Below are 57,671 nucleotides of genomic sequence, written 5' to 3' on the forward strand. Positions count from 1 at the left end.
TGGGGCTGGATCTGTACGAGTCGGTCCGCGGCGAGCATGTGCAGCGCCTCCATCACCGGCTGCTTGCTGACCTGGTACTCCTCGCGGAGGTCGACGACGGTGATCGGCTCACCTGCCGGGTAGCGCCCGGCCAGCAGGTCCTGCTTGAGCTGCTCGTACACCCGGCGGGCCAATCGGCCACCGACCATGGCGGATCGGCCGGCGGGGGAGAACATGCGGCGAGTCTACCGAGGGGCCCGGAGTGCCGGACGGAGAACACCGACTCCGCCCCGCACCGCGGTCATCGCCCCGTACCTCGGTCATCGCGGCCCGAGCCCGACCGGCACGTCGGCCGGGGGCGTCGCGTCGGCGCCGACCGATCCACCTGTCCGGTCCAGCACCGCGTCCAGCGCACCCACGAGGAGCGTACGGGCCTCGTCGGCGTCCCGGACCGCCGTGGGGCAGCGCCAGGCGACGACCGCGTCGGGGCGGACCAGCAGGGCACCGGCCTCGTGGATCTCGCGGCGGCGGTACCAGTCGTGGTAGGGGTCCTGGGCGTCCGCATCGGTGCCGATCAGCACCACGTCGAGGAAGTCCAGGCCGAGCCGCTCGCCCGCCGTGCGCCAGGCCACCCCGGCCTGGCCGGTGACCAGGGTGAAGCACCCCTTGCCGACCACGTCGAGGGTGGAGCGGCGCCGCCCGCGATGGTCGACCAGCCAGGCATGCGGCAGCTTGGCGCCGGGCCGGGTGGTCGGCTGGTGGTAGAGCTCGACGTCGCGCTCCCAGACCTCGTCGGCCAGCGTGGGGTCGGGCAGCACCGCCGAAGAGACGTAGCGGTGGTTCTTCTCCACTCCCTCGGCGTTCCACTCGTGTTCCTTCAGTTGCAGGGCCGCCTCGAGCTGCTCCCGCCGTCGGACCCCGTCCTCGGTCGGCGCGTTGAGCTTCGCCAGGGCGTTGGTCACCGGGTCGGCGTCCCCGCTGGTGTCGAGGCAGTCGCGGATCGCCGCGTAGTCGAGCCGTGACCGGTTGGCCCGCAGCACGATCTGGCGTCCGATCGGGGCCCGCTCGGCGGAGTAGCTCTCCAGCAGACCCGGCCCGGCTTGCCCCTTCACCGCGTACGCCAGCTTCCAGGCGAGGTTGTGGGCGTCCTGGACACACGTGTTCAGGCCCAGGCCACTGCTCGGCGGATGCCGGTGCGTGGCGTCACCGCCGCAGAACACCCGGCCACGGGAGTAGTCGGTGGCGTACTGCTGGTTGACGAACCACACCGACCGGTTGAAGATCTCCACCTCCAGGTCGGACACGCCGACCAGCTGGCGGATCCGGCCGACCAGTTCCTCGTCGGTCGGCTCGGGCACGCCGTCCTCGACCAGGAAGCCCCAGCCGGCGATCCACTCGGTCCATGGCGTGGTGCAGCGCAGCAGGCCCAGGCCGATCTCGCCGATGTCCATCTCGGGGTTGAAGAACCAGTGCAGGATGCTCGGCCGGTGTGCGACGTATCGGCCGAGGTCGCAGCGGAACTGGGTGTAGAGCGTCCCGGCACGGTTCTGGTGACCCTCGAACGGCAGGCCGATGCGGTCGGCGACGATCGACCGGGCGCCGTCGGCCCCGACCAGGTAGCGGGCCCGGACGACCTCGTCCGACCCGCTGAGCCGGTGCCGGAGCCGGGCGGTCACCCCGTCGGCGTCCTGTTCGAAATCGAGCAGTTCGGTCCGGTGGCTGATCCCGACGCCGTCGCGCCCGGCCGCGTCGACGAGGACCGGCTCGATCCGGTCCTGGGGAATGTCGAGGTACTCGCACGGGCTGTTGCGGACGTAGTCGCCGTGCCGGGCGAAACCGGAGCCCCAGGCGGGCATCCGGGCGATCTCCGGTCCGGTCAGGCTGACCGCCAGCAGGGTGTCGCCCATCTCGGCCCATGGGGTGGCGACGGTGCGGGCCCGCTCCTCCAGGCCGAGGTCGCGGAACACCTCCATCGTCCGCTGGCTGGTGATGTGGGCCCGCGGGGAGTTCGCCACCCAGGGGGCCTTGGTGACGAGGCGTACGGAGACGCCCTGCTGGGCGAGGGCGATCGCGGTCGTCAGGCCGAACGGCCCGGCGCCGACGACCAGGACGTCGGTGGTGCTGGTTGCTGCCGGGATCGCCACCTCAGTGCACCTCCTGCTGCTGCAGGGCGGCCTCGCGGCGGCCCCAGGGGCCGGGAAGCAGGGCCACCGAGACGACCGAGATGAGGCAGACGATGAGCATGTAGGCGCCGACCGAGGTGGACGAGTGCGTGGCACCGTAGAGGGCGGTGGCGATCGTCGGCGCGAAGGCGGGACCGGCGATCTGGGAGATGGTGTAGCCCACCGAGGCGCCGGAGTAGCGCACCTCCTTGGGGAAGACCATCGAGAAGAGCGGGCCGGTGACGCCGGACGCCGGCGGCATCGCGATGCCGAACATCAGCGTGATGGCAAGCGCGAAGAGGAGCGAGTTGCCGCTGTTGATCAGCGCCAGGGCCGGGAAGACCGAGACGGCCATCAGGACCGCACCGAGCAGATACATCGTCTTGCGGCCCCAGAAGTCGGACAACCAGCCGAAGATCGGGTAGGCGACGGTGGCGATCACGGCGGCGACCAGGACGCCGCTGAGGGCCTCGACCCGGGGGATCCCCACGGCCTTGGTGCCGTAATTCACGAAGTAGGACATGCACAGGTAGGCGAGCACGCCCTGGCTCAGGTAGGTGCCCGCGATGAGCAGAATGGCCTTCCAGTGGTGCCGGAACGCGACGGCGATCGGCAGCGCATGGGCGGTGTCCTCGGCCTGGACGGCCTGGAACGCCGGGCTCTCCTCGACGGTCAGCCGGATCGCCAGGCCGATCAGCACCAGCAGGGCGCTCAGCAGGAACGGCACCCGCCAGCCCCAGGCGAGGAACTGGTCGTCGGGCAGCATCGCGGCGACCAGGAAGGCGCCGGTCGCCAGGCCGGTGCCGGCCGGTGCGCCCATCTGCGGGAAGGCGCCGAAGAGGCCCTTGCGGCCCGCCGGCGCGTGCTCGACCGCCATCAGGGTGGCTCCGCCCCACTCGCCGCCGACCATGAAGCCCTGCACCAGACGCAGCAGGGTGAGCAGGATCGGGGCCGCGACGCCGATCGTGGCGTACGTCGGCAGGATGCCGATCAGCACGGTGGCGAGGCCCATGCCGAGCAGGGTGATCACCAGCATCTTCTTGCGGCCGACGCGGTCCCCGAAGTGGCCGAAGACAACACCGCCGAGTGGCCGGGCCAGGAACCCGACGCCGAGGGTGGCGAACGACAACAGGGTGCCGGTGAGTGCGTCGGTGCCGGGGAAGAAGAGCTTCGGGAACACCAGGGCGGCGGCCGTCCCGAAGATGAAGAAGTCGTAGTACTCGACGGTGGTGCCGATGAGGCTCGCCACCGCCACGGTGAGGGGTTTGGTCGCTGCGGGGGCCTGGGGGCTCCGCCGTGCGGCCTGGTCGATCGACGTCATTGTCAGCTCCTTCTCAAGGGTGCTGAGACGCTAGCATGCTAGTTCAGGTGTTGTACAGGTCACATTCAGGGGGGCTGGAGCAGGCCACTAACCTGGCTGCATGTCCCGGCTGCAGGCACTCGGATGGTCGCTGTTGGAGCGGTTGTGGCCGTCCCACCCGCGCCGCTGGCGCGACGTGCCCTCGCGTCTGCAGCCGACCGGCGTCTGGATCCTGCGGCTGACCACGGCCACGGTGATCGCCTACCTGGCCAGCATGCCGATCGTCCAGGGACCGCCGGACCTGACCGGACCGCTGACCGCCCTGCTCGTCGTGCAGGGCACCAACCTGGGCACGCTGCGCAGCATGGTCGTACGGATCGGCGCGGTGGTCACCGGGGTGATGCTGGCCGTCCTGGTGTCGCAGTTCGTCGGCCTGTCGTGGTGGAGCCTGGCGCTCGTCGTGGCGCTGTCGCTGGCCTCGGCGAAGGTGTTCCACCTCGGTGAGCAGTCGCTGGAGACACCGATCAGCGCGATGCTGATCCTCGCCGTCCAGGGCCAGGAGGTCGCGGTGCAGAACCGGATCTTCACCACCCTGATCGGTGCGGCGATCGGTTTCCTCTTCGTCATCGTGCTGCCCTCACCGGTGCCGTCACGGCGGGCCGGGCGGATGGTCCGGCGGGCGGCGGGCAGCACCGCGAACCTGCTGACCCGGGTGACCGAGTCGATGTCGTCCCAGCCGATCACCCGGTCGCGGGCCGAGGCGTGGCTGGCCGAGGCCCGGGCGCTGAGTGGTCAGGTGGCCCGGGCCGGGACCGCGGTGGCCGAGTCGCGCGAGGCCCGCCGGATGAACCCGCGGGCGTTGGGCACCACGGACGTCGGGCCGGTGCTGGAGCTGGGTGCCGACACCCTGGAACGCATCGTCCTGGACATCCGCAACCTGTTCCACGTCGTCGCGTTGGAGGCGCCGGTCCGGGAGACCCGCGACGACGGGTACGGCGAGGACGTACGCCCCGCCTTCGCCTGGCTGCTCGGCACGCTGGCCGACGCGATCGCCGCGTACGGTCGCTACGTCGAGGCCGAGGTGGAGGGGAGCCGACCCGATCCGGGGCGCACGGAGCTGGGGCGCGGAAAGTCGGGCGATGACGGTCCGGCCGGTGGGGGTCGGGGTGGCGAAGGCCCGGCCGGCGGGGGTCGGGGCGGTGAAGGCCCGCGTTCGGGCGGAGCGGCCGCCGGTGCGATCGCTGGAGCGACGGCCCTGACGCCCCGGTCCACCCATGCCGGCGCCGATGCGGAACGTGAACTCGACGAGGCGCTGTCCCAGGTCGGCGAGGCCCGCGCGGCGCTCACCGACCTGATGACGGTCGACCCGGCCCAGGAGCGCGGGCTGTGGCTACTGAGGGGATCGATCCTCGGCATGGTGCACCAGATCATCAGCGAGCTCGAGGCCGAGGAACGCCGCCACACGGCCGACCGGCTCGCCGAGGACCGGGCGATGGGCCTGTGGCCCCGGGTGATCCCGATCCTGGGTCGCCCGGCCGATCGCCCCGACGGCGAGGGCTGGATCGACCCGGACGCGTCGCTGCAGACCTCGGAGCTGCCGAAGATCCACGGCTGACGACCCGGCGGCCGGCCACCAGAGGATACGGGCTGTGGGGCCGGAGGCGTCCCTGGCCTGCTCGGTGCCTGGTAGTCGTCTTGGTGTCCGGTGTCCGGTGGCCGCCTCGGCTGTCGGTGGCGTCTTGGTGTCCGGTCTTCGGTGCCCGGTCGTCGGTGGCGTCTTGGTGTCCGGTCTTCGGTGCCCGGTCTTCGGTGGCGTCTTGGTGTCCGGTCGTCGGTGGTCGCTTCGGTGCCCGGTCTTCGGTAGCCGCTTCGGCGCCATTCAGTCGCGGCCCACCGGGGCGCGGCGGCTGAATGAACAGGCGGCGGCTGACTGGTCGGCGGAGGACGCACGTATTGGCTGACTGGTCGGGCGGAGGACGCACGTATTGGCGGGCTGGTCGGGCGGAGGACGCACGTATTGGCGGGCCGGTCGGGCGGCGAACGCATCATCGGCGGATGGGCAACCAGATCACAAGCGACGGCACAGCTCACCAGGCGACACAGCTCACCCGCGGCGTGATGCTCGTCTGACTCGGAGATCAGCTACGTCGTGCATGGGGATGCGGTGGCATCCGGTCAGGTCCGGTCGTTCCACATCATCTCTTGTTCCCGGGCGAGCTCGGTGAGCCGGGGGTCGTCCTCGAGCAGGAGACGGTTCGCGTCGGAGACGATCCGTGCCGGAGACGGTCCGTGCCGGGGACGGCCCGCGTCGGGATTGGCCCGCGTCGGGGACGGTCCGTGCCGGGGACGGTCCGTGCCGGGAATGGCCCGCGTCGGGATTGGCCCACACCCGGGACGGCCCGTACCAGAACGGTTCGCCCAGGAACGGTCCACTGTGCACGTCACGCCATGGATGACGGCCCCTCATTCCATGGATGACGGCCCTCGGCCCGCACCCGGGCGTCGTCCCCAGCGCAGCAGGAGTGGCCGCCCGTTCTCCTCGAGCACGACCTCGGCGCCGGGGCACAGCGCCTCCACCGCGTGGCCGAAGCGCAGCCCGAGCGTGGCGCCCCGCGCCGGGCAGTCCGCGCACGCGCCGTCCAACGCGATGGTGGCGACGGTGCCCTCGACCCGCACCAGGTGTGCGCTGCCGCCGTGGGAACGTACGTACGCGCCGACCTCCCCGGCGATGACCTGCTCGACCGCCGCCGCGAGCACCGCGCCGGGCAGGGCGTCCTGGCCGGTCGCCGGCTGCCAGCCGGACGGCTCGGCCAGGGCGCTGATCAGGGCGGTCCGGACGGGGCCCCCGAGCGTACGCCAATCGCCGTCGGTGCTGAGGAGCACGGCGGCCGGTTCGACGACGATGCGGGTCAGGGTGCCATCGGCGCGCAGGGCCTGCAGGGCCGGCGGGACCACCCGCGGCGATCCGACGAAGTCGAACGTTCCCGCGGGAACGACCCAGCGGATGGTCCGCGGGTCCTCGGTGGCCTCCGGGTGCACGGACAGCGCCATACGCGGCGCGCCGACCCGGACGGGGAGCCGGCCGCTCATCCGAACGCCCCCACCAGCAGGCGGGTCAGGAACGCCAGCACCCAGGCCAGCCCGAACATGTAGCCCCAGGCGATCAGCGGCCACTTCCAGGTGCCGGTCTCGCGGCGCATCACCGCCATCGTCGACAGGCACTGCAGGGCGAACATGAAGAACACCATCAGCGACGCCACCACCGGCGGGGTGAACAGCGGCTGCCCGGCCCGCGGGCCGTGGTCGACCGTCATCCGTTCCAGCGCGGTGCCCGGGTCCTGCGGATCGCTGGCGGCGGCGACCTGGCCGAGTGTCGAGACGAACGTCTCGCGGGCCGTCATCGAGGAGATCACCGCGATGTTGATCCGCCAGTCGAAGCCGAGGGGCGCGAAGACCGGTTCGATCGCCTTGCCGACCGCTGCGGCGGCCGAGTGGTCGAGGGTGTACGTCGCCACGGCCGCACTGTCCGCGGGGTCGATCCCGGCGTCGGTCAGCCGCTGCGCGGACGGCATCGGCAGGCTCATCAGCAGCCACATCACCACCGTCGCGCCGAGGATGATCGTGGTCATCTTGCGCAGGAACGCCGCGCAGGCGTCCCACACCGCGTGGAGGACCGTCGAGAGCCGCGGCAGTCGGTAGGGCGGCATCTCCATGTAGAACGGCAGCTGCCCCTGGCGGCGGCCGGTCACCTTGCTGAAGAACCACGCCGTGCCCATCGAGGCGAACGCGCCGCCGAGGTAGAGCAGGAACATCACCGCACCCTGTGCGCCGATCGGCCCGACCCGTGCCCCGGAGGGCACCAACAGGCTGATCAGCATCACGTACACCGGCAGCCGGGCCGAGCAGGTCATCAGCGGGGCGGCGAGCATGGTCGCCAGCCGGTCCTTCGCGCTGGGCAGGGACCGGGTCGCCATGATCCCCGGGATCGCGCAGGCAAGCGAGGACAGCAGCGCCACGAACGCGCGGCCCTCCAGCCCGGCCTTCGCCATCACCCGGTCCATCAGGAACGCCGCCCGGGACATGTACCCGGTGCCCTCGAGCAGCGAGATCAGGATGAACAGCAGCGCGATCTGCGGCAGGAAGACGATCACCGCGCCGACGCCGCCGATCAGGCCCTGGCTCAGGAACGCCGCCAGCCAGCCGATCGGGACGTACGTCTGGGCCAGCCCGGACAGCCGGTCGAAGAAGCTCTGGACGAGGTCCTGCAGCGGTGCGGCGACGGTGAAGATCACCTGGAAGAACAGGAACATCGTCACGAAGAAGACGATCGTGCCCCACACCGGGTGCAGCAGCACCGCGTCGATCCGCTGGGTGCGGGCATCGACCGAGGGCACCCGGTGGCCGGCGGACTCCAGCACCGAGGAGATCCAGCCGCCCACCTCGTCGGGGTCGGTCGGCGGCGGGATCACCGGGCGGGCCCAGTGTGCGGCGTGGTCGAGGTGGTCGCGCAGTTCGCCGACCGCCCGCGGGTCGCCGGCGGCGATGCCCCGCACCGGGACGCCGAGCGCCCGCTCCAGCGCGGCGAGATCGAGGTGGCCCCGGCGGCGGGCCAGTTCGTCGGTGAAGGTGACGATCACCGTGGTCGGCAGGCCGACGCTGAGGACCTGGGCGACCAGGCCGAGCGAGCGGCGCAGCGTGGTGGCGTCGACGGTGGCGAGGATGGCGTCCGGGGTGGTGGGGGCGGGCCGGTCCGGGTCGAGGACGTCGTCGACGACCTGCTCGTCGGGGCTGATCGGGTCGAGGCTGTACGCCCCGGGCAGATCCTCGACGACGACCGCGCCGGCCGGAGTCCGGACCAGGCCCTCGTACCGGGCGACGGTGACACCGGGGTAGTTGCCGGTCTTGGCGTGCAGGCCGCTCAGCGCGTTGAACAGGGTGGACTTGCCGGAGTTCGGGCTGCCGACCAGGGCGATCCGCGGGGTGCCCTCGGCGACCGCGACCGGACCGCCACCACCGCCGTGGTGCTCGTGGCTCATGCCGCGACGGACCGGGTGGCGTACGTGTCGGCGGCGCTCCCGACACTCCCGGTGCTCCCGGTGGACGGGGGATCGGCGGGGAGGGTCTCGACCAGGATCGTTCGGGCCTGCGCAGGGCGTAGCGCGATCTCGTAGTCGGCGACGCGGTAGACGGCGGGTCCGCCGAACGGGGCGTGGCGCACCTTCTCGACGCGTGCGCCGGGGGCGAAGCCCAGGTCGAACAGCCGGCGGGCACAGGCCGCATCCGAGCCGTCACAGACTCTGGCGATGAGCGCCGGCGCACCCTCGGGGAGCTCCTGCAGGCCGCGCAGGGCACGCGTTGACTCGGGGGCGGGCCGGTCGACCTGGCGCCGCGACAGGGTGACGGTGATCTCGGACATGCTGCTACCTCAGGAAGGGTGGGGACCGCGGCATCTTTGCCGACGTTGGTAAGGCTAGCCTTACCTAGTTCTCGAAGGGAACCCCGCGTCCCGTTTCTGTGGTCGATTTCACACGGTCCCCTGATCCGATGGAACCAGTCGTGCCACTGGTCGGCCATGGCGGATGCCCCGGTGGTTGCCTGGCGGATGCCCCTGGGGCTCCCGATGTCCACCGGCCGGCGCTGGCGGAGGCCCTGGGGTCCTGGCGGACGATCCCGGGGTCCCTGTCCGCTGGTGCTGGCGGATGCCCCTGTCTCAGATCACCCAGTCGTCGAAGGTCGCGGTGGACGGGTCCCGGTCGGCGGTGGCGAACACCTGGTCGCCGACGGCCAGCCCCAGGTCGTTCGCGTCGGCCCGGGTGAGGGCCACCGTGAAGCCCTCGCCGGTGGCGAGGGTGACCAGTTCGACCCGGGTCTCGAAGCCCAGGTGGGTGACCCGTTCGACGACCGCACGCTCGGTCACCATGTCCTCCGACCAGGCCGGATGCACCGGCGAGCCGTCCGGGACCTTGCGCAGGTGGATGTGCTGCGGGCGCACCAGCGCGTTGCCGAGCCGGGACACCGAGCCGAGGAAGCCCATCACGAAGGCGTTGGCCGGGTGGTCGTAGAGGTCGGTCGGTTCGCCGACCTGCTCCAGCCGGCCCTGGTTGAGCACGGCGATGTTGTCGGCGACGTCGAGCGCCTCCTCCTGGTCGTGGGTGACCAGGATGGTCGTCACGTGCACCTCGTCGTGGAGGTGGCGCAGCCAGTCGCGCAGTTCGGCCCGTACCTTCGCATCGAGCGCGCCGAACGGCTCGTCGAGCAGCATCACCTGCGGCTGGATCGCCAGCGCCCGGGCCAGCGCCATCCGCTGGCGCTGCCCGCCGGACAGCTGCGCCGGGTAGCGGTCCTGCAGCCCGCCGAGGCCGACCAGCTCGAGCAGTTCGTCGACCCGGGAGCGGATCGCCGCCTTGGACTCCTTGCGGATCGTCAGCCCGAAGCCGACGTTGTCGCGTACGGTCATGTGCCGGAACGCGGCGTAGTGCTGGAACACGAAGCCGATCCCGCGCCGCTGCGGTGGCACGTCGGTGACGTCGCGGCCCTCGATCTCGATCCGTCCGGAGTCGAGGACCTCCAGCCCGGCGATCGCCCGCAGCAGGGTCGACTTGCCCGAGCCGGACGGGCCGAGCAGGGCGGTCAGTGAGCCGGCGGGCACGTCCAGGCTGACGTCGTCGAGCGCCCGGAAGTCGCCGTAGTCTTTGACCGCGTTGGTGACGGTGATCATCGTTGCTTCTTCCAGTGGTCGAGCAGGGTGGTGGCGACGAGGGTGAGGAGCGCCAGGCCCATCAGGACGGTCGCGGCGGCGTACGCCCCGTAGGTGTTGTGGTCCTCCACGAAGCGGGCGTGCACCAGCAGGGTCAGGGTCTGCGAGACGCCGGGGAGGTTGGACGAGACCAGCAGCACCGCGCCGTACTCGCCCAGTGCCCGGGAGAGGGTCAGCACTGTGCCGTACGTCAGGCCCCAGCGGATGCCGGGCAGGGTGATCCGCCAGAAGATCTGGCGGCGGGTGGCGCCGAGGGTGGCGGCGGCCTGTTCCTGGTCGCGGCCGATCTCGCGGATCACCGGCTCGACCTCGCGGACGACGAACGGCATCGTCACGAACGCGGTGGCCAGCACCATCCCGGGCAGCGCGTAGACGATCCGGATGCCGTGCTGCGGCAGCCAGCCGAACCAGCCGTTGACGCCCCACAGGGCGATCATCGCCACGCCGGCGACCACCGGGGAGACGGCGAACGGCAGGTCGACCACGGTCTGCAGCAGTGCCTTGCCGGGGAACCGGCCGCGGGCCAGTGCGAGCGCGGTGATGACACCGAAGACGACGTTCAGTGGCAGGACGATGGCGATGATCAGCAGGGTGAGGTTGAGCGCCGAGATCGCCGCCGGGGTGGTCACCCAGGACCACCAGGTGCGCAGCCCGGCGCCGAACGTCCGGACCAGGATCATCCCGACCGGGACGGCGACCAGCACGCCCAGGTAGGCGAAGGTGGCCAGCCGCAGGCTCCAGCGCAACGTACGGGTCTGTCTCATGACGCGTCCTTGCTCGTGGCGGCCCTCATGGCGGCTCCTCGTTCCGGGCCGGTCGTGGCGGTTTCTCGTTCCGGGCGGCTCATGACGCCTCCTCGCGGCCGGCGGCTCATGACGCCTCCTCGCGGCGCTGCGTCCGGTCGGAGACCAGGCGCAGGGTGGTGAGCACCGCGAACGAGACCACCAGCAGCACCACCGACACCGCCGCCGCGGAGGCCGGGTCGCCGACCTCGATCAGCTGCTGGATGTACTGCGAGGCGATCTGGGTGCGGCCCGGCAGGTTGCCACCGATCAGCACCACCGAGCCGAACTCGCCGATCGCGCGGGCGAACGACAGCCCGGTCCCGCTGGCGACGGCAGGCAGCAGCACCGGCCAGATGATCCGGCGGAAGATGGTCCACCCCGGCGCGCCGAGGGAGGCGGCGGCCTCCTCGGCGTCGTCGTCGAGCTCGCGCATCACCGGCTGGACGGCCCGGACGACGAACGGCAGGGTGACGAACGCCAGCGCCATCGCCACGCCGGCCCGGGTGCCGGCCAGGTGTACGCCGACCGGGCTCTCCGGCCCGTAGAGGGACAGCAGCACGATGCTGGCGACGATCGTCGGCAGCGCGAACGGCAGGTCGATCAGTGCGTCGATGAGCTGCTTGCCGCGGAAGTCGTCACGGACCAGCACCCAGGCGATCACCGTGCCGGCCACCGCGTTGAGCAGCGCGACCCCGGCGGCCAGGGCGAGGGTGATGCCGAGCGCGGCGAGGGCGCTGGGGCGGGTGACCGCGGCCCAGAAGCCGCGGGGGCCGCCGGTCAGGCTGGTCGCGACCAGCGCGGCGATCGGCAGGGCGACGAGGATGCTGACCCACAGCACGACGACGCCGAGGGCCGCCGGGCTGACCCCGAACCGTACGCGTTCGCCCGGTGGCCGGGACCGCCGGGCCCCGGTGCGCCCACCGGGGTCCTGGTCAGGGGCGCGGCCATCCGGGCTCTGGCTGTCGGGTTCGGGCCCGGGGCCGGGGCCCGGGTCCGGGTCCGGGTCCGGGCCGCGAGGAACGTCAGTGGACAGACTCACGGTGTCACCTCGTCGCTTCGCTGTAGATCGCCGTGATGGCGCCGGTGTCCTTGGCGAACAGGCCGGAGGTCACCGCGTTCCAGCCGCCGAGGTCGGCCACGGTCCACACCGTGCCGAGCGGCGGGAACCCGGCGGCGTGGGCGGCCGCCACGGTCGGGTCGACCGGGCGGTAGCCGACGCGTGCGAGCACCTCCTGGCCGGCGGGGGTGGCGGCGAAGTCGACGAACCGCTGCGCGGCCTCCTGGTGCGGCGAGGTGCTCACCGCGGCGAGCGGAGCCTCGATCCGGACGGTCTGCTGAGGCACGACGTACTCGACGTCGTCGCCCTTGCCGATCGCGGCGATCGCCTCGTTCTCGTAGCTGAGCAGCACGTCGCCATGGCCCTGCCGGAAGGTCTCGGTGGCATCGGAGCCCGAGGAGGGTCGGGTGCTGACGTGGTCGTGCACCAAGGAGCGTACGTAGTCCAGGCCGGCCTGCTTGTCCTGCCCCCCGTGGCTCGTGGCGGCGTACGGGGCGAGCAGGTTCCACTGTGCCGAGCCGGAGCTGAGCGGGTTGGGCGTGACGACGTCGATGCCGGGGCGGAGCAGGTCACTCCAGTCATGGATGTCCTTCGGGTTGCCCGTGCGGACGACCATCACCACCACCGAGGTGACCGGCGTGCCGTGGTAGGCCCCGGAGCTCCACGAGGCGTCGACCATGCCGGCGTTCACCAGCCGGGTGAGGTCGGGGGTGATGGAGAAGCTCACCACGTCGGCGGGGGCGCCGGCGACGACCTTGCGGGACTGGTCGCCGGAGGCCCCGTACGAACTGAGCACGGTGACCTTCGCCCCCTCCGGGGTGGTGGCGTACGCCTTGGCGAGGGCCTCGAAGCCCGGCTTGGCGACCGAGAACGCATAGAGGTTGAGCACCTGGCCGCCTGCCGGGGCGGCCGCCGCGCCCGGAGTGTCGCTCGACCCGCCCGCGCAACCGGCCAGGGAGGCCACGAGCACCAGGCAGGCCAGCAGCAGCCCCAGTGGTCCGGTCCGTCGCCGGGGGGCGGGACCGTGGTCGGCCGAGTGACCGGGGCAGCCTCTGATGTTGCCCCCTCGGCGGTCGTTGCCCTCTGGAAGGACCTTGCCGACTGGGACATTGCTCCCTGGGGTGCTGCCCTCTGGGGTGCTGCTCTTCGGGGTGCTGCTCTTCGGGGTGCTGCCCGCTGGGACATTGCTCCCTCGGACATTGCCCGCTGGGACCTCGCGCCCGGGGGCGCTGCCCGCTGGGACCTCGTAGTTGGCCGAGCGTCCGCGGCGTCGTTCGGGACCGGCGGAGTCGCCGGAGCCCGGCCGTGGGGCGCTGCCACGCTGGCAGGCTCGGGGCTGCGAGTCGGGCATGCGACCTCCGGGTTCAATATAAGTACAGGTTAAATAGTCGTTAACCGACATTGATTATAGGAATAAGCCTCCACCCCGAGGCAAGCCGGCCCACCATCCGGGCGAGGGGGCAGGGTGTACTGTGCACCAGCTCAGGCCTGAGTCAGTCAAAGTTGGTGTCAGTCAAGGTCGGTGTCGGTGAAGGCCGGCGCCGTGTGAAGGTCAGCCCCGTGTGAAGGTCCGCCCGACGTGAAGGTCAGCCCCTACGTGAAGGTCAGCCCCGACGTGAAGGTCAGCCCTGACGTGAAGGCGTGAAGGTCCGCCCCGACGTGAAGGTCAGTGTGGATGCGAGGTCGGTCCTGGCGTGGAGGTCGGCTCTGGCCGGACCCAGGTGGGTGCCGTACGGGGGCGGTAATGCCCAAACGCGACCTGGAATGTGCATACGCTGCGGGATTTCCGCCCGCGAACAGTAAGTCAGGCAGCGTTTGGAAGTGGGGCAGCGTTTGGCTGACACATGGCTCCGGTTGGACCGCCCTGGTTCTCTGCCTGGCCCTGGCCCTGGCTCTCTGCCCGGCCCTGGCTCTCTGCCCAGGCCTGACCCCTGCCTGGCCCTCCTGCCTGGGGTGGCCCCGCGCCGGGCCTGCTTCCTTACGCGACCACGCCAACCCGAGCCCATCCTGCTTGTTCCCCCGCCGGGCCGGCCGCCGCCCTCGACTTGGCCCCTCCTCGGGGTGGCCCTCGACACCGCCGGGCCGGCCCCCCGCCCTCGACTTGGCCCCCTCCCCGGGGTGACCCTCGACACCGCCGACCCTGGACCTGGCCCGACCCTGACCCTTCTCCAGGTGACCTGACACCTGGCCCTCGACACCGTCGATCCCCGACACCCGGCCCTCGACACCGCCGAACCCCGGCGAGGGGCGGCACCTGGCTCCTAGAGTTGGGGCATGAAGGTCCTCAAGTGGCTTCTGGTCCTCGTCGGCGTCGCCGCCCTCATCGGGACGATCGTCTACACGTACCTGGGATGGCTCGACCTGCAGCGACTCATCGCTGCGGCCGAGTCGATGCGCAGCGCGCCCCAGCCGAACCCGGGTCAGGAGATCGTCATCGCCATCAGTCTGGCCCTGGCCAGCGGGTTGGGGATCGGCTTCGGCCTGGGCATGCCGCGGCGTACGGCCGGGCGGATCCGCAAGGAGACCCTGGAGTCGTCGGCGGCTGCCCGGGAGGCCGACATCCGCCAGCGTGCCGCCGGCGGATCAGGCGGTGCGGCATCAGGTGGTGCGGCCGGGTCAGGTGGAGCCGGTGGTGCTGGTGGATCAGGTGGAGCGGACGGTGCGGGCGGCCCGGCCGGTCCGGCGGATCCCGGGCGACAGGGCTGACCGGTGACCAGTCTTGCCGATGTGGAGCACATCCTGGTCACCTCCTATCCGCCGCACGCCGATCCGGTCACCTCGATCGAACGGGTGGCCGCGCTGGCCGACCACCGGCTCGCCTACTGGCTGCCTGACAGCACCGGCGCGGCGGAACGCTTCGACGCCGGCCCGGTGGTGAGCGTACGGCCCTGTTCCCGCAGCGGGAAGCCGAAGCTGGAGGAACCGGTCCGCGAAGGCCGGGCCTCGGTGGTGACCGAGGGAGCCGTGTTCGACGAGGCGAAGACCGCGATCAAGGAGAAGTACGGCCTGGCGGCGACGGTCGCGGCGGCCGTGGATCGGGCCCGGGAGCTGTTCGGGGAGCGTACGCCCGAGGCTGTCGTGCTCCTCGACATCATCGGCTGACCGCTGACCGCTGACCGCTGACCGCGCCGGTTCGACATCGTCGGGCTGTGGCGACCGCTTGACATCAGCGGCTTGCCGCTGCCTTGTCTGCTCGCTTGGTCGGCTGACCGCCCGCGGGACCGCTGACCGCCTGCGGGACCGCTGACCGCCCGCGGGACTCCTGGCCGCCTGCGGGACCCTTGACAGCCCTTACCGCCGGTGAGACGTTGGTCACATCAGGGCCCGTTGGGCGGGGCGACGCCCCATGCAGCACCGGCTCACCAGACATGACCGGCTCGCCATGCAGCACCGGCGCATGATCACTGGCTCACCGCCCCACCTTGCGCACCCCCCGGGAGCCCGTCCCTCGACGTCGAGGCGGCGGAGGAAGGTGGTGTCCGATGACGTGGTTCAGCAACGATCTCACTCAGCGTACGGGGGCGCCGCCGGCGATCTACAATCCCTCCGCGTACGCCTTCGTCGAGCAATGGACCCAGCACATCGTCTATCAGGGCTTCGGGAACGGAGCCGGGGACGGGCACGTGCACGAGCTGTGGTGGGACGATCATTGGCACCACAACGACCTGACCGCCCAGGCCGGGGCGACCCCGATCGACGGGGTCCCGTCGGGGTACGTCTACCCGGACGAGCCCGGGGGATGGACCCAACACGTGGTCTACCAGGGGATCCGGTCGGGTGGGGGACCCGACGGGGCGGTCCACGAGATCTGGTGGGACGCGGACGACAAGCACCACCACCAGCTGACCGACGGCAGCCCGCCGCTGGTCGACACACCCTTCGGCTACGCCTTCGAGCGCGGACAACACGTCGTGTTCCGGGCCGACCGGACGCTGCGGTACCTCGACTTCGAAGAGGACTTCGGCTGGACCGAGAGCGACCTGACCCCGTACATGGCCGGCACGCTGCCGGCCATGCCGCCCACCGCGTACGGGTTCACCTCCCAGCAGACCCACCACGTGCTGTACGCCGGCTCGGACGGGCATGTCCACGAGCTCTGGAAGGGCCCGTCCGGCGGTTTCCACCACCACGACCTCACGCTGGCGACCGGCTCCACGGTGCGGGCGACCGGCCGCCCGGTCGGTTTCGCCAACGACCCGGGCTCCGGTCAGGTGGTCTCCTTCGCCGCCAGTGATGGCCACCTGCACCAGTTCGTCTGGGACGGCACCTGGCACGAGCACGACCTCACCGCGACCGTCGGCGGTGTTCCCCCGTCCGGGAGCGCCACCCCGACGGGCTATCTCTATCCCGCCGAGGGGACGCTGCACGTCAACTACATCGGCGTGGACTCCCACATCCACGAGTACTGGCAGGACAACGCCGGCTGGCACCCGAGTGACCTCACGACGCGGACCGGGGTGCTCGTCGGCCGGAGCGATCCCGCGGCGTACGTGATGCCGGACGGCACCCAGCACGTCGTCTTCGTCGATGACAACCGGCACATCATCGAGCTCTACTGGCTGCCCTGAGGTGGTCCGGCGGGCTCGGCCTGTGTCAGGTCTCGCGTGGTCCGGTCAGGTCTCGTGCCATCGGGCAAGCTGCCTGGCCGCGTCCTCGTGCGCGGTGTCAGGGCTCAGCGGAACGCGTGGCCCAGCTCGCTGCGCAGTGCGGCGTCGAGCTCCGGGTCGGGCTGGAAGACGCGCTCCTGGTGGCATTCCACGGCGGTGTCGCGGGCGTTCGGGGTGCCGAGGTCGGGGTTCGCGCCGACGGCGAGCAGGAGGCGGGCGACCCGTTCCTCGCCCTTGAAGATCGCTCCGGACAGCGCCGTACGTCCCCGGTTGTCGACCACGTCCAGTTTTGCGCCCCGGGCGACCAGGGCGGCCACCGATTCGGTGTTGCCGTAGAAGGCCGCCAGCATCAACAGGGTGGTGCCGTCGCGGGTGGTCGCCTCCAACGGCTGCCCGCTGTCGAGGGCGGCCATCAGGGCGAGGGTCTCGCCGTGGCGGGCGAGATCGAGCAGTGCGTCGGGCGTGAGGTCGTCCGGCGACGGAGCCGTCGCGTTCATGCCGGGCAGCCTATTCCGCGTCCCTCAGGTGCCGGTGGGGGAGGGGCCGGTCGGCGTCGGGTGGGGAGGGACTGATCAGTGCCGGTGGGCCCGGCGACCCCCGGCTCGGCTTGGCCCGACCCGGCCCGGCCCGGCTCGGCTTGGCCCGGCCCGGTGGGCCCGGCGAGCGTAGCCGGGTCAGGGGCGGCTCAGCGGGGGAAGCCGTCGAACCCGGAGCGCAGTTCCCGCAGGGCCGGGCGGACCGCCGGGTCGGCGTGCTCGACGCTCAGCTGGGGGCCCAGCCGGGCGGCGGCCCGGTCGGCGGCCTCGGCCAGGTGTTCGACGTCGGCCGGGGCCACGATCGCGACCCGCAGGTGGGTCCGGATCCAGTCGGTCAGGGCGTCCTCGCCGGTCACCCCGGACTCCGGGGCGTGCAGCAGGATGGCCGCCAGCATCCGGCGCAGCGGCGACAGGCGCACCGACCGGCCGAGGTGCACCCAGGCGATCTGGTTGCGCAGGGTGGTCGTGGCGCTCAGCCCGCTGCCGGGACGTACGGCGCCCGCCTGGCCGATCCAGATCAGGCCGGGCGCGATCCGGCTGCCGAGGCCGGCGCTGAGCTGGGCGGCCCCGGCCTCGTCGACGAACCAGCTGTGGATGCCGGGGCGGCGCAGGTCCGGGTCGATGCCGGCGAGCAGGTCGGAGGGCCGGGCGGCGCGGGCCGCGTCGCCGAGGGCGGCGGTGATCGGGTCGCCGGCGGCGACCGCGGGATAGGTCGCCGGACCGGCGGCGCGGGGGACGGTGCCGTCGTACCAGGCGATCCGGTCGGGCACCGACAGGCCGCGTAGCGGTTCCAGCACGTACGCCCCCAGCCCCAGCAGGTGCGGGCGGAGGGCTTCGGAGACCGCGGGGGTCGCGGCGTGCACCTCGACCCGGGCGCGGCGCAGCGGGCCGGCGAGGAGCTCGAGGCGGGCGACGGTCCAGGCACCCCAGGCGGCGCGGTGCTCCGGCGACCCGGTGAACAGCCGGTGGTCGCTCGGCCCGACGACCTGGTCGGGGGTGAGCAGCCCGTACTCGCCGGACAGCACGAACCACGGCGCGCCGGTCCAGCGGGCGTACGCCTTCTCCCGGGTGAACAGCGGGCCGGTGAAGAGCTCACCGGCGGGGGCGGCGTGCGGGCCCTGCTCGCGGTCCGGCTCGACCAGCACGATGTCGGGGCGGGTCGTGGCGCGTCCGGTGACCCGCCCGGTGCGGGGCGCGGGCTGCGGTTCGGGGTCGGCCAGTTCGGCGGCGAGCGGCGGGGGCGTCGCCCCGGCGGCCCAGGGCTTCGGGCCGGGGACGAAGGAGATCGAGGTGCCGGGGTCGACCGCCGACACGCGCAGCCCGGCGTCGTGCCAACTGGCGGATTCCGGGCGGACGGCGACGTCGGCCAGCCACCAGTCCGCCGACGTCCGGGCCTCGTCGGGCAGGTCGCCGGTGAGCGCCTCCAGCTCGGCCCAGTCGAGCGTGACGCCGTGGGGCTGCGCCCCGAGTCGCTCCGCCAGTCGCTGCCAGGTGCTCATCGCACCCCCTTCTCCTCGTCCGCGCCTTCTCCGGCTCGATTGTGCCAGGCACGGGTGCACACCGGTGCGCGACACTGGACGGGTGCCCCTTCTCGACCTCACAGCCATCGGTGCCGGCCTGCCCGCCGCGGCGCTCGTACCGGCCCTCGAGGAGGCCCTCACCACCCGGCACGCCGCCGTCGTCCGGGCCCCGCCCGGCACCGGCAAGACCACCGTCGTGCCCCCGGCGGTCGCCGCGCTCACCCCGGGGCGGGTCATCGTCACCCAGCCGCGCCGGATCGCTGCCCGGGCCGCGGCACGGCGGTTGGCCCAGCTGAGCGGCACCCGACTCGGCCACGAGGTCGGCTTCACCGTCCGCGGCGAGCAGCGGACCGGGCCCGCGACGCGGATCGAGTTCGTCACCACCGGGGTGCTGGTCCGCCGGCTGCTGCGCGACCCGGACCTGTCGGGCGTCGGCGCGATCGTCCTCGACGAGGTGCACGAACGCCACCTCGACTCCGATCTGGCCGTTGCGATGACCCGCGAACTCACCGAACTGCGCGACGACCTGCTCGTCGTGGCGATGTCGGCGACCCTCGACGCCGACCGCTGGGCGGCCCTCCTGGGGACCCCGCAGGACCCGGCCGATTCAGCGGGTGTCGCCGAGACGGCCGGTTCGGCAGGCACGACCGACCCTGCTGGCCCGGACCGGCCCCCGGGCGGATCCGCCGGCGCCGGCCGAGCCGGAGCCGGAGCCGGAGCAGTGGGTGGGCCGGTCCCGATCGTCGCCGCCGAGGCCGATCTCCACCGGCTGACCGTCCGATGGGCCCCGGCCCCGCCCGGCGTCGCCCGGCTGGACGCCCGCGGCGTGACGTACGCGTTCCTCGACCACGTCGTCCGGACCACCCGGCTGGCCCTGGCCGAGCACCCGGAGGGGGACGCCCTGGTGTTCCTGCCCGGTGCGTGGGAGGTCGGCCAGGTGGTGTCCCGGCTGACCGGCACGATCCTCGCCGACGCCCCGGTCGACGTCCTGCCGTTGCACGGCCGGCTCACCGGACGTGAGCAGGATGCCGCCCTCGCCCCCGGCCCGCACCGTCGGGTGGTGGTCACCACCGCGGTGGCCGAGTCGTCGCTGACCGTCCCGGGCGTACGGCTCGTCGTCGACGCCGGGCTGGACCGCCAGCCGCGCTACGACAGCCTGCGGGGGATGTCGGGCCTGGTCACCGTCACCGAATCGCGTGCCTCCGCCGAGCAGCGCGCCGGTCGCGCCGCGCGGCTGGGGCCCGGGACGGTGGTGCGCTGCTTCGCCGAGCACGACTGGGCCCGGATGGCGGCGTACGCCCCGCCGCAGATCGCCACCGCGGACCTCACCGGCTTCGCCCTCGAGGTGGCCTGCTGGGGTGCCCCCGGCGGTGAAGGGCTGGCGCTGCCCGACCCGCCGCCGGCCGCCGCGCTGGCGGCCGCGGTGGAGACGCTGACCGATCTCGGCGCGCTGCAGGACGGCCGCGCGACCGACCGCGGCCGGCTGATGGCCGCCGTACCGGCCGATCCCCGGCTGGCCCGGGCGCTGCTCGATGCGGCCCCCCGGGTCGGGGCGGACGTGGCCGCCGACGTGGTCGCGCTGGTCGCCTCGGACGAACGTCCCCCGGGCGGGGATCTGGCCGCCCAGTGGCGGGCGCTGCGGCGCGGCGGCACCCCGGCGGCCCAACGGTGGCGTCGGGAAGCGGACCGGTTCGCCCGGCTGGTGGGCGAGACTGCGTCCGGCACGCGGTCCGGTCCGGCGCGGTCCGGTACGAGGCCCCCTGGTCCGACGCGGTCCGACACGAGGACCCTCGGGACGGCGCGGTCCGCTACTGCCGGGGGCGAGGCGGGACGGTCCGGCCGGTCGTCGAGCGAGCAGGCGGTCCGGGCGGACAGCGCGCTGGGCCTCGTCGTCGCCCTGGCCTTTCCCGACCGGGTGGCCCGCCGACGCGGCGGACGTGACGACCCGGCGTATCTGCTCGCGTCGGGGACCGGGGCGGTGCTCGAGCGCGGGTCGGCGCTGCTCGGCCAGGAATGGCTCGCCATCGCCCAGGTGGAGCGGTCGGCCACGGCGGGCGCGACCGGGGCGGTGATCCGGGCGGGCGCCGCGCTGGATGAGGCGACGGCCCTGGCTGCCGCGGCGCCGCTGCTGGTCGAGGAGGAGGTCGCCACTTGGACCGGGCACAAGGTCAGCGCCCGCCGGGTCCGGCGGCTGGGCGCGATCGAACTGTCCGCGGCGAACGTCCGCCCCTCACCCGACGCGGCCCGGGAGGCGGTGCGGATCGCGCTGGCGGACCGCGGACTGGGCCTGACCAGCGGCGAGGGGGTGTTCAGCTGGACCGAGAACGGGCGCACGCTGGCTCGGCGGCTGGCGTTGCTGCACCGGGTGTACGGGGAACCGTGGCCGGCGATGGACGAGGCGGCGCTGCTCGACCGCTGGCAGGACTGGCTGGTGCCGGAGGTCGACGCGCTGATCGCCGGCACCCCTGCCGATCGGCTCGACCTGACCAGCGCCCTGCGCCGGCTGCTGCCGTGGCCGCTGGCCGGTCGACTCGACGAGCTGGCCCCCGAACGGCTCGAGGTGCCGACCGGCTCCCGCCTCCGCGTCGACTACCCCGAGATCGACGATCCGGGCGGCCGTCCGGTGCTGGCGGTGAAGCTGCAGGAGTGCTTCGGCCTGACCCGTACGCCACGGATCTGTGCGGGCCGGGTGCCGGTGCTGCTGCACCTGCTCTCCCCGGCCCGGCGACCGCTGGCGATCACCGACGACCTCGCGTCGTTCTGGGTGAACGCCTACCCACAGGTGCGGGCCGAGAACCGCGGCCGCTACCCCAAGCACCCGTGGCCCGAGGACCCGCTGACGGCGCCGCCACAACGGGGGACCTCCACGTCGCGGCACAGAAGCCCGTAGGTCCATCGGGGATACAAGCGTGGATCGTGTGACATTGAACACAGTGTAGCTCCCGCCATTCCGTCGATCAGCCGTTCTGCATGCTGCCATCTTTCTGTTTTGAAACTTTTGGTTACCTAAGTGCGAGCTGTGAGGAGGTTTAGCGTGGCCCCGTCCGACGACTCGACGAGGGGGCAGGGTGGAACTGCGGGATTACCTGACGGTGCTGCGAAAATACTGGCGCAGTATCACGGCCGTCACCATATTCGGCGTCCTCGGCGCTGCAATCCTGAGTTTCTTTCTGACTCCGGTGTACACCTCGAAAACGGCACTTTTCTTCTCGGTGAACGGTGCGTCGTCGGCGAGTGATCTTGCTCAGGGCACATCGTTCACGCAGAAACAGGTCGAGTCGTACGTCCAGGTGGCGACGTCGCCACTCGTCCTGCAGCCGGTGATCGCCAGGATCCCGCTGGCCACCACCCCCGCCGCGCTGGCTGAACACGTCAAGGTGACCGTGCCCACCAACACCTCGGTCATCGACATCGCGGTCGACGATCCGAACCCGGCGACAGCCACCGCGATCGCCGACGCGATCGGCGCCCAGCTGGTCACCGCCGTGCACGACCTGTCCCCGGAAGGCGGCCAGGGCCAACGGAGCGTGGCGGCCACCGTCATCACCCCCGCAACGGTGCCGTCCTCGCCGACAAGCCCCAAGATCCCGCAGAACCTCGCGCTCGGGCTCTTGCTGGGACTGTTCGTCGGAGTGGGGCAGGCGATCCTGAGGAAGACCCTGGACACCAGGGTCCGAACGGCAGCGGATGTGGCGAGGGTGACAGACGCCCCGATCATCGGTCGGATCGCGTACGACAAGGCGGCGGCGGGCCGGTCACGGTTCACGCCGGAGGGCCAGGACCCGGTCGGCGCCGAAGCGTTCCGGAGACTGCGGACCAACCTGCAGTACCTCGACGCCGGCCAGGGCCGGCGCTCCTTCGTGATCACCTCGTCCGTCGCTGACGAGGGCAAGACCAGCACGGCGGTCAACACCGCTGCCACACTGAGTGCCGCCGGTCTGCGCGTCCTGTTGGTGGATGCCGACCTGCGCAAGCCGAGTCTCGGACGCCTTCTGGGGCTGGAGGATGCCGCCGGCCTCAGCACGGTGCTGATCGGGCACGCCCAGCTCGGAGACGTCCTGCAAGCGGGGGGCCTGCCGGGACTTCACGTGGTGACGTCCGGGCCGGTGCCGCCGAATCCGTCCGAGTTGCTCGGATCCGTCGCGATGTCCCGCCTGGTGGAGACCATCACCCAGCAATACGACGCCGTGGTGATCGACGCACCACCGCTGCTCCCGGTCACCGACGCCGCGATCCTGTCGCGCCTGACCAGCGGCGCGCTGGTGGTCGTCGGAAGCGGCGAGGTGCGCAGTCCCCAACTGACGACCGCACTGGAGAGCCTCGAGTCGGTCGACGGGCGGGTGCTCGGTGTCGTGCTGAACAAGGTACGAGGTGAGAGCGCCGGTTACGGGAGCTACTACGGACGCGCCGAGCCGGCCTCCGAGACCCGTCGGAAGGTCGCCCGGCGGGCCGTGGCGGAGGACTGGGCGGATCGGCCGCGGGAAATCGTCTGACCGTCGGAACACATACGTCAAGTGATGAGATCCGACCGACCTGGGGATGGGATACCGATGTCCGGGGAAACAAAATGACTGTGAGCATTGCGAAATCCGATGAACTGCCAGGTCCGCATTCCGATAGCAGCGTGACAAGGCGCGAGCCTGCACCACGACCGGGAACCAGATGGTATTACGCCCATCGGCGCCGGCTGATCGGGATCGACCTGCTGATGGTCACCGGGGCGATCACGGCCACCTACCTGCTCAAGTTCGGCGATGAGCTGACCACCGAGGTCGGCGGGACGGGCGTCCCGTACGTGGTGGCCGGGCTCATGGTCGGGCTGCTGCTGATGGGAGCTCTGGGCGGGACGGAGTCCCGCAGCCGCCGCATTCTCGGCGCGGGCCTGGAGGAGTACCGGCGCGTCATCCGGGCCTGCTTCGTCGTCTTCGGTGGCGTCGCGGTCGTTTCGTACCTGCTCGGCGCGCAGCTGTCACGCAAGTTCTTCCTCACCACTTTGCCTCTCGCGGTGCTGATGCTGCTGGTCGGACGGTGGGCCGCCCGCTGCGGGCTGAACAATCAGCGGCGCGGGGGAGCAGGGCTGACGCCGACGCTGGTGGTCGGCTCCCTTGAGGACCTTGCCGGCATGGTCGAGGACATGCGACGACGGCCGGACGCGGGCTATCTGCCCGTCGCTGTGGCGTCCACGGACGCGGCCCTCACCCCCGAGGGGCTCGACGGACTTGATCGGGTGTCCTTCCAGGACGTCAGTGAGTGGGCGCGTACGGGCCGCGTCGAGGCCGTGGCGGTGACGAGCGGCCTCACCCGTGGCGAGGCACGGAGACTCGCGTGGGACCTGGAGGACTGCCGGACGCACTTGATGTTTGCGCCTGGACTGACCGACGTGACGGGGCCGCGGATCCATTTCACCGACGCCCAGGGTCTTGAACTGGTCCACGTGGACCTGCCCAGGTTCTCCGGCTGGCATCACCTGCTCAAGCGGGCCTTCGACATCGCTGTCGCGACCGCCGCACTCGTCATCCTGTCGCCGGTCCTCCTCCTGGTGGCCCTGACGATCAAGCTGGACGACGGTGGTCCGGTGCTCTACCGGCAGGAACGCATCGGGCTGGGAGGGCGGACCTTCACCATCCACAAGTTCCGGAGCATGAGGATCGACGCCGACCGGCTCATCGATCGGATGATCGACGAAGCAGGCGGAAAGGCGCTCCTGTTCAAGGTGGAGAACGACCCCCGGATCACTCGTGTCGGCCGATTCCTCCGGCGCTACTCGCTGGACGAGCTCCCTCAGTTCTGGACGGTGCTCCGCGGGGCGATGAGCATCGTCGGGCCACGTCCCCAGGTGGCACGCGAGGTCGCCGAGTACACCGATGCGGCGCATCGCCGCTTGCTCGTCAAGCCGGGCATCACCGGCCTGTGGCAGGTCAACGGCCGCTCGAATCTCTCGGTCGAGGAGAGCGTCCGCCTGGACCTGCGCTACGTGGAGAACTGGTCCCTGCTGGGAGATCTCATCATCATCCTCAAGACCGTGAAAGTCGTCCTCCAGCCCAAGGGAGCCTACTGATGGGAACGGACAGTTGAAGATCCAGCTGATTTCCACCTACTACTCTCCCGAAACCACGGGAAACGCTCCATACGCCACGTCCCTGGCGCAGGGGCTCGCGGCATCGGGGCACGACGTCAGCGCGGTGGTTGCCGCGCCGCACTATCCCGGCTGGGTGACACTGCCCCGCGACCAGTGGGCTGCCCGCGAGGTCGCCGGTGGCGTCCGGGTGGAGCGTGTGTCCTCGTACGTTCCTTCCCGTCCCACTTTCGTCACTCGTCTGGGGTACGAGATCCTCTTCGGGATCAAATACGCGAGGCGGCTGGATCCCACGGCCGACGTGGTGCTGATGCTCAGCCCGTCGCTCTTCGGCAGCGCCGTTGCGCGACTCGGGGTCGGTCTGATGCGCCATCGCCCGCGCACCGTCCTGTGGGTGCAGGACCTGTACAGCGCCGGTGTCAGTGAATCCCAGGGCAAGGCCGGCTCCTTGGTCGGCCGGGTGATGAGGATGGTCGAGGGTCGGATCCTTCGTTCTTTCGACCGGGTCGTGGTGATCCACGATCGTTTCGGCCTGTATGTGACCGACACGCTGGGGGTCCCGTCGGACCGGGTCGCGGTGATCCGCAACTGGACGCACGTGACGCCTCCGGGACAGGGCGACCGGGCGGCGCTGCGCACCCGGTACGGATGGACACCGGAGCAGACCGTGGTGGTCCACGCCGGCAACATGGGTGCCAAGCAGGGACTGGAGAACGTGGTCGACGCTGCGCGGATCGCGCAGGAACGGGACCTGCCGATCCGGTTCGTCCTGATCGGCGACGGCAACCAGCGGGCGGTCCTCGAGGAGCGGGCCCGAGGAATCGTTGCCCTCCAGTTCATTGATCCGCTCCCGGAGAACGAATTCCTTGAAACGTTGTCCGCGGCCGACGTCCTGCTGGTCAATGAGCGGCCGGGGCTCAATGAGGCCGCGGTCCCCAGCAAGCTCACCACCTACTTCGTGACCGGGCTGCCGGTCCTCGCCGCGACGGAGCCGACCAGTACGACGGCGGATGAGATCCGCGCCAGCGGCGCTGGCGTCACTGTTCGTTCCGGCGATCCGGCTGCGCTCGTCGAGGCGGTCCTGCACCTACGCGAACAACCGGACACGGTGAGCAGGTCGGCCGGACCGGACTTCGTCCGGGAGAGCCTCTCGCAGGATGCGGCGCTGCTGTCCTTCACCGGCCTGCTGACGGGCGAACCAGCAATCGAGGAACACGAGAAAGTGGGTGCATGACGTGACGAAGAAGGCGCTGATCACCGGGATCACCGGGCAGGACGGCTCCTACCTGGCGGAGCTACTGCTGGGTAAGGGATACGAGGTGCACGGCTTGGTCCGCCGGGCGTCGACGTTCAACACCAAGCGTATCGACCACCTCTATCGGGACCCCCACGACCCGGAGGCCCGGCTCTTTCTCCATTACGCGGATCTGTCCGACGGCTCCCGACTCGTCACGCTGCTGAACACCATTCGGCCGGACGAGGTCTACAACCTCGCTGCCCAGTCCCACGTGCGGGTCTCGTTCGACGAGCCGGTCTACACCGGCAACTCCGACGCCATCGGCACCATGCGCCTGCTCGAGGCCGTACGGCTGAGCGGCCTGCAGTGCCGCTTCTACCAGGCATCGACCTCGGAGATGTTCGGTGCGACACCTCCGCCGCAGAACGAGGAGACGCCTTTCTGGCCGCGGAGCCCGTACGGGGTGGCGAAGGTCTACTCGTACTGGGCGACGCGCAACTATCGCGAGGCGTACGACCTGTTCGCCGTGAACGGGATCCTCTTCAACCACGAGTCGCCGCGCCGTGGAGAGACCTTCGTGACCCGCAAGATCACCCGCGCGGTGGCGCGCATCAAGGCGGGCCTGGAGAACGAGCTCCACATGGGCAACCTCAGTGCGATCCGCGACTGGGGCTACGCACCGGAGTACGTCGAGGGCATGTGGCGGATGCTCCAGGCGGATGAGCCCGAGGACTATGTTCTCGCCACGGGCGTGGGCTACTCGGTGCAGCAGTTCCTGGAGACAGCATTCGAGCACGCCGGCCTGGACTGGCACGACCACGTCCGGTTCGACGAGCGCTACCTGCGGCCCACGGAGGTCGACGCGCTGACCGGTGACCCGTCCAAGGCGGAGCGGCAACTGGGCTGGAAGGCGACGGTCCACGGTGATGCCCTGGCCCGGCTGATGGTGGATGCCGACATCGCCCTGCTGGACTGCCAGGGTCGTCCGTGGATCGACTCCCCGATGCTGGTCGACTGGCCGGAACCGGTGGCGAAGCCCACGGCCACGAAGGAGAACGTGAATGCCTGACTACACCCCGGCGGCCCTGGACCGCGATGCGCCGTTCTATGTGGCCGGGCATCGTGGCCTGGTCGGGTCCGCGATCTGGCGGCACCTGCAGTCGCAGGGATTCACCCACCTGATCGGTCGCACGTCGGCCGAGCTTGATCTGCGCGACCGTGCGGCGGTGTCCTCCTTCATGACGGACGTCCGCCCTCGCTATCTCGTGCTGGCGGCAGCCAAGGTCGGCGGGATCATGGCGAACAACACGTATCCGGTGGACTTCCTGACGAACAACCTGCAGATCCAGACCAGCGTCCTCGATGCGGCAGTGGCGGCGGGTGTCGAGCGGGTGCTCTTCCTGGGCTCCTCCTGCATCTATCCGGCGCACGCTCCGCAGCCGATCAAGGAGGACTACCTCCTGACCGGTCACCTGGAGCCGACCAACGACGCGTACGCCATAGCCAAGATCGCCGGCATCATGCACGTCCAGGCTGTCCGGCGACAGTACGGTCTGCCGTGGATCTCGGCGATGCCGACCAACCTCTACGGGCCGGAGGACAACTTCTCCCTCCAGGGCTCCCACGTGCTGCCTGCGATGATCCGTCGCTACGACGACGCGGTGCGCAACGGCGGAACCATCACCAACTGGGGGAGCGGGACACCTCGACGCGAGTTCCTGCACGTGGACGACATGGCCAGTGCCTGTCTGCACCTGATGGAGCACTACGACGGGCCCACGCAGGTCAACGTCGGCACCGGGACCGACATCACCATCAGGGAGCTGGGCGGCCTGGTCGCGGATGCGACCGGCTACACCGGTCCGGTGGTCTGGGACACGTCCAAGCCGGACGGCATGAAGCAGAAGCTGCTGGACGTGAGCCTGCTGCAAGGCCTCGGTTGGCGCCCCGCGATTGATCTGGCCGAGGGGATCACGTCGACGGTGGACTGGTATCGGGCCCAGCAGGGAGCCCTGCGGGTATGACCACCTCGAGCCAGGAGGCGCCGGCAACAGTCGGCGTCGCCTCCATGCACTGGAAACTGGCCGACTTCACCGGCGCCGGCTATGACAAGGGACGACCGAAGCTGATCCAGGCCGCGTGGCTGGCCGCGTCGGATGTGATCATGCACTGGTGGGTGCCCGCCGCCGTGCGGATTGCGGTGCTGCGGGCGTTCGGCGCGACGATCGCCGACGGCGTCCTGATCCGCCACCGGGTGCGGATCCACTGGCCGTGGAAGCTGACGGTCGGCCGCGACAGTTGGATCGGTGAGGGCACCTGGATCCTCAACCTGGAGCCGGTCACCATCGGGCACGACGTGTGCATCTCCCAGGACGTCCTGCTGTGCACCGGCAGCCACGACCGGCGGTCTCCCTCGTTCGAGTTCGACAACGAACCGATCACCGTCGAGGACAACGCGTGGGTGGCAACTCGAGCCACGGTCCTGCGCGGCGTGACGATCGGGCGCAACGCCGTTGTCGGGGCGACCGCCCTGGTGGCCCGCGACGTCGAGCCCGGCGGGTTCGTCCGGTCCCCGAAGGGGCAGCGATGAAGATCGCGCAGGTCGTCACGCTGGTCTCTCCGGACGGGGCGTACGGCGGCCCACTTCGGGTGGCGGCGAACCAGCTCCGGGCACTCCGGTCATCGGGGCACACAGTCAGACTCTTCGCTGCGCATCGTGGCTATGCCACCGCTCCGACTCAATTGCTCGGGGTGCCTCTGACGACGCGGACTGCTCGGATGCTCCTTCCGGGGACCGGGTTTGCTGGCCTCTCGTCGCTTCCACTGCTCGATCTGCTGCGACGAGAACTCCCGCGATACGACGTCGTACATGTCCACTTGGCTCGTGATCTGGTGACCATGCCAGCGGCTCGATTGGCGCTCGGACTGGGACTGCCGGTGGTTCTCCAGACGCACGGAATGGTTGACGCCTCATCCCACTGGCTTGCTCGACCGCTGGATACCTTGATGACGCGACCCGTGCTGCGCCGAGCCGACCGCACCCTGTACCTGACCGAGCGAGAACGGCGTGATCTGGAGCAGGTCAGCCGCGGGGAGGCCCGCCTCACCGAGCTGACGAACGGGGTACCGGTTCCTCCGGTCGATCTGGCGGGCGAGGAGAAGTCATCGGTTGAGGTTCTCTTTCTGGCCCGGCTCCATGCCAGAAAACGTCCTGGCGTGTTCGTCGAGGCCGCGCGCCGGCTGGCGGTGGAGTACCCGGATGTCGCCTTCACTTTGGTGGGACCGGATGAGGGGGAAGGGGCCGCAGTCCAGAAGCAGATCGCGGACGCCGGTATCTCGACCATTGGCTGGGAGGGGGCTCTCGATCCCGACAGGACGCTCGATCGGATGCGGCGTGCGAGCATCTATGTCCTGCCGTCTGTGGACGAGCCCTTTCCGATGAGCGTGCTCGAGGCAGCCTCCTGCGGTCTCCCCTGCGTGGTGACCGACACCTGCGGGCTGGCGCGGGCTGTCGACCGGTGGTGTGCCGGGGCGGTCGTCGACGACTCCACGGAGATGCTGGTCGGCGCGATCCGGGAACTTCTCACCGACGGGCGTGTCCGCCAGGAGAGGGCGCGCAACGCCCGGGCCATGGTGCAGGAGGAGTTCGGGATCGGTGCCGTGGCCCGTGGGTTGGAGACCGTCTACGCGGACGTGACCGCGACGGCGTCGGCAGGGGCCGGAGGTAAGGCGTGATCATCGGCGGGGCAAGGACCCGTCAGCTCTGCGCACTGTTCGACGTCGCTGCCACGAGCTTGCTCACCCTGACGTTGTCGCTCGCTGCCGCGCGAACGCTGGGTGTTGCTGATTTCGGCCGGTACGGCATCAGCGTGACTGTGGCCTCCATCGTGCTGTCCCTCGTCCAGGGTGGCCTGATCGACTACCAGCTGAGGCGCCATCGGGATCTCTCCAGCGCGGCCTTCTGGGGCGTCGAGCGCTGGTTCCCCGTCGCCGCCGTCGTCGGTGTCGCGCTGGGCGTCGTGGCTTACGCGATGCCGGCCGGAGCGGTCGACACTGGAGTCGGCACCCTCGTGTATGTGGCGATGGGCGCTGTGATCGTCTACCTCTACGCCCGGACGTACTGGGTGCGCGCCTATCTGACCAAGGCCTCACGTGAGATGACGAGTCTCGCGATCTCCGGCACGAACCTGGCTCTTGCGGCGGGTCTCGTGACACTCCTGCTACGGGTGTCTTCGCACGGTTGGTTGCCCTTGTTGTGGGTCCACCTGGCATCGATGGGACTGACCGGCATCGTCGGCCATCGCATCCTGGCCGGGCGGCGATCCGGCGACACGGTCGGCAGTGGCTGGAACATGGCCTACGCCTGGGAGAACCTCGCGCTGGTCTCGGCCATGCAGATCTCCAGCGTCGTCGCGGCCCCGAGACTGGGACTGTCCTTCAACGCCGGACTGCGCGGAGCCTCCACGCTCCTGGGACCACTGAACGTGTTGTTCGGGGGCGCCCGGCTCACCCTGCTGCCTCGCATGGCCAGGTCCCCCCGCTCCCGTCAGCTGCTGGTGGGATCCTCCGCGGCCCTCTCCCTGGCCGGCCTGGGCTGGGTCGTCATCCTCTACTGGCTCTTGGTGTTCGCGGGTCCCGCTGTGCTGGGGGACAGCTGGCAGGTGACCCGGGACATGCTGCCGTGGGTCGGTGCCACCTACGTCACGCAAGGGGCCTACCTCGCCGCGTTCATCCACGCCCGGGCCGTGGTCCTGGACTCCGTGGTGCGATCGGCGCGGGTCGTGCAGCTGGGGCTGGTCGTGCTCGGGACCGCTGTCGCCATGGTGGCGGTGGATTGGCGGATATATGTGGCGGGGAACGCGCTCGCCAATGTCGTGGCCTTCCTGATGATCTTCTCCGCCGGCTCGGCGAGAGCCTCGGTGGAGGCACGAGGAGGGGCGCAGCCATGACGCGCCGCCGACCCGGGACGTCCGCGTCCCGCGCCCCAGGAACGCCCGACCGGCCAGTCCGGTGTCGCACTGTCAGCCGTCGACCTGCGAGGTTCGCGTGAACAATCGACCAACCAAGGTGATCCACTATTACGCCCGTTTCGGTGAGCACAGGTCCGGCGTGACCGAGAGCATCGCGACCTGGCTGCGGATCGCGTCCGCGGAGTATCCGACAGAGTTGTGGATGGCACCCCTGCGGCACCGCGTGGTGCATCGGGACCTGCGGGTTGTGCGCGGTCTCGACACCGAGATCTCCGAGGTGCCGCATCTCGGACGGCGACGCCCGACATATCTTCCTCTCCTGCCGTGGTGGAGGATCCGACGCGGCGACATCTTTGTGGTGCACGAGGGCTGGGTGCTGTCGAACACAGTCGCCGTCGCGATCGCCCGAGCGCGGGGCGCCGTCTGTATCGGTGTGCCGCACGGCGTGTACGAGCCGCAGCTGACGGAGACCATGCGCGACTTGCTGGGGGTGCGTCGGCTTGTGGAGAGGATGACGTTGCGGGGCCTGGATCGCCTGCACGTCTTCTACAGTTCCGAGGCGGAACTTGCGGAGGCAGTGGCGGGGCGTGGGATCCCCAGCGGCGCCTTTCCGAATCCTGCCCCGCCGGTTGCCCCGACAGCCGCCTGGAACCGTGACGGAGCCGACGACTACTACCTGTGGCTGGGCAGATTCGATGTGAAGCACAAGGGGCTGGACCGGTTGGTGGAGTTGTGGGCAACCCTGGACGCGCCGCGCCCACGACTCGTCCTGGCGGGACCGGACGTCGATGGGGGCAAAGCGGTCGTGCGGGGCCTCATCGAAAAGCTCGGGCTCCGGGGAACCGTCTCGATGCGCGATTCGGTGGACGGCGCGGAGAAGGCGGAGCTCATCCGTCGGGCCGCCGGATATGTGCACCCGAGCCGTTGGGAGTCCTGCAGCATGATCCTGAACGAAATGGTCGCCGTTGGCGTGCCGTCCTTGGTGACCGAGGGCATCCATGCGGCCGAGCCGATGCGGCGCGCAGGTGTTGTCACCACGTACGCCGATTCGACATCGTTCCGCGCTGGCTTGACGCGCCTGCGGGGGTCGGGGGTCGGAGGTCAGCCGCAACGGGAAAGGGCACTCGCCTTCAGCGAGGCAGTGGTCGGGGACTCCTATCGCCGGTGGCTCAGGGAGACGATCGTGGAGCGGGGAGACAGATGAACCGGACCGGGCCCGACTGGGGCGAGAAGTTGGATCTCCGCCTGAGCGAGGTGATTAGCCCCGGTAGGGACGTGGCCTTCTTCGACTATCCGTTCCACCTCAATCCGGGAGATGCGGCGATCGCCGCGGGCGAGTTGGCCTGGCTGGCGCGGAACGCCTCCCGGGTGGTGTGCATGACCCGCCGGGAGACGGTGGAGAGCGGGTACTGGCCGGACCTGCGCGAGGGGGTGACCCTGCTGTTCCACGGAGGAGGCAACATCGGCGACCTCTACCCCGAGCATCGCGTGCTCCTTGAACGGATGCTGCTGAGATACCCGGACCACGATGCTGTGATGCTGCCCCAATCGATGAACTTCCGTGATCCTGCTAAGGCTGCGGCCCTTGAGGCCGCGGTCGGCGGGCACCGCGGGCGCGTGACGATGATGTGGCGGGACACGAGGAGTCTCGGGACCGCGAGTCGTCTTGTCCCGGGTGCGCGACATCTGCTCTCGCCGGATGCCGCTGCCGGCTTCACCGGATGGCAACGTCTGTCCGGCCCGGTCACCGCTGTGACCCACCTGCTGCGGCACGACGAGGAATCGAGCAGCCTGCCCCCCGGTGACATCGAGTCGGGAGACTGGCCGTATTCCGCGACGGACAAGCTGGCCTGGCAGGCGATGCGGTGGCGTCATCGCCTACTGGACGTCACTCCGGCCAGGACCGATGGGCAACGCCGGGATCTCTACCTGTGTCTTTCGGCGATGAGTCTCCGGAACGCCCTCGGTCTGCTGTCGGCGGCGGAGGTCGTGGTGACCGATCGCTTGCACGGCCATATTCTGAGCACCCTCATGGGCATTCCGAACGTCGTCCTGGCAGACTCCTACGGAAAACTTCGGGACTATTACGAGACGTGGAGTCGTGACCTCCCTTTCACGGCTTTCGCGTCGTCGCGGGATGCGGTTCCGGGTCTTGTCAAGGAAGTGCAGGGGAAAGTGTGACCCGCGCCAATCCAGGTTCAGGCTCCCGGTGACGGAGTATTCGCTGAGCCACCCGTCCTCGCCGGTGAGGCCCGTACACGATGGCCTTTCGGTGCTGTTCACCCTCGCGGTGGGCATCGTGCTCTCGGCCGTCGTCCCAGTGCTCCTGCTTGATCTGAACTCTGATGGCAGGCCCGCTCCGTGGCCGCTTCTGGGGGTGCTGATGCTGTCGGGGGTCCTGTTCACCCGGGCGGCATTGGGTGGTGAGCGCAGGCTCCACGAGATGGTGGTCTGGCTCTACACGTATGGTTTCATGGGGGTGGCGCCAGTTGTCCAGGTCGAGCTCGCCTCGCTTCCGGGCACCACACCGTCGATCGACACGTCGCTGGTTCCCACCGCGGGCTTGCTCGTCCTGGCGGGCATGGTGTCGTTCATGGTCGGTGGGATCGTGGGACAGCGAGGCGCGTCCGCACCGGTCTCCGTGCGGGGCGTGGACGGACGGCGTACGCAGGTGCTGACGTTTCTCAGCTGCCTCGTTGCGGCGTATTACCTCGTACGAGTGGGGCCGGCGAACCTGTTCACCTCCCGTATGCACCTGGAGTCGGTGCGCGCGGGGATATGGGGCGACAGTCCCCTCGGTGCGATCGTCTACGCCTCGACGATCATGGGCCTCCTCGTCTCCTTCACCGCACAGATGAGACTGCGGTGGCAGGAGAAGCAGGCGGGACGGACATCATTGCCACTCCTGCCGGCTCTGACGCTCATCGCGCTCCTGGTCTGTGCGAATCCCATCAGCACCGCACGCTATGTTTTCGGCACTGTGGCACTGGGTGTCCTCGGTGCCTTCGGTGCCTACCGAACGATCCGTGGATATCGAATTATTTCATTTCTCGCGCTTCTGGGGCTGTTCTTCATTTTCCCGGTCCTCGACGCTTTTCGATATACGACTTCTGGAGACCGAATTTCGCTCAGTCTGCTCTCCGCCTTGGCCGGAGGCGATTTCGACTCCTTCGCCCAAGTGATCAACGCCCTTACCTACGTGAGGGACATGGGGGTGACGTGGGGCCATCAGATGCTGGGCGTGGTGCTTTTCTGGGTCCCTCGCTCGCTGTGGTCGGGAAAGCCGTTGGACTCCGGGCCTCTGTTGGCTGTGCACCAGGGATATGGCTTCACGAACCTGTCCGCCCCATTGTGGGCCGAGTTCTATCTGAACTGGGGGTGGGTCGGTGTGATCGGGGGGATGTTCTTGTTCGGCATGTGGGTCCGGAGGGCCGACCAACGCGCGAACATCCTCCTCGGCCGGAGTCCCGTTCCGGGTCCGTGGACGGCGATCATCCCGTTTTATCTGCTGATCGTGCTCCGCGGATCACTGCTGCAGGCCATGACCTACTTGGTAATCGTGGTGATCGGCGGCTGGTTCGTGCGGCAGGGTGCGCAGTCGCGAGTTGATTGAGACGCGGCGGTCCTCCGCCCGCTCACCCACCTCATCGGGTCAGTCACAGATGGGTCAGGTGACCGCCAAGTGGATGTGGCCATATTTTGGCACTTCGCCTACGATCTCCTCGACCGGCTCCCGGTCGTCCGACACGATCCCGAGTCGCGACGCCCTGGAGAGAAGGCAGACGGGGGAAGCGGTGAGCGACGAGTACCGGGTCGAGGTGACCGAGGGCGGAACGGTGATGCTGCAGGTGGGTGACTACCTGCTTTGCCTGTTGCCTGCTGCCGCCAGCCGCTTGGCCACAGAGCTGGGGCAGGCAGCGGCCCAGGGCGCGAAGATCCGCTCCGATCGAGGCACGTCCTGAAATCGAGGCACGTCCTGAACCTGATCAGCGCCCCACCGACCTCGACGGGATCAGTCTGATTCCTGGTGGCGGCGCAGTACGTCCAGGAGGTAGTCGCCGTAGCCCGACTTCTTCAGCCGCAGCGCCCGGTCGCGCAGCGCATCGTCGCTGAGGAAGCCCATCCGCCAGGCGGCCTCCTCCGGACAGCCGACCTGGAGTCCTTGGCGCTTCTGCAGCGTGTGGACGTAGTTCGACGCGTCGAGCAGCGAGTCGAAGGTGCCCGTGTCCAGCCAGGCGGTGCCCCGCGGCAGGACCTCGACCTGCAGCCGGCCCTCGCGCAGGTAGTGCTGGTTGACGTCGGTGATCTCGTACTCCCCGCGGGGTGAGGGCTGCAGTGCGCGGGCGATGTCGACAACGGTGTTGTCGTAGAAATAGAGCCCGGGGACCGCATACTGCGACTTCGGCGCAGCGGGCTTCTCCTCGATGGACATCGCCCGCCCGGCAGCGTCGAATTCGACCACACCGTACGCCGTGGGGTCGGCCACCCAGTAGGCGAAGACGGCGGCTCCGTCCAGTTCGTTGAACCGCTGGAGCCGGGTGCCCAACCCTGGGCCGTAGAAGATGTTGTCGCCGAGGACCAGCGCGACCTTCTCGTCGCCGATGAAGTCGGCTCCGATGGTGAACGCCTGGGCCAGCCCCTTCGGCTCGGGCTGTTGGGCGAACGTGATGGAAACGCCGTACTGCTCTCCGTCGCCGAGCAGCCGCTCGAAGGCCGGCGCGTCGTGCGGTGTCGTGATGACCAGGATCTCCCGGATGCCCGCGAAGATGAGCAGGGACAACGGATAGTAGATCATCGGTTTGTCGTAGACGGGCACCAGTTGCTTGCTGACGCCGAGGGTGATGGGGTGGAGTCGCGTCCCGGATCCCCCCGCCAGGATGATTCCGCGCATGGCTATGACCTTACTCAGGTACGCAGCCGCGCGACCAGCACGGTGCCATGTGCCCGGCCGACGGCCGAAGGGACGGCTCCAAGGGCCCGCTGGCCCCGAGGATCTGGCTGGCCCCGAGGATCCGGTTGGCCCGCTCGCCTAGTCGCTGCCGAAGAGATCGCGCGTGTAGACCTTGTCATCGACGTCGGCCAGTTTCGTGGAGCGTCGGTTGGCCACGATCACGTCCGAGCGCCGCTTGAAGTCGTCCAGGTCCCGGACGACCTCGCTGTGGAAGTACACGTCCTCGTCGTAGAGCGGCTCGTAGAGGAGCACCGTGATGCCCTTGGCCTTGAGGCGCTTCATGATCCCCTGGATGGAGGACTGGCGGAAGTTGTCCGAGCCGGCCTTCATCGCCAGCCGGTAGATGCCGACCGTCTCGGGATTGCGGGAGAGGATGTCCTCGGCGATGAAGTCCTTACGGGTCGAGTTCGAGTCGACGATCGCCTGGATCAGCGTCTGCGGCACCTGGTCGTAGTTGGCCAGCAGCTGGCGGGTGTCCTTGGGCAGGCAGTAGCCGCCGTAGCCGAAGGACGGGTTGTTGTAGTGGGTGCCGATCCGCGGGTCGAGCCCGACCCCGTCGATGATCTGGCGCGTCGACAGCCCGAAGCGGGCCGCGAAGGTGTCGACCTCGTTGAAGTACGCCACCCGCATCGCCAGGTAGGTGTTGGCGAAGAGCTTGATCGCCTCCGCCTCGGTGGCGCCGACCAGGAGCACCGGCGTGTTGTCGTCCAGGGAGCCCTGGCACAGCAGGCCGGCGAACTGCTCGCCCTTCGGGCAGGGGTCGGCGACGATGATCCGGGACGGGTGCAGGTTGTCGTGGAGCGCCTTGCCCTCCCGGAGGAACTCGGGGGAGAAGAGGATCGTCCGGTCGGGGAACTCCGCCCGCATCCGCTCGGTGAACCCGACCGGGATCGTCGACTTGATCACGATCGTCGTGTCCGGGGAGATCTCGGCGATCTGGGCGATCACCGACTCGACGATCGAGGTGTCGAAGAAGTTCGTCTTCTCGTCGTAGTCGGTGGGCGCGGCGATCACCGCGAAGCTGGCGCCGGCGTACGCCACGACCGGATCGGTGGTCGCGCACAGGTCCAGTTCCCGGTGGGCGAGATAGTCCTCGAGCTCGGCATCGACGATCGGGCTGCGGCGGGCGTTGACGTCGTCGACCCGCGCCTGGTCGATGTCGAGGGCCACCACCGAATGGTGCTGGGCCAGCAGGACGGCGTTCGCCATCCCGACATATCCCAGTCCGCAGATCGCGATCTTCATGCCGTGGAGCCTCGTATCCCTCAGGCCCTGTCTGTCCGGGCCGATCATCGCCCACTGTACGGGCGGGTCCCGGACGTCACGAAACCCCGCCGTGATGCGGCTCGCCGCGGTGAACGGAGGGTGAATCGCCCGGTGAACGCGTGGTGACCGACGCTGTGGACCTGCGGGATGCCGGCCTCGTCGTCCGGGACGGCGCCTCCCCGAAGGATCCGCGCGCGATGTGACGACTCGCATGAGCTACTGGCATCTACTCTGACATTGTTAGAGTAGATGCCAGTGTTCACTCAGTGGGTGACGATCTCGCGGTACTGGCTGCGTTCGTACGTGGAGGGGTCGGGCACCGACGCCGCCGACATCGAGCCGCGGAGCTGGTCCACGGAGTCGTAGTCGTGCTCGGCGAGCCAGCTGCGCAGGCCGTCCAGCATCCCGGTGATCGCGGCGGGCCCCTGCTGGATCACCGCGGCCGTCGTACACGCCACGTCGGCGCCGACCAGCAGCGACTTCACCACATCCTCCCAGCCGTGCACGCCACCGGTGGCGGCCAGCCCGACGTCGGGCAGCTGGGCCCGCAGGATGCCGAGCCAGCGCAGCGCCACCCGCAGATCCGCCGAGCTGGACAGCGCCAGCCGCGGGGTGAGGGCGAGGCGGTCCAGGTCGATGTCGGGGGCGTAGAAGCGGTTGAACACCACGAACCCGTCGGCCCCCTGGTGGTAGGCCGCGGCGGCGAAGTGCCCGAAGGACGAGTAGTACGGCGAGACCTTCACCGCGAGCGGGACGTCGAGGCAGCCGCGGACCGAGGCGATGATGTCGAGTTGGCGGGCCTCGACGTCGGCGGCGGACTGCGCCCGATCGGCGGCCACGGTGTAGAGGTTGAGCTCGAGCGCGTCCGCGCCGACCTCGACCATCATCCGCGCGTACCGCTCCCACGACCCGTGGTGGGTGGCGTTGAGCGACGCGATCACCGGGACCTCGAGGGCTGCCTTGGCCCGCTCGAGCAGCCGCAGGTGGTGGGCCGCGCCGAGCTCGGGCAGGTCGATCGTCGGCAGCGGGCCGGCGCTGAACTCGGCGAACCCGTCGCCGGCATCCATCATGTCGGCCAGCCGCCACTCCTCGTCGAGGACATCCTCCTCGAACAGGCTCGGCAGCACCACGGCCGCCGCGCCCGCATCCTGCAGCGCCGTCAGCGAGTCGACGTCGCGGGTCAGCGGCCCGGCCGACGCGATCACCGGCCCGGACAACGGCAGGCCGAGGTAGTGGGTCGCGAGGACAGGGTGGGTGCTCACGGGTTCCTCCGTTCGTCGTGATCGTCCTGGACGACCGTTCGTTCCATCCCGGCCAGCTGGGAGTAGTAGCGCCAGCGTTCGTCGGCGTCGGACTGGGCCAGCACCGCCAGCTTGGCCGCCCGCTGCGGGTCGGAACGGGTGAGCATCGAGAACCGGGTCTCGGCGCGCATGAAGTCGGTCACCGGCTTGGTCGGCGCCTTCGAATCGAGGTGCAGCGGATGCCCCTCGCCGGCGGTGTCCGGGCGGAACCGGTAGAGCGGCCAGTACGCGCTCGCCACCGCGTCGGCCTGGTGCGTCATCGACGTCGCCATGTCGATGCCGTGGGCGATGCAGGTGCTGTACGCGATCAGCAGCGACGGCCCGTCCCAGGCCTGCGCCTCGAGCATCGCGCGGATCGTCTGCTGCTGGTTCGCGCCGATGGCGAGCTGGGCGACGTACACGTTGCCGTACGCCTGGGCCAGCAGGCCGAGGTCCTTCTTCGCCGCCGCCTTGCCCGACGCGGCGAACTTCGCCGCCGCCGCCCGCGGGGTCGCCTTCGAGGCCTGCCCGCCGGTGTTGGAGTAGACCTCGGTGTCGAGCACCAGGATGTTGACGTTGCGGCCCGAGGCCAGCACGTGGTCCAGACCACCCGAGCCGATGTCGTACGCCCAGCCGTCGCCGCCGATGATCCACACGGTCTTCTCGACCAGTTCGTCGGCCAGGGACAGCAGCCGCCGCGCCACCGGATCGTCGGCCGGACCGGCCATCGGATCGTCGGCCAGCGCCTCCCGTAGTTGGGCGACCCGGGCCCGCTGCGCGGCGATGCCCTCCTCGGTCGACTGGTCGGCGCCGAGCAGGCTGTCGGCGAGCTCCGTCGCGGCCGGTTCGCCGAGGGCATGTGCGAGCAGCCCGCGGGACCGGTCGACCAGCCGGCGCGCCTCGGCGTGCTGCTGCTCCCAGGCCAGCCGGATGCCCAGGCCGAACTCGGCGTTGTCCTCGAACAGCGAGTTCGACCACGCCGGGCCCCGGCCCTGCGGGTCCTGGGCGTACGGCACGGTCGGCATGTTCGCCCCGTAAATCGAGGAGCAGCCGGTGGCGTTGGCGATGATCATCCGGTCGCCGAACAGCTGGGTCAGCGTACGGATGTACGGCGTCTCGCCGCACCCGGAGCAGGCCAGCGAGAACTCGAACAGCGGCTGCAGCTGCGCGGCGCCCTTGACCTGGTCGTGGCGCACCAGTGACCGGTCGATCTCCGGGATGCCGAGGAAGAAGCCGAAGTTCGCCCGCTCCACCTCGCGGTGCTCGCGCGCCGGCTCCAGGTTGATCGACTTGTGCCTGACCTCGGTCTTCGACCGGGCCGGGCAGACGTCGACGCAGATGCCGCAGCCGGTGCAGTCGTCCGGCGCGACCTGCACGATCAGCCGGTGGTCCTTCAGCGTACGGTCCTTGTACGGCTTGGACTGCAGCGTCGCCGGGGCGCCCTCGAGCGCCTCGGCGGGCATCACCTTGACCCGGATCGCGGCGTGCGGGCAGGTGATCGCGCACTTGCCGCAGTCGATGCAGATGCTCGGGTCCCAGATCGGGATCTCCGAGGCGATCGCCCGCTTCTCCCACTGCGAGGTGGCGGTCGGCCAGGTGCCGTCGACCGGCAGCGCGGAGACCGGCAGCTCGTCGCCGCGCCCGTGCAGCATCGCCTGGGTGACCCGGCGGACGACATCGGGTGCCTCGGGCGGCACCGGGACCAGCCGGTGCGCGGTGCTCGTCGCCGCGCCGACCGGCAGCGGGGACAGGTGCGCGACGGCCGCGTCGATCGCCCGGTGGTTGCGCTCGATCACGGTGCGCCCGCGCTTGGCGTACGTCGTGGCGACCGACTCCTTGATCGCGGCGATCGCCGCGTCCGGCTCCAGCACCCCGGACAGGTAGAAGTAGCAGGTCTGCATGATCGTGTTGATCCGCTTGCCCATGCCGACGTCGCGAGCGACCGTCTCGGCATCCACGACGTACGGCTTCAGCCCGCGGTCGACGATCAGCTGCTGCACCTCCACCGGCAGGTGGTCCCAGGTGGCGTCGGGGCCGTACGGGGAGTTGAGCAGCACGGTCGCGCCCGGCTTGGCGATGTCGAGGGTGCGCATCGCCGACAGCAGGCCGAACTGGTGGACGCCGACGAAGTCCGCCTCGTCGACCAGGTAGCTGGAGCGGATCGGCGCGCGGCTGAACCGCAGGTGCGAGACCGTGGTCGCGCCCGACTTGCGGGAGTCGTAGACGAAGTAGCCCTGGGCCCAACGGCCGGGCAGCTCGCCGAGGATCTTGACGGTGTTCTTCGAGGCGCCGACCGTGCCGTCGGAGCCGAGCCCGAAGAACACCGCGGCGCGGGCCTCGCCCGGCAGCTCGAAGGTCTGGTCGACCTCCAGCGAGAGGTGGGTGACGTCGTCGGTGATGCCGACGGTGAAGCGCTTCTTGGGGGCCGGGGCGGCGAGTTCGTCGAAGACGGCCTTGGCCATCCGCGGGTCGAACTCCTTGCTGGACAGCCCGTAGCGCCCGCCGATCACCCGCGGACGGGCGCCGGTCGCGCCATCGTCCGGCCGGCCGTGGGACCGGGTGGTGGGCGTGGGCAGGTCGGATCGGGTGGGCGTGGGCAGGTCGGATCGGGGGGGTGTGGGCAGGTCGGGCCGGGTGGGTGTGGGCAGGTCGGGCCGGGTGGCGGGCGTGAGCAGGTCGGGCCGAGTGGCCGGTGCAGGCAGGCCGTCGGCCAGGGCGGTGAGGACGTCGGCGAGCAACGGTTCGGCGGGTGCGCCGGGCTCCTTCGTACGGTCCAGCACGGCGATGGCGCGGACCGTCCGCGGCAGCGCGGCGAGGAACGCCTCGACCGGGAACGGCCGGTAGAGCCGCACCGTCAGCACCCCGACCTTCTCGCCGTGGGCGTTGAGCTCGGCGGCGGTCTCGGCCAGGGTGCCGGCGGCCGAGCCCATCACCACGACCACCCGGTCCGCGTCCGGGGCGCCGGCGTACTCGACCAGGTGGTAGGCCCGCCCGGTCAGCGCGGCGAACTCGTCGAACACCTCCTGCACCACGGCGGGCACCGCGTCGTGGAACGGGTTCGCGGCCTCGGCGGCCTGGAAGAAGGTGTCCGGGTTCTCCGCGGTGCCGCGGACCGTCGGGTGGTCGGGGGACAGCCCGCGGGCCCGATGCGCCTCGACGTCCTCGTCGCGGATCAGGCTCCGCAGCGTGTCGTACGCCAGCAGTTCGATGGTGTTGATCTCGTGGGAGGTGCGGAACCCGTCGAAGAAGTGCAGGAACGGCACCCTGGACCGGAGGGTGGCGGCATGGGCGACCGCCGCCAGGTCCTGGGCCTCCTGCACCCCGCCGCTGGACAGCATCGCCCAGCCGGTCTGGCGGACGGCCATCACGTCGGAATGGTCACCGAAGATGCTCAGCGCATGGGTCGCGACCGCGCGGGCCGCGACGTGGATCACCGCCGGGGTGAGCTCCCCGGCGATCTTGTACATGTTCGGGATCATCAGCAGCAGACCTTGCGACGCGGTGAACGTCGTGGCCAGCGCGCCCTTGGTCAGGGCGCCGTGCAGCGTCCCCGCCGCGCCGCCCTCGGACTGCATCTCGATCACCTCGGGGACCTGGCCCCAGATGTTCGTACGACCGTGTGCGGACCACTGGTCCGCAAGCTCTCCCATGCCGGAGGACGGGGTGATGGGGTAGATCGCGATGACCTCGCTGAGCGCATGCGCGACGCGGGCCGCCGCCTCGTTCCCCTCGACGGTGGCATGGACCACCTGTTCCGTGTCTCGGGTCGGTTCGTCTCGGGTCGGTTCGCTCACAGGGCCTCCTACGACGCTACGTAGGACATTGTGGCACTCGGCTGGTCAAGGGCGCGCTGTCTCCGCTGGTCGGGGCGCCTGCGTGGCTGGTCGGGGCGCCTGCCTTGCTGGTCGGGGCGCCCGCCTCGCTGGTCGGGCGAGTCTGCGCCCCTCTCGATGTTGCTTATGTTGTGCGACGCTCCCAGCAGCGTGCGACGGTGCTCCGTCGGTCAGGTCGAGGTACGTCGCACGATGTGCACAGCGTCGGCCAACACTGGGCAGGTGGCCCGACCGACCCTGACGCTGGTGGCCCGACCGACCCTGACCTGGCGACCTGGCGACCCTGGCGACCCTGGCGACCCTGGCGACCTGGCGACCTGCACTGCGCGTGATGCCCGCTGTCTGCCCGGAGTGGTGGAATACATACCCCACTGGGCATCGTTGTGCTGACGTACGTCACGCTGGCGTCAAGGATGGAGCCCATGAGCAACAACGTCATCACGTGCCCGTCGTGTGGCACGCGCAACCGGGTGCCGGCCGCGGCCAAGGGGGTGCCCCAGTGCTCGCGCTGTCACGAAGCGCTGCCATGGATCGCGAATGCGGATGACGAGACGCTGCAGCAGGTGATCAGCTCGTCGACCGTCCCGGTGATCCTCGATCTGTGGGCGCCGTGGTGCGGCCCGTGCCGGATGGTGTCGCCCGCCCTTGAGACCCTGGCCAAGGAGAAGGCGGGCCGGATCAAGCTGGTCAAGGTCAACGTGGACAACTCGCCACGGACCCAGGCCAAGTACGGCGTGCAGTCGATCCCCACGCTGATGATCTTCAACAAGGGCAAGCAGGTCGCCCGCCAGGCCGGGGCACTGCCACTGAACCGGTTGCGCACCTGGGTGGACCGCTCACTCGCCCGCTGACTTCGCGGCCCTCGCGGGGAGCGGGGTCCTTCCACGTTGTCGGTTGGACACACAAGGAGGACTTCGCGGCCCTCGCGGGGAGCGGGGCGTCGGTCGTACGCCCCACCTGCGGGCCGGTCCCTCGGTACACTGGCGGCACAGCCGCCCGTGGAGGACCTCATGGAGACCGTCCGCCAGCCGGCAGTCGCCGGCACCTTCTATCCCGGGGACCGGGACGCCCTGGCCAGCATGGTCGCCCGGTTGCTCGCCGAAGCGCGCACCGGGCTCCCGCCCCACGACGAGCCCGTGCCCCACGGTGAGACCGTGCCCCACCACGAGCGCCCGCCCCACGGTGAGCCCGTCCCCGACAGACCCGCCGCGGTGCCGAAGGCGTTGATCTGCCCGCATGCCGGCTACATCTACTCCGGCCTGACCGCTGCGCACGGGTACGTACGCCTCGAACCGGCGCGCGACACCATCCGGCGCGTCGTGCTGCTCGGCCCGGTGCACCACGTCCCGATCCGTGGCCTCGCGCTGCCCGGCGCCACCGCGCTGCGTACGCCGTTGGGGGACGTGCCGGTCGAGGTGCCGGAGGTGCTCGGCACCCTGCGTCAGGTCGGGACCGACGTCGAGGCGCATCGGTGGGAGCACTCGCTGGAGGTCCAGCTGCCGTTCCTGCAGACCGTGCTGGGGGAGTTCACCGTGGTGCCGATGGTGGTCGGGCAGGTCGCGCCCGCTGCGGTCGCCGAGGTGATCGAGGCGCTGTGGGACGGCCCGGGGACGATCGTCGTGGTGAGCTCCGACCTGTCGCACTACCTGCGCTACGCCGCGGCGAACGGCGTCGACGTGGCGACCGTCTCGCGGATCCTCTCCCTCGAGGGGCCGCTGGAGTCCCGGCAGGCCTGCGGTGCGTCGCCCGCGAACGGGCTGCTCGAGTTCGCCCGGACCCACGGGCTGCACCCGGTGCTGTACGACCGGCGTACCTCGGGGGACACGGCGGGGTCGAAGGACCGCGTCGTCGGGTACGCCTCGATCGGTTTCCACGAGACCGGCACGGGGGCCGGAACCGTATGACCACCGGGGCGGGGACGCCGGAGCGGCGGGACCGGAGCGGTGGGTCCGGGCCGGATGCGACCTCACCGGACGCGTCGGCACGGGGCGCGGCCTCACCGGATACGTCGGCACGGGGTGCGACCTCACCGGATACGTCGGGACCGGACGCGACGGTACCCCCTGCGCCGTCGCCCCCCGACCCCGCGCCCGCCGCGCTGCCGGCGGACGCCGGCCGGATCCTGCTGCCGCTGGCCCGTGGCGCCATCGCGGCACGCCTCCGCCTCGAGGCCGGGGTGGAGGACGGCTTCGAGGCCGAGCCCACCCCCGCCGGGCCGGGTGTCTCGGTGCAGCAGCTCGACGAACACCCGGCCTGGCTCGACGCGCCGGGGGCAGCGTTCGTCACCCTGCACCTCGACGGGGAGCTGCGCGGCTGCATCGGCACCCTCGAGGCCTTCCGTCCGCTGGCGGAGGACGTGCGGATCAACGCGGTCAACGCGGCCTTCCGGGACCCGCGGTTCCTCCCGCTGGCGCCGGAGGAGTTCGACCTGATCCGGGTCGAGGTGTCGGTGCTGTCCGCGCCGGAGCCCCTCGACGACGTACGCTCCGAGGCCCGGGCCGTCGCGGCGCTGCGGCCCGGTGTGGACGGGGTGATCCTGCGCTCCGGGTCGCACCGGGCGACGTTCCTGCCACAGGTGTGGCAGCAGCTGCCGTCCCCGCACGACTTCCTGACCCACCTGCGGCGCAAGGCCGGGCTGCGCCCCGACCACTGGGACGAGCACACCACGGTCTCCCGTTACACGGTGCAGGCCTGGGAGGAGGAGTGACCCCGCACGTCCCCGGACAGCCCGCCCGGTGGTGGCACGCCGACGATGCCGGCCACCTCGTCTGCGATCTCTGCCCCCGCGGCTGCATCCTGGCCGACGGGCAGGCCGGCTTCTGCGCCGTCCGCGTTCGCGACCACGACCGACTGGTCCTGACCACGTACGGGCGTGGCACCGGGTTCTGCGTCGAGGCGATCGAGCGGCGCCCGCTCCACCACTTCCTCCCGGGGACGCCCGCGATGTGCCTCGGCAGCGCCGGCTGCAGCCTTGCGTGTCGTACGTGCCGGGTCTGGCGCCCCGAGACGGTGGCCGAGGTCTCCGGGCGGCTGGAGGACGCCTCGCCGCTGACCGTCGCCGGGCTCGCCGCCGACTGGCGGTGCGGCAGCATCGCGTTCACCTACAACGACCCGGCGATCTACGCGGAGTACGCGATCGCTGCCGCGCGGGCGGCGCACGTGCTCGGGTTGCGGGCTGTCGCGGTGACCGCCGGCTACCTCGCACCGGCCGCCCGCAAGGACTTCTTCGGCGTGATGGACGCCGCCCTGATCGAGCTGAAGGTGTTCGACGAGGAGGCCCACCGCCGCTACACCGGCGGCAGTCTCCGCACCGTCCTGGACACCCTCGTCCACGTCGCGCGCCGCCACGGCACCTGGCTGGAGATCAGCACGCGGCTGGTCCCGGGGCTCAACGACGCCCCGGGCCAACTGGCCAGGATGTGTTCCTGGATCGCGGCCGAACTGGGCCCGGACGTGCCGCTGCACTTCTCCACCCCGCCGGCGCAGACCCGGCCGGCGCCCCCGCTGTCGCGAGCGGGATCGGCTGCCGTCGCGGCGTCCGGCGGCGCCTCCGTGGGTGCCGGGCGCATGTCGGAGGCACCCGCGGGGAAGCAGTCCACCTCAGCGTCCTCGAGCGCCTCAACCGGCTCGGGTGGCTCGGGCGGCCGGGCCGACCCCGGGCTCGCCCGCGAGATCGCCCTGTCGGCGGGCCTGCACTACGTCTACACCGGGCTCGGCGAGGCCGCGGAGGGCCGGACCACCCGCTGCCCGTCGTGCGGGGCGGTCCTGATCGAGCGCGACGTGTCGATCCGCCGCTACCGCCTCACCTCGGAGGGTCGCTGCCCGGAGTGTCGTACGGCAGTGCCCGGGCTTTTCGGCGACCGCGCCGGCGAGGCGGTGCCGCACAGGATCCCGGTGCGGCTGCCCTGAGCCACCGTACGCTCCGCAGCGGCCGCGCCGAGCGGCCCCACCGGCGGCTTCGGCCCGGCGGGCCACAGCTCCTCCATCGCGTCCCGGTGGGCCCGGCGGGCGAGTTCGAGCACGATCAGTGCCGCGGTGACCGCGTCGTCGCGGGCGTCGTGGTGGTGGAACGGCGGAAGGTCCAGGGCCGCAGCGACGGTGTGCAGCTTGTAGTCCGGCAGCGGCCGGCCAAGCGTCGGGAAGGCACGGCGGGCGAGGTCCAGGGTGCAGCAGAACGGGGCCGTCGGCGTGGCGATCCCGGCCTCGGCATTGGCGGCCGCCCAGACGGAGCGGTCGAACGGCGCGTTGTGGGCCACCGCGACCCGCCCGGCGGTGAACCGGCCCAGTCGACGCTCGGAGTCCGCCCAGCTCACCCCGTGTGCGGCGCAGTCGGCGGCGGTGATGCCGTGGATGGCGATGTTGCGCCGGTCGAACCCACCGGCCCGCCCGGGTGGCCGGATCAACCAGCCGTCCTGCGCCGTGACGACCCCGTCCTCCACCACGGCCACGCCCACCGCACACGCCGAGGCGCGCGAGGCGTTCGCGGTCTCGAAGTCGATCGCCACGAAATCGAGGCTCATCCCTCTCCTCCTCCGGGCGGCCGCACCCACGGCGACGGATGTCGTCGCTCGAGGTGGTGCTGCCTTCCCGAAGGACACTAGGAGGGACCTGTGACAGTGCGCCGGAGCCCGGCCCGGGGCATGGGTGTGATTCCGGGCTCACCCCGGGTCTCCGCGACCGGCGGCCCGCCGCAGACTGTGCTGGTGACGCTGGTGACGCTGGTGACACCGGGTGGGGAGGCCGGTGCCGCCGGTGACGCGTCGTCCGCTCAGTCGGTGACCGCCCCCTCGGAGGCGGAGCGCACCAGCCGGGTGTACTTCGCCAGCACCCCGCGGGTGTGGCGGTGCGGCAGCGGCCGCCACCCCTCGCGACGGGCGGCCAGTTCATCGGGGGTCACCAGCAGGTCGAGCGTACGGGCCCCGATGTCCACCCGGATCCGGTCGCCGTCGCGGACGAACGCGATCGGGCCGCCGTCCACCGCCTCCGGGGCCAGGTGTCCGATGCACAGGCCGGTCGTGCCGCCGGAGAACCGGCCGTCGGTCAGTAGCAACACGTCCTTGCCCAGCCCGGCGCCCTTGAGCGCGCCGGTGATCGCCAGCATCTCCCGCATCCCGGGGCCGCCCTTGGGGCCCTCGTAGCGGATCACCACCACGTCGCCCCTCTGCAGCCGGCCCCGGTCGAGGGCGTCCATCGCCTCCTGCTCGCGTTCGAACACCCGGGCGGGGCCCTCGAACACGTCGGCGTCGAACCCGGCCGACTTCACCACCGCCCCGTCCGGCGCCAGTGTCCCGTGCAGGATGGTGATGCCGCCGGTCGGGTGCAGCGGCCGGTCCATCGCCCGGATCACCCTGCCGTCGAGCGGGCGCGGGCCGATCCGCTCGAGGTTCTCGGCGAGCGTACGACCCGTGACGGTGAGCGCGTCGCCGTGCAACAGCCCCGCTCGGAGCAGCGCGGCCATCACCACCGGAATGCCGCCGTGGAAGTCCATGTCGGCCATCACGTAGCGTCCGAACGGCTTCATGTCGGCCAGGTGGGGCACCCGGTCGCCGATCCGGTTGAAGTCGCCCAGCGCCAGGTCCACGTCGGCCTCGTGGGCGATCGCGAGCAGGTGCAGCACCGCATTGGTCGAGCCGCCGAGCGCCATCAGCAGGGTGATGGCGTTCTCGAACGCGTCCCGGGTGAGGATGTCGCGCACCGTGATGCCCTGCCGGAGCAGGTCGACGACCGCCTCGCCCGAGCGATGGGCGTACGTGTCGCGGCGTCGATCGGCGGCCGGCGGGGCCGCCGAGCCGGGCAGCGACATGCCCAGCGCCTCGGCGAGCGAGGCCATCGTGTTGGCCGTGTACATCCCGCCGCAGGCACCCTCGCCGGGGCAGATGGCGCGTTCGATCGCGTCCAGATCGGTGCGGCTGAGCAGGCCCGCCTGGCAGGCGCCGGCCGCCTCGAACCCGTCGATCAGCGTCACCTCCCGCTCGGTGCCGTCGCTGAGCAGGGCCCGGCCGGGGGCGATCGAGCCGGCGTACAGGAACACCGCGGCGAGATCGAGCCGGGCCGCGGCCATCAGCATGCCGGGCAGCGACTTGTCACAGCCGGCCAGCAGGACCGAGCCGTCCAGCCGCTCGGCGGACATCACCGTCTCCACCGAGTCGGCGACCAGCTCGCGCGACACCAGCGAGTAGTGCATCCCCTCATGGCCCATCGAGATGCCGTCGGACACCGAGATGGTGCCGAACTCCAACGGATAGCCGCCGCCGGCGTGCACCCCCTCCTTGGCCGCCTGCGCCAGCCGATCGAGGGAGAGATTGCACGGGGTGATCTCGTTCCAGGAACTGGCGATGCCGATCTGCGGCTTGTCCCAGTCATCATCACCCATGCCGACGGCGCGCAGCATACCGCGACTGGCGGTGGCGTGGATGCCGTCGGTGACGACGCGACTGCGGGGCTTGATGTCTGGCCGGGGTGTCGTTTCGGGCCGGGGCGTGTTGTCGGGCATGGTCTTCCTCGATCCGTGTCGTCCTCGAACCGTGTGCAGGTGTCGTGGACCGGGCGGATGTGCCTTTCGTCACAGTACCGCCGCAGGTGGGGCCCCGGCGGCGGTTCGGCGGTCTGCCCGACCCCGGCGAACGCACAATCACTGCCACTGCACAGCCGAGGAAGTGCTCGGCGTCCACCGACCCCCGTCTACCCGACCCCGGCGAACGCGACGCCGGTGAGCGCGGCGATGTCGGGCTTCCAGGTGGTGAGGTCGTCGGGGCGGAACTCCCGCAGGTGGGCGTGGCCGCAGGCCCGGGCCAGCACCTGCATCAGCTCGGTGGTCGCGGCGAGGTACCGGGCCAGCCGGCGCGCTGACTCCTCGACGACCAGCCGGTCGCGCAGGTGCTCACGCTGGGTGGCGATGCCGACCGGGCAGTTGTTCGTGTGGCAGGCGCGCATGCCGAGGCAACCGATCGCCTGCATCGCGCTGTTGCCGACCGCCACCGCGTCGGCCCCCAGGGCCAGCGCCTTGACGAAGTCGGTCTCGCGGCGCAGACCGCCGGTGATCACCAGGGTCACATCACTGTGCCCGGACCGATCGAGGTGTCGCCGGGCCCGGGCCAGGGCCGGCATCGTCGGCACGGAGATGTGGTCGCGCAGGAGCAGCGGCGCCGCGCCGGTGCCGCCGCCGCGCCCGTCGAGGATGACATAGTCGGCGCCCGCCTCGAGGACGAAGTCGAGGTCGTCCTCGAGATGCTGGGCGGACAGTTTGAAGCCGATCGGGATCCCGCCGGTGGCCTCCCGCACCCGGTCGGCCAGCGCGGCGAAGTCCTGCGGGGTCCGCAGATCGGGGAACGTCGCCGGGCTGATCGCGTCCTGGCCCGGCGCCAGCCCGCGCACGGCGGCGATCTCCGGGCTCACCTTGGCCGCCGGGAGCAGCCCGCCGGCGCCCGTCTTCGCGCCCTGGCCGACCTTGAAGTGGAAGGCCTGGCACCGGGCGGCACGCTCGAGGCTCCAACCGAACCGGGCCGACGCCAGCTCGTAGAAGTAGCGGGAGCTCGACTCCTGCTCCTCGGTCAGCATCCCGCCCTCGCCGGAACAGATCCCGGTGCCGGCCTGCTCCGCACCGCGGGCCAGGGCGAGTTTCGCCTCCCGGCTGAGCGCGCCGTAGCTCATGTCGGTGACCAGGATCGGGATGTCCAGCCGTACGGGTCGGGCCGCCCGGGGGCCGATCACGACGTCGGTGCCGACCGGGGCGTCGTCCGGCAGCGGGCGCCGGGCCAGCTGGGCGGTCAGCAGCTGCAGGTCGTCCCAGCGAGGCAACTCGGCCAGCGGCACGCCCATCGCGGCGACCTCGCCCTGGTGCCCGGTCCCGGCCAGGCCGTCGCGGGCCAGCATCCGGATGTACGCGTTCTGGGTCTCCTCGGGGCCGCCGTGGATGTCGGCGTACAGCCCCTGATAGGCCTCGCGGTCGTACGGCTGGGGGTGCTCCTTCTCCCAGGCCGCGATCTCGTCCCGGTCGACCAGCACCGCGTCGGCCGCGGCGTCGACCCAGGCCGTGAACCGCGCCAGCACCTCGTCATTGGCGTACGCGCTGACCCCCGTCGCGACGCGGTAGTCGTACCCGTGCACACCGCAGACCAGGTCCTCGCCGCGGATGAAGCCGTCGGCGAGCAGCGCGCCGCGATGCAGGCATCGCCCGTAGAGCACCGAGACCTCGTCGTCGTGGCGGATCACCACCAGGTCGACGCCCGCCACCAGCGCGTATGTGGGCGTACGGTCCGCGAGTCCGCTCCAGGTCGCGACCTTCACCGGTGACTGTTCGGGCGACATGGCTCACCCTAACGTCGCGGACCCGCGCGCCGCTGGCCGAACGGCAGTCCGCCCGGTCCGGGGGGCTCCGCCCACGAGATCGCCGAGGCGAAGGCCCGGCTGGACGCGGGGACCATCTCCGTGGAGGAGTTCGACCGGATCAAGGCCAAGGCACTGGCCTTGATCCCTCGCCACTTCCACCGCCACTCCGGCGCCGGGCCGCGGGCCCGGCGCCGGATGTGTGTCAGGACGCCCTGCGGCCTCGCTTCGCCGCGGCCTCGGGCGCTTCGAACAGTGGATCGCCCACGCTGACGTGTTGGCCGAGCAGGTCGGTCGCGATGCTGCCCGGCGCGGTGTCCAACACGCAGACCAGGACGGCCGGCGACAGGCCCTGCGCCTCGATCTCGGCGGGATCCCAGCGGATCATCTCCTGACCGGCGACGACCTGACCCTTGACCGGGCCGACGATCTCGAAGCCCTCGCCGTTCAGCCGGACCGTGTCGATGCCCAGGTGGACCAGCAGACCGACCCCCTCGGGCGTCGCGATCGCGTACGCGTGCGGATGCACCTTGGCGATCTTCCCGGAGACCGGCGCGACGGCCACGCCCGGCGTACGGTCCGGGTCGACCAGCACACCGGAACCGACCATCTCGGCCGCGAAGACCGGATCAGGTGCATCGCTGAGCGGGCCCACGGTGCCCGCGACCGGGGAGAGGACCTTCACATCAGGTCCTGGATGTCCTCGGCGATCGTGTCGGCCTCGGGGCCGACGACGACCTGGACCACCCGGCCCTGCCGGACCACGCCCATGGCCCCCGCGGCCTTCAGGGCCGCCTCGTCCACCTTCGACGCGTCGTTGACCTCCGTACGGAGCCGGGTGATGCACGCCTCCAGATCGGCGATGTTGTCCGCGCCCCCGAGACCGGCGAGGAGTGCTGCAGCCTTGCTCATGGCTGTCCCTTTCTGTGCCCCGATCAGCTCTGATCGGACGTCGGGTGTTTCTCCGTCGGGCCGGTGCCCGATGCGGTCCTTCCATTGTCGCTTGACAGGCGTGCCGCGGTGGAGAAAACTAATTGGTACGTACCGGACTGTACCAGACCGAACCGGTGCGGGCCAGAGGGAGGATCCGATCGGATCCCCCGGATCGAGGAGGATCGCGTGAGCCAGACCAAGGTGCTGAAGCTGGGCGCCGTGCCGAAGTACGCGCAGCTCGAGGCCCAGCTCCGGACCCACGTGGCCACCCTCGAGCCCGGCCAGCCGATCGACTCGGAGCGTTCGCTGATGGAGACGTACGGCGTCAGCCGCGCCACCGTCCGGCGGGCGATCGCCGATCTGGTCAACGACGGGGTGCTGGTCAGCCGCGCCGGCCAGGGCACCTTCGTCGCCGAGGCCAAGGTGCAGACCAACCTGCACCTCGCCTCCTTCACCGAGGACATGACCCAGCGCGGCCGGGTGCCCTCGACCGCGGTGCTGTCGATGCAGCTGGCCCCCCCGGACGCCGCGGTGGCGGCGTACTTCGGGACCCACGAGCCGGCCTGGCACCTGGAGCGGGTCCGCTGCGCGGACGACGAGCCGATGGCGTATGAGGAGCAGTGGGTCGACGCCCGGTGGGCCCCCGACCTCGGCACCAAGGACCTGCGTGGTTCGGTCTACGCGATCCTCGCCGACGACTACGACTGCCCGGTCGACGCGGCCGAGCAGACCATGTGGGGCACCACCGCGGACGACCGCCTCGCCGAACTGCTCGACGTGGAGGTCGGCCAGGCGCTGCTCGTCTTCGACCGCACCTCCAGCAGCCGTGGCCGCCCGATCGAGTCGGTGCGCTCCTGGTACCGCGCCGACCGCTACCGGGTGCACATGAGCCTCGACGCCTCGATGCAGGGCTGAGAACAAACGTCCATCTCCCACTCCCATGACACGGGTCCTGGACCCCAGGGCCCACGGCGGCCGTACGACGGCCACGAAAGGAACATCTGATGTCCACTGCCACCGATGGTGTTGGCACGGCCGACACCGGCAAGAACCGGGCCTGGCTCGCCTGGCTGCAGAAGCTCGGCCGCAGCCTGATGCTGCCCATCGCCGCCCTGCCCGTCGCGGGTCTGCTGCTGCGACTCGGCCAGGACGACCTGTTGGGGAAGGACGGTCTGCACTGGAACGCCGTCGCCTCCGTCGTCGGCGCCGCCGGCGGCACCCTGTTCGACAATCTCCCGCTGCTGTTCGCCCTCGGTGTGGCGATCGGCATGGCCAAGAAGGCCGACGGTTCCACGGCATTGGCCGGTCTGGTCGGGTATCTGGTCTACAAGGCCGTCGGGGACGCGATGTCCCCGCTGGTCGGCATGCCGGTCGGCGCCGACGGCAAGCAGACGGTGGTCAACTACGGCGTGCTCGGCGGCATCCTCGTCGGCATCATCGCCGCGTACCTGTGGCAGCGGTTCCACCGGGTGAAGCTGCCTCCGTACCTGGCCTTCTTCGGCGGGCGGCGGTTCGTCCCGATCATCACCGCCCTCGCCACGATGATCCTGGCCGTGCTGATGGCCTTCATCTACGAGGGGTTCAACCACGGCCTGAGCGCACTGGGCGTCTGGTCGGCGCAGAACTCGGTCGTCGGCGGCTTCGTCTACGGCACCGTCAACCGGCTGCTCATCCCGCTGGGCCTGCACCACATCATCAACACCACCGTCTGGTTCCAGGTCGGTGACTGCGTCAAGGCCGGCGCCGCTGCACACGGCGACCTGACCTGCTTCTTCGCCACCCAGGGCGCCCAGGGCGGCACGTTCATGACCGGCTTCTTCCCGATCATGATGTTCGCCCTGCCGGGGGCGGCCCTCGCCATCTGGCGCAACGCCCGTCCGGAGGCCCGCAAGATCACCGGCGGCCTGATGCTGTCGACCGCCCTCACCGCGTTCCTCACCGGTGTCACCGAACCGCTGGAGTTCTCCTTCATGTTCGTCGCCTGGCCGCTCTACATCGTCCACGCGGTGCTCACCGGCACCTCGCTGGCCCTGGTCAACGCGCTCGGCATCCGCGACGGCTTCACCTTCTCGGCCGGCCTGTTCGACTACATCCTCAACTTCGGCATCGCGACCAAGCCGCTGTTGCTGATCGTCATCGGCCTGGGCTACGGCGTCATCTACTACTTCCTGTTCAGCTTCATGATCAAGCGGATGAACCTGAAGACCCCGGGCCGGGAGGATCCCGCCGAGACCCGCGACGACGCGGCCGACGCGACGACGCGCCCCTGACCCGGCCGTCCCGTCCCGCCCCTCGCCGGGTCGGGACGGGACGCCCACAGGCTCCGCGTGGGGTCGCCCACAGGCTCCGCGTGGGGTCGCCCTCAGGTCGTGCGGGGCCTGAGGTTCTGTACGGGGTCGCCCGCAGCGTACGCAGTGCGTACGACCTGCACATGACGTGCGTACTGCACACGACGTGCGTCGCAGGTCGTACGCCCCCGAGGTCCGTGCCTTTCCTCGTACGGACGCAACCCGAAACGGAGAGTGACGTGGAAGTCATCATCAAGCCGACCGCGGCCGACCTGGCGCCGGTGGCCGCGGACATTGTCGAGCGCCTGACGCACCGCAAGCCGGACGCCGTGCTCGGCGTCGCGACCGGGTCCAGCCCGGTCGGTCTCTACGTCGAACTCGGTCGACGGGCGGCGGCAGGGCGGCTCTCGCTGGCCGGCTGCCGGGCCTTCATGCTCGACGAGTACGTCGGGCTGCCCGCCGACCACCCCGAGCGCTACCGCAACGTCATCGAGCAGGAACTGGTCGCCCGGACCGATCTGCGCAGCGAGCGGGTGATGGGGCCGGACGGTCTGGCCGCTGACATCCCCGCCGCCTGTGCCGCGTACGAACAGGCGATCCGCGATGCCGGCGGGGTCGACCTGCAGATCCTCGGCGTCGGCGCCGACGGCCACATCGCCTTCAACGAACCGACCTCGTCGCTGGGGTCGCGGACCCGGATCAAGACGCTGGCCCGACAGACCCGGCTCGACAACGCCCGGTTCTTCGACGGCGACGTCTCCCGGGTGCCGACCCACTGCCTCACCCAGGGCGTCGGCACCATCATGGAGGCCCGCCGCCTGGTGCTGCTCGCCGACGGCGAGCACAAGGCCGAGGCGATCCACCAGCTGGTGGAGGGGCCGGTCTCGGCGATGTGGACCGCGACCGCGCTGCAGTGGCACCCGCAGCTGACGGTGATCGTCGACGAGGCGGCCGCCTCGAGGCTGGCGCTGCACGACTACTACCTGGACGTCTACGCCGAGAAGCCGGGGTGGCAGGAATGACCACGATCTTCCGCGCGGCCCGGGTGCTCACCCCCGAGCCGCTCGACGACGGCTGGGTGCGCGTCGAGGGCGAGCGGATCGTCGAGGTCGGCTCCGGGCCGCTGCCGTCCGGTCCGACCGGTGCGGTCCCCGGATCTGCCGGTGTGGCCGCTGGATCCCGGGCCGGCTCCGGAGCCGGGACCGCCGAGGTCGTCGACCTGGGGGACCGGATCCTCGTTCCCGGGTTCGTCGACATGCACGCGCACGGCGGCGGCGGGGCCGCCTACACCGACGGCGCCGACGCGGCCCGGACCGCGCTGGCCACCCACCTCGCGCACGGGACGACGTCGGCGATGGCCTCGCTGGTGACCGACACCCTCGAGGTGCTGGAGCGACAGGTCCGCGCGCTGGCCCCACTGGTCAGCGACCGGGAACTGATGGGCATCCACCTGGAGGGGCCCTGGCTGTCCGAGCTGCATTGCGGGGCCCACGACCCCGACCTGCTCACCGATCCGCTGCGCCGTGACCTCGACCGGCTGCTCGCCGCCGGGGAGGGCACGATCCGGATGGTCACGCTGGCCGTCGAACGGCTCGGCGGCCAGGCCGCTGTCCGTCACCTCGTCGAGTCCGGTGTCGTCGTCGCCCCGGGGCACTCCCACGCGACGTACGCCGACGCCAACCTCGCGATCGACGCCGGGGCGCGGGTCGCCACTCACCTGTTCAATGCCGAACGCCCGATCCATCACCGCGAGCCCGGCCTGATCGTGGCGCTGCTGGAGCGAGCGGAGGTGATCGTCGAGGTCATCGCCGACGGCGTGCACCTGCACCCCGCGATCGTCGGCGACATCGCCCGGCTCAAGCCCGGCAGGTTCGTCCTGGTCACGGATGCGATGGCCGCCGCCGGCAGTGACGACGGCGACTACGAGCTCGGGCCGCTCAAGGTCGAGGTCCGCGACAGTGTCGCGCGGCTCGCCGGTGGCGGGGCGATCGCCGGCAGCACGCTCACCCTCGACCGGGCCGTACGCTTCTGCGTCCAGCACGCCGGGATCGACCTCGTCGATGCCGTCCGGGCCGCGACCGCGACCCCGGCCTCGGTGTTCGGCCGCGACGACATCGGCCGGATCGCCCCCGGGGCGTACGCCGACCTGGTCGTCCTCGGCCCCGACCTCGGCGTGGAGGCCGTGCACCGCTGCGGGCAGCAGGTCCGCTGACCCGGTGGCGGTGATGATGCGCCGTCGGCAGCGCTGCACCATACTGAGCCCCGGGAAAACCTGAGCCCCGGGAACGGGTCCGGGAGACGGGGCCGGGGAACCAGGTCCGGGGTGTCGGAGCGGGCCGTGCCGGTGCCGGAGGAGGGATGGCGAATGCCCATGGGCGGAGGCGGTGCGTGATGTCGAGTCTGACGGCTGCGGTGGCCGAGGCCTCGCGCTTCCTCGATCTCACCGGGGTGTTGTCCAACGCGATCCTCGGCGGTGTCGTGGCGCGCAACGAGCGGTTCGATGCGATCGGCTTCGCGACGCTGGCGATCGTCTCGGGCCTCGGTGGCGGCCTGATCCGTGACACGTTGCTCCAGAAGGGCACCCCGATCGCGCTGACCGACCCGGCCTACATCGTGACCGCGCTGATCGGGGCGACGATCGCCTTCCTGATCCCGGTCGAGGGTCGCAGCTGGAACCTGGTCTTCCCCTGGGTCGACGCCCTCGCCCTGGGCACCTGGGCGGTGGCCGGTGCCGCGAAGACGCTCGGGGTCGGGCTCGGCGCTCTGTCCGCGGTGCTCCTCGGCGCGGTGACCGCGGTCGGTGGTGGTGCGGTCCGCGAGATCCTGCTCCGCCAGGTCCCGTCGGTGTTCGGCGGCAACACCCTGTACGCGACCCCGGCGCTGTTCGCCAGTGGCACCCTGGTGCTGCTCAGCCGACTCGGCCACCCCACCGTCGGCCTGGCCCTCGGCACTCTGGTCGGTGCCGGGCTGATGCTGCTGTCCCGGTGGCGCAAGTGGCAGCTCCCCGAGGCCTATCACCTCAAGCCGATCCGGGTCTGGCACCGCCTGCCGCGCCCACCACGGGTACGGTCGCGTCGCCCTCGGTGATGACCCGATGAGGTGATCGCCGCCTCGGGCTGCCCCGGGCGCCGGCGATCCCCATCACCGGGCAACCACATTCTCGGGGCCCGGTGACCGCATCCTGGGCCGGCGACTACACATCCTCGGAACCCGACGACCCCCTGGGGGTCAGCGACCACGTTCTGGGGGCCCGGTGACCGCATCCTGGGCCGGCGACTACACATCCGCGGAACCCGACGACCCCTTGGGGCCCAGTGACCACATCCTGAGACCCGACGACCACGCCCTGGGCCCGTCGGCCGCTGCCCTTTTACGCAGACGCTGCCCATCACGCAGACGCTGCGGGAGATATCAAACGCGGTGGGAAGTCCGGACGCGTATGCATATTTGCCGCAGCGTCTGGAGCCTGGAGCGTTGCCCGAGGCGCTGTCCGCCGGGCCGAGAACCTCGAAGAAGGGTGAGTCGGTGGCAGGGCCTTCCCTCTCGAGCAGGGGAGCCGGGCCTCTGATGGGTGGCCCCTCCACCTCGAGCAGGGGAGCCGGGCCGTTGGCGATGACCCTCCGCCTCGTGGACGCGGAGGCGTCACCTCCCGGAGGCGGCGGTGTGAGTCGGTCTCGGGAGAGCCGGGAAGGACCACGGCCCGGGCGGCGTTGATACTCCAGCAGTGATCGGTGCGGCCGCCGTCGGCGCCGCACCGGCTGATCGGAGGCACGCCATGGAATCCACCGGCAGGGAACCCACCGGCGGGG

General features: G+C 70.8%; 47 protein-coding genes and 1 pseudogene (1 of these 48 only partly in view). 26 read left to right on the forward strand and 22 right to left on the reverse strand.

The annotated features are described in order from the left end of the window. The 4 genes and pseudogenes from VB059_RS00795 to VB059_RS00810 all read right to left on the reverse strand — a co-directional run. Nucleotides 1–215, reverse strand: the 5' end (the start) of a protein-coding gene (locus tag VB059_RS00795; protein WP_323420107.1) for a GntR family transcriptional regulator. 472 nt of this gene lie to the left of the window's left edge; 215 of the gene's 687 nt are visible here — the first part of the coding sequence; it begins with the start codon at nucleotides 213–215; its stop codon lies beyond the left edge, outside the window. A gap of 84 nt (nucleotides 216–299) precedes the next feature. Continuing rightward, on the reverse strand, nucleotides 300–1,019 hold the full coding sequence (locus VB059_RS00800) for a hypothetical protein (RefSeq protein WP_323420177.1): 720 nt from the start codon (nucleotides 1,017–1,019) through the stop codon (nucleotides 300–302). A 3-nt stretch (nucleotides 1,020–1,022) separates the two neighbouring features. After that, a pseudogene (locus VB059_RS00805) lies at nucleotides 1,023–2,132 on the reverse strand (FAD-dependent monooxygenase); the annotation flags it as partial. Next, a complete protein-coding gene (locus VB059_RS00810; RefSeq protein ID WP_323420108.1) occupies nucleotides 2,125–3,462 on the reverse strand; it encodes an MFS transporter in 1,338 nt (445 codons plus the stop codon). The gene VB059_RS00810 and the pseudogene VB059_RS00805, both read right to left, overlap by 8 nt. Before the next feature lie 100 nt (nucleotides 3,463–3,562). Here VB059_RS00810 and VB059_RS00815 point away from each other — a divergent pair, with 100 nt between their 5' ends. Beyond that, nucleotides 3,563–5,056, forward strand: coding sequence for an FUSC family protein (locus VB059_RS00815; RefSeq protein WP_323420109.1), 1,494 nt, complete (start codon nucleotides 3,563–3,565; stop codon nucleotides 5,054–5,056). 848 nt (nucleotides 5,057–5,904) lie between these two features. On the opposite strand, the gene VB059_RS00820 is transcribed toward VB059_RS00815, so the two are convergent. The 7 genes from VB059_RS00820 to VB059_RS00850 all read right to left on the reverse strand — a co-directional run bounded on the left by VB059_RS00820 (nucleotide 5,905) and on the right by VB059_RS00850 (nucleotide 13,004). After that, nucleotides 5,905–6,492 carry a NifU family protein gene (locus tag VB059_RS00820; RefSeq protein ID WP_323420110.1) on the reverse strand — a complete coding sequence of 196 codons (588 nt, stop codon included), beginning with the start codon at nucleotides 6,490–6,492 and terminating at the stop codon, nucleotides 5,905–5,907. A gap of 35 nt (nucleotides 6,493–6,527) precedes the next feature. Then, nucleotides 6,528–8,477, reverse strand: coding sequence for a ferrous iron transporter B (gene feoB / locus VB059_RS00825; protein WP_323420111.1), 1,950 nt, complete (start codon nucleotides 8,475–8,477; stop codon nucleotides 6,528–6,530). Continuing rightward, a complete protein-coding gene (locus tag VB059_RS00830; RefSeq protein ID WP_323420112.1) occupies nucleotides 8,474–8,857 on the reverse strand; it encodes a FeoA family protein in 384 nt (127 codons plus the stop codon). The genes feoB and VB059_RS00830 overlap by 4 nt, the downstream gene beginning before the upstream one ends. Nucleotides 8,858–9,151: 294 nt before the next feature. Continuing rightward, the gene (locus tag VB059_RS00835; protein ID WP_323420113.1) at nucleotides 9,152–10,159 is read right to left on the reverse strand and encodes a sulfate/molybdate ABC transporter ATP-binding protein; all 1,008 of its coding nucleotides are present in this window, start codon (nucleotides 10,157–10,159) and stop codon (nucleotides 9,152–9,154) included. Continuing rightward, complete coding sequence (locus VB059_RS00840; RefSeq protein ID WP_323420114.1) at nucleotides 10,156–10,962, reverse strand: sulfate ABC transporter permease; 807 nt, start codon at nucleotides 10,960–10,962, stop codon at nucleotides 10,156–10,158. Before VB059_RS00840 ends, VB059_RS00835 begins: the two co-directional genes overlap by 4 nt. A gap of 106 nt (nucleotides 10,963–11,068) precedes the next feature. After that, on the reverse strand, nucleotides 11,069–12,022 hold the full coding sequence (gene cysT / locus VB059_RS00845) for a sulfate ABC transporter permease subunit CysT (protein WP_323420115.1): 954 nt from the start codon (nucleotides 12,020–12,022) through the stop codon (nucleotides 11,069–11,071). A 4-nt stretch (nucleotides 12,023–12,026) separates the two neighbouring features. Further along, a complete protein-coding gene (locus VB059_RS00850) occupies nucleotides 12,027–13,004 on the reverse strand; it encodes a sulfate ABC transporter substrate-binding protein (RefSeq protein ID WP_323420116.1) in 978 nt (325 codons plus the stop codon). Nucleotides 13,005–14,314: 1,310 nt separating this feature from the next. On the opposite strand from VB059_RS00850, the gene VB059_RS00855 reads away from it, so the two are divergent. From VB059_RS00855 to VB059_RS00865, 3 genes are all read left to right on the forward strand, one after another. Further along, a complete protein-coding gene (locus VB059_RS00855) occupies nucleotides 14,315–14,746 on the forward strand; it encodes a hypothetical protein (RefSeq protein WP_323420117.1) in 432 nt (143 codons plus the stop codon). A 3-nt stretch (nucleotides 14,747–14,749) separates the two neighbouring features. Further along, nucleotides 14,750–15,142 (forward strand): hypothetical protein, encoded by a 393-nt coding sequence (locus tag VB059_RS00860; RefSeq protein WP_323420118.1) that lies wholly within the window; start codon nucleotides 14,750–14,752, stop codon nucleotides 15,140–15,142. Between the two features lie 380 nt (nucleotides 15,143–15,522). Further along, nucleotides 15,523–16,608: a hypothetical protein gene (locus VB059_RS00865; RefSeq protein ID WP_323420119.1), complete on the forward strand. Its 1,086-nt coding sequence runs from the start codon at nucleotides 15,523–15,525 to the stop codon at nucleotides 16,606–16,608. Between the two features lie 104 nt (nucleotides 16,609–16,712). Here VB059_RS00865 and VB059_RS00870 read toward each other — a convergent pair whose 3' ends face one another. Continuing rightward, entirely contained in the window at nucleotides 16,713–17,144 is a 432-nt protein-coding gene (locus VB059_RS00870) for an ankyrin repeat domain-containing protein (protein WP_323420120.1), read from the reverse strand. 188 nt (nucleotides 17,145–17,332) lie between these two features. After that, nucleotides 17,333–18,682: a DUF6884 domain-containing protein gene (locus VB059_RS00875; protein WP_323420121.1), complete on the reverse strand. Its 1,350-nt coding sequence runs from the start codon at nucleotides 18,680–18,682 to the stop codon at nucleotides 17,333–17,335. Nucleotides 18,683–18,764: 82 nt separating this feature from the next. On the opposite strand from VB059_RS00875, the gene VB059_RS00880 reads away from it, so the two are divergent. The 13 genes from VB059_RS00880 to VB059_RS00940 all read left to right on the forward strand — a co-directional run bounded on the left by VB059_RS00880 (nucleotide 18,765) and on the right by VB059_RS00940 (nucleotide 34,948). Further along, nucleotides 18,765–21,593, forward strand: coding sequence for an ATP-dependent RNA helicase (locus tag VB059_RS00880; protein ID WP_416339465.1), 2,829 nt, complete (start codon nucleotides 18,765–18,767; stop codon nucleotides 21,591–21,593). A gap of 178 nt (nucleotides 21,594–21,771) precedes the next feature. Beyond that, complete coding sequence (locus VB059_RS00885) at nucleotides 21,772–23,196, forward strand: polysaccharide biosynthesis tyrosine autokinase (protein WP_323420122.1); 1,425 nt, start codon at nucleotides 21,772–21,774, stop codon at nucleotides 23,194–23,196. 131 nt (nucleotides 23,197–23,327) lie between these two features. Beyond that, nucleotides 23,328–24,761 (forward strand): sugar transferase, encoded by a 1,434-nt coding sequence (locus VB059_RS00890; RefSeq protein ID WP_323420123.1) that lies wholly within the window; start codon nucleotides 23,328–23,330, stop codon nucleotides 24,759–24,761. Between the two features lie 13 nt (nucleotides 24,762–24,774). Next, nucleotides 24,775–26,013: a glycosyltransferase family 4 protein gene (locus VB059_RS00895; protein ID WP_323420124.1), complete on the forward strand. Its 1,239-nt coding sequence runs from the start codon at nucleotides 24,775–24,777 to the stop codon at nucleotides 26,011–26,013. 1 nt (nucleotide 26,014) lies between these two features. Then, the gene (gmd, locus tag VB059_RS00900; protein ID WP_323420179.1) at nucleotides 26,015–27,085 is read left to right on the forward strand and encodes a GDP-mannose 4,6-dehydratase; all 1,071 of its coding nucleotides are present in this window, start codon (nucleotides 26,015–26,017) and stop codon (nucleotides 27,083–27,085) included. Further along, a complete protein-coding gene (locus VB059_RS00905) occupies nucleotides 27,078–28,040 on the forward strand; it encodes a GDP-L-fucose synthase (RefSeq protein WP_323420125.1) in 963 nt (320 codons plus the stop codon). The genes gmd and VB059_RS00905 overlap by 8 nt, the downstream gene beginning before the upstream one ends. After that, nucleotides 28,037–28,606, forward strand: coding sequence for a hypothetical protein (locus tag VB059_RS00910; protein WP_323420126.1), 570 nt, complete (start codon nucleotides 28,037–28,039; stop codon nucleotides 28,604–28,606). The genes VB059_RS00905 and VB059_RS00910 overlap by 4 nt, the downstream gene beginning before the upstream one ends. Then, on the forward strand, nucleotides 28,603–29,751 hold the full coding sequence (locus VB059_RS00915; protein ID WP_323420127.1) for a glycosyltransferase: 1,149 nt from the start codon (nucleotides 28,603–28,605) through the stop codon (nucleotides 29,749–29,751). Before VB059_RS00910 ends, VB059_RS00915 begins: the two co-directional genes overlap by 4 nt. After that, nucleotides 29,748–30,965 carry a hypothetical protein gene (locus VB059_RS00920; protein ID WP_323420128.1) on the forward strand — a complete coding sequence of 406 codons (1,218 nt, stop codon included), beginning with the start codon at nucleotides 29,748–29,750 and terminating at the stop codon, nucleotides 30,963–30,965. Before VB059_RS00915 ends, VB059_RS00920 begins: the two co-directional genes overlap by 4 nt. Before the next feature lie 97 nt (nucleotides 30,966–31,062). Next, entirely contained in the window at nucleotides 31,063–32,190 is a 1,128-nt protein-coding gene (locus VB059_RS00925) for a glycosyltransferase (RefSeq protein WP_323420129.1), read from the forward strand. Nucleotides 32,191–32,261: 71 nt separating this feature from the next. After that, entirely contained in the window at nucleotides 32,262–33,167 is a 906-nt protein-coding gene (locus tag VB059_RS00930) for a polysaccharide pyruvyl transferase family protein (protein ID WP_323420130.1), read from the forward strand. A 28-nt stretch (nucleotides 33,168–33,195) separates the two neighbouring features. Next, nucleotides 33,196–34,599, forward strand: a complete 1,404-nt coding sequence (locus tag VB059_RS00935) for an O-antigen polymerase (RefSeq protein WP_323420131.1) — start codon at nucleotides 33,196–33,198, stop codon at nucleotides 34,597–34,599. 181 nt (nucleotides 34,600–34,780) lie between these two features. Then, nucleotides 34,781–34,948 (forward strand): hypothetical protein, encoded by a 168-nt coding sequence (locus VB059_RS00940; RefSeq protein ID WP_323420132.1) that lies wholly within the window; start codon nucleotides 34,781–34,783, stop codon nucleotides 34,946–34,948. A 50-nt stretch (nucleotides 34,949–34,998) separates the two neighbouring features. On the opposite strand, the gene rfbA is transcribed toward VB059_RS00940, so the two are convergent. The 4 genes from rfbA to nifJ form a co-directional block, all read right to left on the reverse strand. After that, a complete protein-coding gene (gene rfbA, locus VB059_RS00945; protein WP_323420133.1) occupies nucleotides 34,999–35,877 on the reverse strand; it encodes a glucose-1-phosphate thymidylyltransferase RfbA in 879 nt (292 codons plus the stop codon). 138 nt (nucleotides 35,878–36,015) lie between these two features. Beyond that, nucleotides 36,016–37,182, reverse strand: a complete 1,167-nt coding sequence (locus VB059_RS00950; protein WP_323420134.1) for a nucleotide sugar dehydrogenase — start codon at nucleotides 37,180–37,182, stop codon at nucleotides 36,016–36,018. Nucleotides 37,183–37,466: 284 nt separating this feature from the next. Further along, the gene (locus tag VB059_RS00955; protein WP_323420135.1) at nucleotides 37,467–38,465 is read right to left on the reverse strand and encodes a dihydroorotate dehydrogenase-like protein; all 999 of its coding nucleotides are present in this window, start codon (nucleotides 38,463–38,465) and stop codon (nucleotides 37,467–37,469) included. Continuing rightward, a complete protein-coding gene (nifJ, locus tag VB059_RS00960; protein WP_416339466.1) occupies nucleotides 38,462–42,277 on the reverse strand; it encodes a pyruvate:ferredoxin (flavodoxin) oxidoreductase in 3,816 nt (1,271 codons plus the stop codon). Before nifJ ends, VB059_RS00955 begins: the two co-directional genes overlap by 4 nt. A gap of 461 nt (nucleotides 42,278–42,738) precedes the next feature. Here nifJ and trxA point away from each other — a divergent pair, with 461 nt between their 5' ends. The 4 genes from trxA to amrS all read left to right on the forward strand — a co-directional run bounded on the left by trxA (nucleotide 42,739) and on the right by amrS (nucleotide 46,225). Then, entirely contained in the window at nucleotides 42,739–43,167 is a 429-nt protein-coding gene (trxA, locus tag VB059_RS00965; RefSeq protein ID WP_323420136.1) for a thioredoxin, read from the forward strand. Between the two features lie 159 nt (nucleotides 43,168–43,326). Then, the gene (gene amrB / locus VB059_RS00970) at nucleotides 43,327–44,220 is read left to right on the forward strand and encodes an AmmeMemoRadiSam system protein B (protein ID WP_323420137.1); all 894 of its coding nucleotides are present in this window, start codon (nucleotides 43,327–43,329) and stop codon (nucleotides 44,218–44,220) included. 272 nt (nucleotides 44,221–44,492) lie between these two features. Beyond that, entirely contained in the window at nucleotides 44,493–45,023 is a 531-nt protein-coding gene (gene amrA, locus VB059_RS00975; protein WP_323420138.1) for an AmmeMemoRadiSam system protein A, read from the forward strand. Beyond that, complete coding sequence (gene amrS / locus VB059_RS00980) at nucleotides 45,020–46,225, forward strand: AmmeMemoRadiSam system radical SAM enzyme (RefSeq protein ID WP_323420139.1); 1,206 nt, start codon at nucleotides 45,020–45,022, stop codon at nucleotides 46,223–46,225. Before amrA ends, amrS begins: the two co-directional genes overlap by 4 nt. On the opposite strand, the gene VB059_RS00985 is transcribed toward amrS, so the two are convergent. The 5 genes from VB059_RS00985 to VB059_RS01005 form a co-directional block, all read right to left on the reverse strand. Beyond that, entirely contained in the window at nucleotides 46,111–46,836 is a 726-nt protein-coding gene (locus VB059_RS00985; RefSeq protein WP_323420140.1) for an exonuclease domain-containing protein, read from the reverse strand. The genes amrS and VB059_RS00985 overlap by 115 nt on opposite strands. Before the next feature lie 248 nt (nucleotides 46,837–47,084). After that, on the reverse strand, nucleotides 47,085–48,809 hold the full coding sequence (gene ilvD / locus VB059_RS00990; RefSeq protein ID WP_323420141.1) for a dihydroxy-acid dehydratase: 1,725 nt from the start codon (nucleotides 48,807–48,809) through the stop codon (nucleotides 47,085–47,087). A gap of 188 nt (nucleotides 48,810–48,997) precedes the next feature. After that, on the reverse strand, nucleotides 48,998–50,623 hold the full coding sequence (locus tag VB059_RS00995; protein WP_323420142.1) for a glutamate synthase-related protein: 1,626 nt from the start codon (nucleotides 50,621–50,623) through the stop codon (nucleotides 48,998–49,000). A 223-nt stretch (nucleotides 50,624–50,846) separates the two neighbouring features. Beyond that, on the reverse strand, nucleotides 50,847–51,326 hold the full coding sequence (locus VB059_RS01000) for a PTS glucose transporter subunit IIA (protein WP_323420143.1): 480 nt from the start codon (nucleotides 51,324–51,326) through the stop codon (nucleotides 50,847–50,849). Further along, nucleotides 51,323–51,553: a glucose PTS transporter subunit EIIB gene (locus VB059_RS01005; protein WP_323420144.1), complete on the reverse strand. Its 231-nt coding sequence runs from the start codon at nucleotides 51,551–51,553 to the stop codon at nucleotides 51,323–51,325. The genes VB059_RS01000 and VB059_RS01005 overlap by 4 nt, the downstream gene beginning before the upstream one ends. Nucleotides 51,554–51,760: 207 nt before the next feature. Between VB059_RS01005 and VB059_RS01010 the strand changes: the two genes are divergently transcribed. The 5 genes from VB059_RS01010 to VB059_RS01030 all read left to right on the forward strand — a co-directional run bounded on the left by VB059_RS01010 (nucleotide 51,761) and on the right by VB059_RS01030 (nucleotide 56,949). Beyond that, a complete protein-coding gene (locus VB059_RS01010) occupies nucleotides 51,761–52,489 on the forward strand; it encodes a GntR family transcriptional regulator (protein WP_323420145.1) in 729 nt (242 codons plus the stop codon). Between the two features lie 89 nt (nucleotides 52,490–52,578). Beyond that, complete coding sequence (locus VB059_RS01015; RefSeq protein WP_323420146.1) at nucleotides 52,579–53,844, forward strand: PTS transporter subunit EIIC; 1,266 nt, start codon at nucleotides 52,579–52,581, stop codon at nucleotides 53,842–53,844. 257 nt (nucleotides 53,845–54,101) lie between these two features. Then, nucleotides 54,102–54,884 (forward strand): glucosamine-6-phosphate deaminase, encoded by a 783-nt coding sequence (gene nagB / locus VB059_RS01020; protein WP_323420147.1) that lies wholly within the window; start codon nucleotides 54,102–54,104, stop codon nucleotides 54,882–54,884. Beyond that, nucleotides 54,881–56,074 carry an N-acetylglucosamine-6-phosphate deacetylase gene (gene nagA, locus VB059_RS01025; protein WP_323420148.1) on the forward strand — a complete coding sequence of 398 codons (1,194 nt, stop codon included), beginning with the start codon at nucleotides 54,881–54,883 and terminating at the stop codon, nucleotides 56,072–56,074. The genes nagB and nagA overlap by 4 nt, the downstream gene beginning before the upstream one ends. 179 nt (nucleotides 56,075–56,253) lie before the next feature. Further along, nucleotides 56,254–56,949, forward strand: coding sequence for a trimeric intracellular cation channel family protein (locus VB059_RS01030; protein ID WP_323420149.1), 696 nt, complete (start codon nucleotides 56,254–56,256; stop codon nucleotides 56,947–56,949). The last annotated feature ends 722 nt before the right edge of the window (nucleotides 56,950–57,671 follow it).

The sequence above is a fragment of the Raineyella sp. genome (assembly GCF_034933565.1).
Classification (GTDB): domain Bacteria; phylum Actinomycetota; class Actinomycetes; order Propionibacteriales; family Propionibacteriaceae; genus Raineyella.

Excerpts from the sequence above, each read along its gene's own strand:
- VB059_RS00870 (WP_323420120.1), bottom strand. The coding sequence starts at position 17,144 with ATGAACGCGACGGCTCCGTCGCCGGACGACCTCACGCCCGACGCACTG.
- VB059_RS00855 (WP_323420117.1), top strand. The coding sequence starts at position 14,315 with ATGAAGGTCCTCAAGTGGCTTCTGGTCCTCGTCGGCGTCGCCGCCCTC.
- VB059_RS00830 (WP_323420112.1), bottom strand. The coding sequence starts at position 8,857 with ATGTCCGAGATCACCGTCACCCTGTCGCGGCGCCAGGTCGACCGGCCC.
- VB059_RS00985 (WP_323420140.1), bottom strand. The coding sequence starts at position 46,836 with ATGAGCCTCGATTTCGTGGCGATCGACTTCGAGACCGCGAACGCCTCG.
- VB059_RS00905 (WP_323420125.1), top strand. The coding sequence starts at position 27,078 with ATGCCTGACTACACCCCGGCGGCCCTGGACCGCGATGCGCCGTTCTAT.
- VB059_RS00815 (WP_323420109.1), top strand. The coding sequence starts at position 3,563 with ATGTCCCGGCTGCAGGCACTCGGATGGTCGCTGTTGGAGCGGTTGTGG.
- VB059_RS00995 (WP_323420142.1), bottom strand. The coding sequence starts at position 50,623 with ATGTCGCCCGAACAGTCACCGGTGAAGGTCGCGACCTGGAGCGGACTC.
- VB059_RS00910 (WP_323420126.1), top strand. The coding sequence starts at position 28,037 with ATGACCACCTCGAGCCAGGAGGCGCCGGCAACAGTCGGCGTCGCCTCC.
- trxA (WP_323420136.1), top strand. The coding sequence starts at position 42,739 with ATGAGCAACAACGTCATCACGTGCCCGTCGTGTGGCACGCGCAACCGG.
- VB059_RS01030 (WP_323420149.1), top strand. The coding sequence starts at position 56,254 with ATGTCGAGTCTGACGGCTGCGGTGGCCGAGGCCTCGCGCTTCCTCGAT.
- nagA (WP_323420148.1), top strand. The coding sequence starts at position 54,881 with ATGACCACGATCTTCCGCGCGGCCCGGGTGCTCACCCCCGAGCCGCTC.
- VB059_RS01015 (WP_323420146.1), top strand. The coding sequence starts at position 52,579 with ATGTCCACTGCCACCGATGGTGTTGGCACGGCCGACACCGGCAAGAAC.
- VB059_RS00820 (WP_323420110.1), bottom strand. The coding sequence starts at position 6,492 with ATGGCGCTGTCCGTGCACCCGGAGGCCACCGAGGACCCGCGGACCATC.
- VB059_RS00840 (WP_323420114.1), bottom strand. The coding sequence starts at position 10,962 with ATGAGACAGACCCGTACGTTGCGCTGGAGCCTGCGGCTGGCCACCTTC.
- rfbA (WP_323420133.1), bottom strand. The coding sequence starts at position 35,877 with ATGCGCGGAATCATCCTGGCGGGGGGATCCGGGACGCGACTCCACCCC.
- VB059_RS00810 (WP_323420108.1), bottom strand. The coding sequence starts at position 3,462 with ATGACGTCGATCGACCAGGCCGCACGGCGGAGCCCCCAGGCCCCCGCA.
- amrB (WP_323420137.1), top strand. The coding sequence starts at position 43,327 with ATGGAGACCGTCCGCCAGCCGGCAGTCGCCGGCACCTTCTATCCCGGG.
- ilvD (WP_323420141.1), bottom strand. The coding sequence starts at position 48,809 with ATGCCCGACAACACGCCCCGGCCCGAAACGACACCCCGGCCAGACATC.
- VB059_RS00875 (WP_323420121.1), bottom strand. The coding sequence starts at position 18,682 with ATGAGCACCTGGCAGCGACTGGCGGAGCGACTCGGGGCGCAGCCCCAC.
- feoB (WP_323420111.1), bottom strand. The coding sequence starts at position 8,477 with ATGAGCCACGAGCACCACGGCGGTGGTGGCGGTCCGGTCGCGGTCGCC.
- VB059_RS00865 (WP_323420119.1), top strand. The coding sequence starts at position 15,523 with ATGACGTGGTTCAGCAACGATCTCACTCAGCGTACGGGGGCGCCGCCG.
- VB059_RS00915 (WP_323420127.1), top strand. The coding sequence starts at position 28,603 with ATGAAGATCGCGCAGGTCGTCACGCTGGTCTCTCCGGACGGGGCGTAC.
- VB059_RS00950 (WP_323420134.1), bottom strand. The coding sequence starts at position 37,182 with ATGAAGATCGCGATCTGCGGACTGGGATATGTCGGGATGGCGAACGCC.
- VB059_RS00835 (WP_323420113.1), bottom strand. The coding sequence starts at position 10,159 with ATGATCACCGTCACCAACGCGGTCAAAGACTACGGCGACTTCCGGGCG.
- VB059_RS01005 (WP_323420144.1), bottom strand. The coding sequence starts at position 51,553 with ATGAGCAAGGCTGCAGCACTCCTCGCCGGTCTCGGGGGCGCGGACAAC.